Origin of the sequence: Roseburia sp. OM03-7AC, assembly GCF_003462625.1 — a bacterium.
Taxonomy (GTDB): domain Bacteria; phylum Bacillota; class Clostridia; order Lachnospirales; family Lachnospiraceae; genus Roseburia_C; species Roseburia_C amylophila.
Map to the genome: position 1 here is coordinate 115,599 of NZ_QTZJ01000004.1, position 46,694 is coordinate 162,292.

The following is a 46,694-nucleotide window of genomic DNA, read 5'->3' on the forward strand; positions in this document are numbered from 1 at the left end:
CTGTGCGATGGCATCCCCAAAATATCAAATTCATCGGTGGAACATTTCGTATCCTGCTGGAATTTCTTATCTGTCTGACACCTGGAGGACAAGGTGTAATTCTTTGCGAAGAAGGGGTGGAACACCTGATTTTTCTTCCATTGTGCTCTGCGTTTGTAATTTTTTCAACATCTCTTATAGGAAGTCGTTCCTTTAAGAAAAAGAACCTAAAGTAAGGAGGTAGAAAGATGTTCCCTTGGATTTTGTGTTGTATTTTGCTAATTGTTGTATTTTTTCTAATCACAAAGATTATTTTTATAGAAAAAAGTATTGATGAAATTCATACAGAATTCCAGGAACGTCTTTCCTCCGACACAAACACTCTGATTGATATTTCTTCCAGCGACCCTCATCTGAGAAAACTGGCTTCGGAGATTAATATCCAGCTTCGATTGCTCCGCAAGGAACGCCATCGTTACCAACAGGGCGATCTGGAACTGAAAGAAGCTATCACCAATATTTCCCATGACCTGAGAACTCCGCTTACGGCGATAAACGGTTATCTTGACCTATTGGAACGAGAGGAAAAAAGCGAAACGGTACACTGCTATCTTTCTCAAATCCAAAACAGAACAGATGTTTTAAAAAATCTAACCGAAGAACTCTTCAGATATAGTGTGGTTACTTCTTTTCAGGAACTGAAACCAGAACGTATGGATGTTGTCCGGGCATTGGAGGAAAGTCTGCTGTCTTTCTATGCGGTCATGCAGGAAAAAGGCATCCAACCGGAAATCGAATTGCCGGAGGAACCGGTTTTCCGTGAACTGGATGCAGGTGCGGTCAACCGTATCTTTTCCAACATTATCAGCAATGCGCTGAAATACTCTGACGGCGATCTGTCCGTAGTCATGGATAAGAACGGCTGTGTTACATTCAGCAACACGGCGCACAATCTGAATTATGTGACGGTCGGCAGATTGTTTGACCGTTTCTATACAGTAGAAGCCAGTCGCAATTCAACCGGTTTGGGATTGTCCATCGCCAAGCTGCTGATTGAGCGTATGGGCGGAAGTATTGGAGCAATCTACAACAATGACAAACTGCAAATCAAGATAATCTTTGCAAAATGAAATAAAAAAGAGTTTATATGAACGGAGGTGTTTTGATTATGAAGAAATACTTGAAGGAGATACTAATACTCTTAATTCAATTATTTATGTTTTATGTATTTCCATTATTTGCAGGACCAACAGACGTTATGGGAATGATAGTTTTGCTTATTTTAGCAACATTATTGCTTTCAATTCTAATTGGCAGCATTTCAAATCTGAAAGTAAAGTACTTGTATCCAATAATCATAGCAATTACATTTGTGCCATCTGTGTTTATATACTATAACGAGACAGCATTGATACATTCGCTTTGGTATTTGGCAGTATCATCCTTTGGTTTGATAATCGGCATGGTCATTCATAAATTGATTCTTAAAAAGTAGAAAGAGCAAAACTTTCAAAGGCTACCCAGTCAAAAAGATTGGATAGCCTTTATTTATGTTTTCTAAAATTAAAGTTGAATATCTGCCTTAGCCAATAACTATGGGCTTAGAGGTTTAGTGAGCCAGGCAAATCGCTCCAATCGCCGTATCCACAGATTTATACTCTGTAACAGTTTTTCAAATAGGTTTTGGAATCTCCGTTCAATATCAAATCAGCATATCCAATCGGGTCATTGTAAATCAGATAATCCAGTTCCGACCTCTGATACATATTGTCGGCAACCTCGTTCTCAACCGCAATCGTATCAATCGCAATCATACTACCATCAAAGAATTTCAGTTCCACACAAGCGGTATCCATGTTAAACTTACAAGAAATCAATCTATCCATAAGAAACCTCCATTTTACGGGATGTTATATCATCCCAAAATATTTGAATGCTTCTCGGATTGCTTTCTCTTTTTCCGGTGGACACAGAGGCTGTCTGGAATCTTCGGACTTCGGCAGATTGTAGTTCTTACCAACCTCAATCCCACATTTCCGCTTAATCTGTGAGATATACAGGTTTGATACCTTTAATCCGCTATGTTCCAGTACATAGTCCTTGATCTGCGTGTAGGTTGCCCCATCTTGAAATTCGGACATATCCATATCTTCTAAAGAGAACTCAACCCGAATCTTTTTCGAGTCGACCTCACCCTTGGAAAGCAAAACAACCGTCTCAATATTTCCGGACCATGGGAACATGTCCACGCAGCACATCCTCTCCACCTGATATCCTCTGGCGGTTAAAACCTCTAAGTCTCTTGCAAGACTGGTTGGCTTACAGGAAATATAAATCATACGGTCTACGCCATAGTGGATAATCTTCTCCAATGCCTTTGGATGGATGCCATCGCGCGGAGGATCCAATACGATAAAATCCGGTTTTTCGGTAATATCGTCCAATACTTTTAAGACATCGCCGGCTAAAAATTCGCAGTTTTCAAGACCATTTAATGCCGCATTTTCCTTTGCGGCTTCCACTGCCTCTTCTACTATTTCCACACCCACTACCCTTTTTGCGGCTGGTGCCAGCATCTGTGCAATGGTTCCGGTTCCGCTGTATAAATCGAATACCACCTTGTCTGCCTTCTCGGTCAGCGTATCACCGATATAGTCCCTTGCAGTCTGGTAAAGCACCTCTGCTCCAAGAGAGTTGGTCTGGAAGAAAGAAAATGGTGTGATTCTAAAACGAAGTCCTAAGAGTTCTTCGTAGAAATAATCTTTTCCATATAAAATCTCTGTTCCTTCATCCTTTACTACATCTGCTACACTGTCATTTTTCGTATGAAGAATTCCTGCAATGCTGCCGTCTAAATCAAGTTTACATAACGCGTCTTTCATTCCGGTCAGCAAATCTTTTTCTGAAGATACTGCTTCTGTCAGGCCATCCAGAATATGCTCTGCGCCTGCCGTTACAAGGTCAATCAGGATCTCTTTGGTCTTTACCGCTTTACGCACCAGTAAATGACGCAGATATCCGGTATGCCGCATCCTATGATAATAGGAAATCTTTTTTTCTGCAAAATACTGCTGCACACAGCTTAATATCTTCCGATAATCTTCATCTACAATTTTACAGTCCGTTACCGAAACAATATCATAAAAGCTGCCACGCTTATGCATGCCAAGAGCAAGGGGACCATCCTTATATTCATCCCCAAAAGTAAATTCCATCTTATTACGGAATCCGAATTCATTCGGACTTGCTTTTACGCCCTCAAAGCTGTAGGTTTCCGGGTCTACTACCGCATCCATCAGTTTCTTCACCTGCTGTCCTTTTAATACAAGCTGATCTTCATAGGATAAATTCTGATAAGTACAGCCTCCACAGATTCCAAAATGCGGGCATGGTGCTTCCGGCAGCTCATTTGGTGCTTTCTTCAAAACTTCCAGTAAGCGGCCTTCGCCTTTTCCCTTTCTTACCTTATTTACAGAAAAGGAAATCTCCTGTCCCGGTAATACGTTTTTTACGATTACCTGCTTTCCTTCTTCTACTTTTACAACTCCCTTATTCGGGAAATCCACATATGCAACAGTTCCCTGTAATACCTGACCTTTTTTCATACTTACCTCACACAAACAATTCTTTTCCAAAAACACATGTCATCCGCAGCGTTTCCGGCACACTCAGTAAAAGGGCTGCATGATATCACACAGCCCTTTACATCTTCACCTGTTAAATTATGCAAATGATAATGATTATTTCTCTTCCTCGTCATCCTCGTCAAAGAAATCATCTTCAAAATCATCATCGAAATCGTCTTCAAAATCCTCCAGATAATCTGGTGCAAAGAAACGATATAATCCATAAGCAGCTGCAGCAACTACTACAACAATACCAATGATTGCAAAAATTAAACCAGCTTTTGATTTTTTCTTCTCTTCCATTATTTCCTCTTTCTCCTTTTTATGCAATAATTCTGTTACTTTGTTCACATTTGCGGTTAATAAATTCTTTAATTCTTCCATTTTTTCCATTTCTGACCACTCCTTTTTATGCCAACAACAGTTTTTCATTTTCCTGCCACCTAGAACTCTTTTTATTAATTCATTATAGCATATGTTTCCCCAATCTACTAGAAAAAATTACAAATTCATAAAATTTTTATAACTTTTTCAATTTGGCAAAGGATGCAAACATCTTCTTCACACCTACACTGGAAAAATCAACGGTAACCTCATAATCCCTGCCGCCGTCAATAATCTGCTTTACGACTCCGGTGCCGAATTTCAGATGGGAAACGGTATCACCCACAGCATAATCCAACGGCTTTTTCATTGCGGAATTGCCAAAGTTTCTTGCCTCCGGTACGCCAGTTCTGCGCAGTGCCATCGGCTTTGCCGAAAATGCATTTTTCGCCATCATACTTGGTTTCGGAATATCCGGCATTTTTTCCTTCTGGATGGTTCCCGCTAAAAGTTCCCGCGGAATCTCTTTTACGAAACGGGACACCTTATTATACTGTGTTTCTCCTCGTATCATACGCATTCTTGCGCAGGATATGGACAACCGCTCCTTGGCTCTTGTGATTCCCACATAGGCAAGACGACGTTCTTCTTCGATTTCCGCTGTTGGATTTTCCGCACAGATTGCACCGAATCCCGGAAACAGTCCGTCTTCCATTCCTGCCAGATAAACCTGTGGGAATTCAAGACCTTTTGCACTATGTAACGTCATCAGCACAACATAGTCCTGTGTCTCATCCACACTGTCAATATCTGCAACCAGTGCTACTTCCTCTAAGAATCCGCTTAAGGTCGGCTCTTCTTCGCTTTCCTCATAAGTAACCGCTTTGGAAATCAACTCATCGATATTTTCCATTCGCTGCTGTGCTTCCTCTGTATTTTCTGCTTCCAGCTCACGGACATAACCGGTTTCTTCAATGATTTCCTGCAAAAGCTCTGATACACTGATATACGGCAACTTGCTCCGCATACTCTGAATCAGCATTACAAACGGTCTGATTTTTGCAGATGCCCGTCCGATTGTGCCAATCTCTTCTGCCATTTTTAAGGCATTATAAAAGGTAAGACCGTTTTCATCGGCATAATCCTGCACCCTGCTTAATGTCGTTGCTCCAATTCCACGTTTTGGCACATTGATAATACGGCGTACCGCCAGATCATCCATGGCATTGTCAATGGTCTTAAGATAAGCCAGTAAATCCTTGATTTCTCTTCTGGAATAGAAGTTTACTCCTCCCACAATCTTATATGGTATGCTGGCTGTGATAAAACGTTCCTCGAAAAGTCGGGACTGGGCGTTGGTACGGTATAATACGGCACAGTCTCCGTAATGATACATGCCTTCCCGCACTTTGCTCCGGATATCTTTTGCTACATAGTCTGCTTCATCAAATCCGGTTTCAAACTGATGAAATGCAATTTTTTCGCCTTCCTCATTCTCCGTCCAGAGACGTTTTGCCTTTCGTCCCACATTATTTGCAATGACCCCATTGGCTGCATTTAAAATATTCTGGGTGGAACGGTAATTCTGCTCCAGCTTGATGGTGACTGCATTTGGAAATTCTTTTTCAAAATTCAATATATTATAAATGTTTGCTCCACGGAATTTGTAAATGGACTGGTCATCATCACCTACCACGCAGAGATTCTTATATTTGCCTGCCAGCAGTTTAATCAGCTGGAACTGTGCCGTATTGGTATCCTGATACTCGTCCACCATAATATAACGGAACCGCTCCTGATAATAATCCAGCACTTCAATATCTGACTGGAAGAGCTCTACCGTCTTCACAATTAAATCGTCAAAATCCAGCGCATTATTTTTCCGCAATACCTGCTGATATTCCCGGTAAACGGCCGCTTCCTTCATTTTCCGGAAATCTCCCTGTGCCCGGAGGGCATATGCTTCCGGGCTGATCAGCTCGTCCTTTGCAGAAGAAATCGCTGCAAGAAAACTTTTTTCCTTATACATCTTCGTATCGATTTCCAGACGCTTGCAAATATCCTTCATAATGGTCTTCTGGTCTTCTGTGTCATATATGGTAAAGTTGGTTCCAAATCCGATATGGTCAATAAAACGGCGCAAAATCCTCACACAGGTAGAATGAAAGGTAGATACCCAGATATTTTCCGAGCCATAACCCACCATGTCATCAATACGCTCCCGCATTTCGCCTGCTGCCTTATTGGTAAATGTAATCGCAAGAATATGATAGGGATTGACTCCCAGCTCCTCAATCAGATATACCGCCCGGTGGGTCAGTACACGGGTCTTTCCGCTGCCTGCGCCCGCCAGCAGCAACACAGGTCCTTCTGTTGTAAATACACCTTTTTTCTGTTCTTCATTTAATGAATCGTATATACTCATAATGCTCCTTTATTCTCCTCAATACCACTTCGCTCAGTATACCATACTTCCTTAGGGGATGGGAACATATTTTCTGTATTTCTTTTTAGATTTCTTTTTGTACTGTCCGTTGAACGCATTCATGGGTTCTTTCCCCATATGTTCATTCTATTGTAGTTGCATCACGCAATGTCATTTACACATCACAGCGTCATTGTATATGCTTTCTGTCATTTTTCTTCTTGTTATCTAGTTTTCAATACTATATAATAGGTATGAGGTGAATTCAAATGACAATTGATGCTAAAGATTTATTAAACAGTATTTTATCCAGTCTGTCGCGGATTGACTATATCCGTCCGGAAAGTATTCCAAATATTGACCTTTACATGGATCAGATTACAACCTTCATGGATACCCAGCTTGCAGCTTCCAAGCGTCATCCCGATGACAAGATTCTGACCAAAACCATGATTAACAACTATGCAAAAAACAATCTGCTTCCACCGCCGGTCAAGAAGAAATACAGCAAAGAACATATTCTGATGCTGATTTTCATTTATTATTTCAAAAACATATTAAGTATCAATGATATCGAAAGTATCTTAAATCCTCTGGCAAAACGTTTCTTCAATGCAGAAGGAGAATTCAATCTGACAACTGTCTATGAAGAGGTGTTCAGTCTGGAACGGGATGAAGTAAAAAATCTGATGAAAGATATTACCAAGAAATTTAACACCAGTTCTACCACCTTTGCAGATGCGCCGGAAGAAGACCAGGATTTTCTTCATACCTTTTCTTTTATCTGCATGTTAAGCTTTGATGTATTTGTAAAGCGTATGTTGATTGAAAAGCTGATTGACGAGACAAAAGAAATGGAAAAAGAAGCCGAAGATGAGCAGCGTGCTGCAGAAAAGAAAGCTTCCGAAGAGAAAAAAGCTTCTGAGAAAAAGACTTCCGGAAAAAAGTCGAACGAATAAAAAGCCATATGCCAGGAAAAAAGCACCGGTTCGAACCGGTGCTTTTCTTTAGCATTTGCGTAATTTTGTACAAAATTTAAATATCGTTTTAATTTTATTTCTACTCTTCGCTTTTCTTTTCCGTTTTTTTCTCTTCTTCCAAAGGTTTCACATTCGTTCTTGCAAATACCATATCATATCCATCACATCCATAATTCAGGGAACGATTCACACGACTGATGGTTGCCGTTGATGCGCCAGTTTTCTCTGCAATATCAAGATAAGTTCTCTGCTCACGCAACATCTTTGCCACTTCATATCTCTGTGAGAATGCCAGTAATTCATTTACCGTACAGACATCTTCAAAGAATTTATAACATTCCTCTTTATTTTCAAGGCTTAAGATTGCATCAAACAAATGATCCACTGCTTCCGTTCTTACATTCTTACTCATTCTGCCTCTCCTTTTCGTATTATACTTTTTTCAATACAAAAATGTTAGCATATTAAAGTGTGAAAGTAAACCGTTTTTCGAAAAATTTTCTTTTCAATTTTTTTCTTTTTCTGAACCTCAAAATTTCTGTTTCTGGAAATTTTTAATCCAGAAGATTCTGCATACTCTTTAAGGTAATTACCAATGTAGATGTATTATGAAGTAATGCAGATACGGTTGGCTGCAGGACTCCTGCCACGCCAAGCACAATCAGTCCTGTATTGAATCCAACAATTGTCCGGTAATTCTTATGAATCCGCTTCATCAATGCATTACTCAGCACCTTTAAGGTTACTATCTCATAAAGATTATCTGCACCGATAGTTACATCTGCAATTTCTCTTGCAATCTCTGCTCCATCACTGATGGCTATTCCAATATCTGCCGCAGATAATGCCGGTGAATCGTTGATACCATCTCCAATCATAATGACCTTGTGTCCTTCTGCTTTGGCTTTCTCTACAAAACTTGCCTTATCTTCCGGAAGTACCTCGGAGTAATACTCGTCTACGCCCACTCTTGCTGCAATGGCGGATGCTGTACGTTCACTATCCCCTGTCATCATAACAACTTTCTTAATTCCGGCTGTCTTTAAGGAATTTACAACGGCTGCTGCTTCATCACGAAGCGGATCTTCAATGCAGATAACGGCTGCAAGGCGGTTCTCAATTGCCATATAAAGGTGTGAATATTCTGATGGAAGGCTGTTAAACTGTTCTTCATAGCCTTCCGGAACCACACATTTTTCATCTTCAAATACAAAGTGATAGCTTCCGATTACCACACTCTTTCCTTCTATGGTGGAAGAAATTCCGTGGGCTACAATATATTCCACCTTAGAATGTAGTTCTTCATGCACAAGATTCTTTTCCTGGGCTGCATCTACGACTGCCTTTGCCATGGAATGAGGGAAATGTTCCTCTAAGCAGGCAGCAATACGTAAAAGCTCTTCCGTGGGCTTATCCGTAAAAGAAACCACATCTACTACGGTAGGCTGTGCTTTGGTCAGAGTACCTGTTTTGTCAAAGACGATGGTATCTGCTTCTGCCATTGCCTCTAAGAATTTGCCACCTTTTACGGTAATATTGTGCACACTTGCTTCACGGATTGCAGACAATACAGATACCGGCATTGCAAGTTTTAATGCACAGGAAAAGTCCACCATAAGAACTGCTAATGCTTTTGTGGCATTTCTGGTAAAGAGCCAGGTAATGCCTGTTCCTAGTAATGTATATGGAACCAGACGGTCTGCCAGATGCTCGGCTTTACTTTCCAGGGAAGATTTTAACTTCTCTGACTCTTCAATCATCGTGACAATTTTTTCAAATTTGCTGGAGCCATTTACTTCTTTGACACGAATGGTCAGTTCTCCTTCTTCCAATACGGTTCCGGCATAGACATAACCTTCTACACTCTTATGCACCGGAAGGGATTCGCCGGTTAAGGATGCCTGATTTACCATCGCATCCCCTTCCGTTACCACGCCATCAAACGGAATGACATTTCCCATATGAATACAGACTTCATCGCCTTCTTTAATCTCAGATGCCGATACCAGTATTTCCTGTCCATCCTGACACAGCCATACTTTACTGACATTTAAGGACATACTTCTTGCCAGATCATCGACGGATTTCTTGTGTGTCCACTCCTCTAAGATTTCTCCAATGCCCAGTAAGAACATAATGGAACCTGCTGTATTGATGTCATTGCGAAGCAGGGATACTCCAATAGCTGTTCCATCCAGCACCGGAACCTCTATCCTGCCCTTCGCCAATGTAGAAATGCCCGCCCATAAATATTTTACAGAACGGAGCATGGTAATTCCTGCACGGATTGGATATGGCAGGAACATCTTACTACCCATACGGAGTACCACTTTATTTACCAGCTTGTCCCAGTAAGTCCGGTTCAGCTCCCTGCCGGAATTCTGTAAAAAAGTCTCTGGCACATCCACTTTCTGATAAGAGAAATGACGCAGTGTCTCTATCATCTCCTCACGATTTCCCACATAACAGACTACTGCATCCTGTAAACGTTCATTTACTTTCACTGAAGTGACACATTTGCAGTTACTCAGGTAATATTCCATCATATCTGCCTGGCGGAAACTCATCCCGCCCTGAATGATATGAATACGAAGTCTTCCTTTTATCTCATGTTTTATAACAAATCTCATATTACATACTTCCTTAGATAAAGAATCACCTACAGCATATTCTGCAGGTGATTCTCATAGTTTACGTGAACAGCGAGCAAAATCGCATGCCCAATGTTTATTCTGCTACAGTTTCTTCTGTTGCATCTTCTACAGATTCATCTGTATATTCTGCTGCTTTAGCAGCTCTGTCTTCATTAATCTGCTGTGCCTCTGCATAAATATCCTCTGCATTCTCCTGGATATTAGAAGCAGTCTTCATGACACATTCCTTTGCACGTAATGCTGCTGCTGTACAGTTTGTGTAGACTTTCTTTGCATCCTTGCTACCTAATATTTTAATTCCGGCTGTTCCAAACAATACACCGGCAGCAAAGATTCCGGTCTTCTTCCAGTTAAATTTTTTCACAAAATCAAACATATGTATTCCTCCTATTTCTGTTTGTTTTTTAGCTTACCGCCATTAAAACCCATTGTCCATACTCTTTTTCGTTATTGAGAATTCTTATCAACAACAGAATCTTATCTTGAAATTTTGATTACGGAAATAATTTCTTCCCAGTGGTCTAAGACATACTGTCCAATAATCGGATCATACATCTTGCCAAGATTATTTTTGATTTCCTGATAACAGTAGTCAAAATCATGTGCTTTGCGATAACTCCGGTTTGAAGTCATGGCATCAATGGAATCGCAGATTGCAATGATTCTTGCCCCCACCGGAATTTCTTCTCCTTTGAGTCCAAGCGGATAGCCCTCTCCATCGAATCGTTCATGATGACAGAGCACGATATATTTCAGTTCTTTTAAATGTCTTGATTTACTCAAAATCTCAGCTCCAATAGAGGGATGTTTCTTCATTGCCTCCCATTCCTCATCATCAAGCTTTCCTTCTTTATTTAAAACAGCATCCGGAACACCAATTTTTCCAATATCATGGAGATGTGCCGCAATATGGATTTGCTGTATATTCTCCGTTTTTAAGCCAATTAACTGGCATACTTTCATAGCCATATCACTGACACGCTGGGAATGCCCCGCCGTATAAGGGTCCTTTGCATCCAGTGCACAGGTAATGCATTCTATAATTTCATGATAATCTATCTCGCCGCAATATTCACAAGTTTTCAAATAATCCCTTCACTTTCTATCCTTCAATGACAAATTTTGCAAATGATAATTCTGCTCCTTTGCCGATTCTGCTGCAGATATTTACCACTCTGGTCATAACACCTGCAAACTGGTTATCTTTGGTTACAATTTTAAGAAGCTGTGTCTCTGCCTCATATTCTGCTTCCTCTACATCTTCTAATTCTAATGTTTCACGAAGAATTTCTTTTACCTGATCCTCTGTTACTTTTTTAGACATCCGATAATATCTTCCCATAATGTGCTTCCTTTCTTAGTTGTTACTACTTTATGTTAGTTCTTTCTAATCCAGTTGTATTATAACACCTGCTATTGAAAATAGAACCTTTCGTATTGATATTTTTTCTCATTATTTCTTAATTTGATTTACCCCTGTATCCACGTTATAATAGTCCTATTACATAAATCTGATTTATCAGCAGAATACTAATACAAAAGAAAGATAAAAGGAGGCTATTTTATGTGCACCGCAGCTACTTATCAAACAAAGAACTTCTACATGGGCAGAACCCTTGATTATGAATTTTCTTATGGTGATGAAGTCACCATCACCCCTCGCAACTATCCTTTTCATTTCCGTCATGCCGGGACTTTAAGCTCCCACTATGCCATGATTGGCATGGCTCATGTAGCACCAGACAATGGTGTTGACTATCCTCTTTATTATGATGCCTGCAATGAAAAAGGTGTCTGCATGGCAGGGCTTAACTTTGTGGGAAATGCCGCTTATGCTGATATTATTGATACAAAAGAAAATGTTGCACAATTTGAATTTATTCCATGGATTCTAAGCCAGTGTGCTTCTGTTTCAGAAGCCAAAGAAAAATTAGTACAGATGAATCTCGTTGGAACTGTTTTTGCCAGCCATTTTCCGGCAGCACAGCTTCACTGGATGATTGCCGACAAAAGTGAAAACATCGTTGTGGAATCCATGGCAGACGGGCTTCATATCTATGACAATCCTGCCGGTGTGCTGACCAACAATCCACCTTTTCCAATGCAGATGTTTGCTTTAAATAATTATGCGGCTCTCTCATCCAGGCAGCCGGAAAATCATTTTTCCGACAAGCTCAACTTACAGGCTTACAGCCGCGGTATGGGGGCTTTGGGTCTGCCGGGCGATTTATCTTCCCAATCCCGTTTTATCCGGGTTGCTTTCACCAGACTACATTCCATTTCCGGCAGTTCAGAAATCGAAAGTGTCAGCCAGTTCTTTCATATCTTAGGTTCCGTCGACCAGCAGCGGGGCTGCTGTGAAGTTGCTGATAACAAATATGAAATTACAATCTATACTTCCTGCTGCAATGCGGATAAGGGAATTTATTACTATACGACCTATGATAATCATTCAATTAACGGAATCGATATGCATCATGAGAACCTGGACAGTGCAGAGTTGATCCGGTTTGCGGTTCTTGATGCAGGTGAGATTCACTGGCAGAATTAGGGGATTGCGATGTGGGAGATAAATTTATTAAAAAATTTTGCAGCAGTCGAAGCGCATTGATTTTCATATGATGAAACGTCACCGTTCTAAGAGGTCTGTTTTTCTTTTTACGATAAAAACCGTCTTTTCTATGTTTGACAAAATATTGGTACTGATCGTCGAAGTGCAGATGCCTGATAAGGGCTGTTAGGGGCACTTGGAATTTCGTCTGGCAACAGGCAACGCTGGTACAAGGATGTACCAGCGAGGCACAATTGAACATGGATGTGAATTTGTGCCGGTTGCCAGATGAAATGAAAAGTATATCGAAATTCCCAGTGCCCCTTGCAGACATTAGGTGGCATCTGTCCTCGACGGACAGTACCAATATTCTGTCAAAGCAACCGAAAAGACAGTTTATCATCAAGAAAAACAGACCCCTAAGAACGGTTGACATTTCACATAAAAGAAAATCAGATGTACTTTGACTGCTGCAAAATTCTTTGATTCTAAATGTTATCTCCCACATCTCAATCCCTTAATGGATGACATATAAAAGGAGCAGACCCGCATCAAAAGTCTGCTCCCTTTACGTCCAAAGTATTTTGTGTGTATTGTAATGTTCCTTACAAGAGTTAGTTTATGCTAACTCTTGTTTTCTGTCAATACCGCTGTTGATATTCTTTTCTCACATGTGATAACTCCTTATAGATGTTCCGGTGATTTAAAATAATTCAAAAAACTCTTCGCCAGTTCCACATTGGTATTGACCACCAGTTCTTCCGGAAAATCTACCATCTGAATAACTTCCAATGGATATTGATGATTCCCAACTGCAGTATCCACATGTGCATCGGAATCCATGATAACCGGAACTTTATATTCCTTGCAAAGTTCTAACATTTTGCAGCTGTTTTCCTTCGTATTCTGCCGAAAGCCACCCGGTGTCAGGGAGCCATTGTTGACCTCTAACAATACATGATGTTCCTTTGCACCTTCCACCAATGCACGATAATCCACCGGATAATAAGAATCATCCGGATGTCCGATAATGTTTATATAGGGATTTTTCATCACATTCAGATAAGTTTTCGTATTTTCTTCTATGGTTCCCGGATGAAAACACGGACCATGCATACTTGCAACGCACAAATCCATCTGCTTTAAGGTACGCTCCGGCAGATCCACATGCCCTTCCATATCCATGATATTAAGTTCTGCGCCAAACAGCGTATACATTTCTCCATGCTTTCTTTCCAGCACGCGAAGATTATTAAAATATAACTCGCTGCAGGTTCCCGGCATTTTCGGAGCATGCTCTGTAATACCAAAGAGACGGATTCCTTTCTGCTCTGCCGCCTTTATCATTGCTTCAATAGTACTGTAAGCATGTCCGCTTGCAATTGTATGAGTATGAAGGTCTACGTAGTCGTTCATGTTCTGTTCTCCTTTTATATCTCTTGTCATAATACTGTTTTCTAAATTTCAGACAATCCTATCCTATTCATCATAGCACATTTTCATCTGTCTTTCATACTATAATACAAATGTCTTTTAAGGATGCTCTATGAAACGATTTTATAAAAAAGGTATTTCTCTTTTCTTAATTCTTCTTATGTCCTTCCCGCTTTGTGCCTGCAAATCAGATGATTCTAAAGCATTAACAACCGTAAAATTAAATGAAGTGGCACATTCCATCTTTTACGCACCGATGTATGTGGCCATCGAAAAAGGCTACTTTGAAGATGAGGGAATCGAGCTCTCATTGACCACCGGCTTTGGAGCGGATAAAACCATGGCTGCCGTTGTTTCCGGGGATGCAGATGTAGGATTCATGGGAACGGAGGCAAGCATTTATGCCTACACGGAAGGCGCAAAAGACCATGTCATTAATTTTGCACAGCTTACCCAGCGTGCCGGTAACTTTGTGGTTGCAAGGGAAAACACCGATTCCTTTTCCTATGAAGATATGATTGGAAAAGATGTGCTGGGCGGAAGAGCCGGTGGCACACCGGAAATGGTATATGAATATGTACTCCGGGAAAATGGGGTTTCTCCTTCCGAAGTCAAAATCGACCAGAGTATTGACTTTGGTTCTACCGCAGCGGCTTTTTCCGGCGGGCAGGGGGATTATACCATTGAATTTGAACCATCCGCTACTGCTTTGGAGCAGTCCGGTGACGGCTATGTGGTAGCGTCCATTGGCGTGGATTCCGGCTATCTTCCATATACTGCTTTTTGTGCCAAAGAAAGCTATCTTAAAGAAAATGCCGACCTTATCCAGCATTTCACCAATGCTTTACAGAAAGGCATGGATTATGTAGCAGGTCACAGTCCGGAAGAAATCGCAACTGTCATTGCACCACAGTTTAGTGAAACAGATCTTAAAACCCTTACACTTATTGTAAGCCGCTACTACGACCAGGAAACCTGGAACACAGATTTAATACTCCGGGAAGAAGGCTATGACTTAATGCTTACTATTTTAGAAGAGTCCGGTGTTCTCTCCGGTGCCGCTCCTTATGAAGATCTTGTAAATACAGATTTTGCAGAAAAAGCATCCACACCGTAGTTTAAAATATCAGAAATTAAATCATTATTTAAAAAGCACAGAATATATAGTAAATAACATTACTATACATGCTGTGCTTTTATCACTTAGATATCCTTTTTACATTCCACCCTGTTAGCGAATCATAGAAAATGCACCAACACTGATTAACATCATAATTACACCAGCCAGCAATACGCCAAGCATCACTGCAATAACAGATGATTTAAAATCCATATCTAAGATGCTGGCTGCCAGAGTTCCTGTCCAGGCTCCGGTTCCCGGCACCGGGATTCCAACAAAGAGCAGTAATGCCAGGAATAATCCTCTTCCAGCCTTTGCCTGCAGCTTCTTACCACCCTTTTCACCTTTTTCCAGACACCAGCTGAAAAATTTTCCAATAACAGGCTTATCTGCACCCCAAATCAGTACTTTTCTTGCAAAGAAATAAATAAATGGTACCGGCAGCATATTTCCAATGATAGAAATAATATAAGATGGTATCAATGGAAGTCCAAACCCCTGCGAAAACGGAATTGCTCCTCTCAGTTCAACCAATGGTACCATAGAAACCAAAAATACGATCAGATAATGTAATAACATAATACTCCTTTCCTAATGAATTATGACTGTTTATAGTTTTTCAAAAACGTAATCAGCGTATCCATTTCTTCATCTGTACCAATGGTAATACGCAGGTAATTTGCAATCCGCTCCGGTTTAGAGAAATGACGGACATAAATGTCTTCCTTCTTCAAATCTTCAAACAGCTTCTCCATGGAAATCGTATCGTGGGTTACAAAGAGGAAGTTACTCTTTGAATCATCCATCCGGTATCCCAGTGCCCGAAGTTCTTCCTTGGTACGCTCTCTCGTTGCAATAATCTTCTGTGTTGTCTCTTTAAAATAAGCTTCATCCAAAATAGCAGCCGTTCCCATTTCAATCGTAAGGGAATTTAAGGTGTAAGAATTAAATGAATATTTAACATCATTCAAATATTTGATTAATTCAGGCTGTGCCATCGCATATCCAATCCGCATGCCTGCCATGGAACGGGATTTACTAAAGGTCTGGACTACCAGCACATTGTCATATTTATCAATAAGCGGCAATGCTGATGTTCCACCAAAATCAATATATGCTTCATCCACAATAACAATGACATCCGGATTCTGTGCAATGATGCGTTCCACATCTTCTAACGGAAGCAGTTTTCCTGTCGGTGCGTTTGGATTTGGAAATACAATTCCTCCGTTTTCCCCAGCATAATCCTCCAGGCGAATCGTAAAATTCCTATCCAGTGGAATCTGTTTATATGGAATACGGAATTCCTCTGCCCAGACATCATAGAAAGAATAAGTAATATCCGGAAACAGAATCGGACGACTGGAATTAAAAAATGTCATAAAGCACATGGCAAGTACATCATCTGAGCCAACGCCCACAAATACCTGATTGGAATTTAAACCATATCGTTCTGCAATGGCGTCCGTCAGTTTCTCAATCTTTGGATCCGGATAAAGACGCAGCCGGTCGGTATCAAAAGAGGTTAAAACATCCTTTACTCCCGGTGCCGGTGGATACGGGTTCTCATTGGTATTCAGTTTTATCATTTTCTCTTTCTTCGGCTGTTCTCCCGGAACATACGGGATAACTTTGCGTATATTATTTTCCCATGCTTTCATGTCTTACTCCTTCTATCTGCTGCTTGATTTTATCATTCTTTCGTTTTCCGATTTTTTATTCTGCTGCCTTCAGTCCATACTCTGCTGCCAGCTTTGCAAATGCCTGCATGGAATTTACTACTGTCTCATAAGAAGTGCAGTATGCAAGACGTACATAACCGCCATAGCCGAAGGCACTTCCTTTTACCAGAATCAAATGGTATTTCTTCGCAGCTTCTACAAATTCTTCTTCCTTTGCAACCGGAGATTTCAGCCACAGATAAAATGCTCCCTGTGGTTTGATGCAGGTGAATCCAAGCTTCGTCAGTCCTTCATATAAAGCAATACGGTTGCGGTCATAAAATTCAAGATTAGTCTTTTCCTTTAAGCACTCTGCCACTGCTTTCTGAATGAGGGATGGTGCATTTACAAAGCCAAGAGTACGGTTTGATACGGTAATTCCCTCGATTAATTCTGCGGAATCTGCCGCTTCATCCGGCACTACCACATAACCGATCCGCTCGCCCGGAAGTGATAAAGATTTACTGAAGGAATATCCTACCAGCGTATCTTTATAATATTTCGTCAGGAAATTCTCCTGTACGCCGTCGTAAACCAGTTCACGGTATGGTTCATCGGAAATAAGATAAATGTCGGTTCCAAATTTCTCTTCCTTCGCAGTTAAAATTCTAGCAATCTCTTTTAAGGTTGCATCTGAATATACCACTCCGGTCGGGTTGTTCGGATTGTTGATGATAACCGCTCTTGTATCTTTTGTAATTTTTCGTTCAAAGTCTGCTAAATCCGGCATAAAATCTGCTTCATCTGGCATGACTTCCACAATCTTTGCATCGAAGTTTGCGGCATAGCTTTTATATTCACCAAAATACGGAGCAAATACCATAACTTCATTGCCCGGATCTAAAATCGTCTTAAAAATAATATTCAGACCGCCTGCTGCACCAACTGTCATAATCAGGTTCTTCCCATGGAAATTGGTTCCGAAGCGTTCATTTAAGTTCTCTGCAATTGCCTCTCTTACTTCCTCATAGCCTGCATTTGCCATATATCCATGCACCACAAGTGGGTCTTCTTTATCCAAAATATCATAAATTGCTGTCTTAATTTTTTCCGGTGCCGGTGTAGCTGGATTGCCAAGGCTGAAATCATACACATTTTCTGCCCCATATCTGGCAGCCATTTCTTTTCCTTCCATAAACATGGCACGAATTGCAGAGCTTCCTGCCATTGCCTGTTTTATCTTTTTTGACAACATATCTTATGCCTTCTTTCTCTTTCTATTCTGTTACAGTATAGCTGAGACTATCCGTAAAATCAATCTGTTTTCTTGTTTCCGATGGGAATCTGCGTGATAATAATTGCCACAAACATCAATACGCAGCCTAAAATTTCTTTTGGGGATAATACCTGTCCCAAGATCACCCAGCCAGCCAGTGCGGAAATCACGGATTCCAGGCTCATAATAAGGGATGCGATAACCGGGTTGATGCCTTTCTGTCCTACAATCTGCAAGGTGTAGCCAACGCCGCAGGAAAGAAGTCCCGCATACAACAAAGGCAGCCATGCCGCCTGAATATTGGAAATATCCGGTGTCTCTGTAAACAGCATTCCTACTGCTGAAAGTACTCCGCATACAAAAAACTGTATGCAGGACATTTTTACGCCGCCTACCTTCGGTGAAAAATAATCAACCACCAGTATATGAAAGGAAAATGCCAGTGCACATAAAAGAAGCATGATGTCTGCCCTCTCAATGGTAAAACTGCCGTCCTTCATACAAAGCAGATACATTCCCACAACTGCCAGCGCTACACAAAACCACAGCTTGATTCCCGGACGCTTTCCAATAAAGATGCCGATAACCGGAATCATCACAATATACAACGCCGTAAAAAAGCCAGATTTACCAACGCTTGCTTCCATAATGCCAAACTGCTGCAGATTGGATGCAATGCAAAGAATTACACCACAGGCAATTCCGCCTATCCACAAAGTCTTTTTATCCTCTTTTTCCTGATTTTCTGCTCCTATCTCTTTCTTTTTCTTTAAAACCAGAATAACCGGGATTAGCACCAGTCCCCCCAGAACGCATCGGATTGCGTTAAAGGTAAAGGGACCAATATATTCCATGCCCACGCTCTGGGCTACAAAAGCAACGCCCCAGATGGTTGCGGTCAACAATAATATCAAAGAACTCTTTATCTGCTGTTTCATAAAATCTCCATTCTGTCCTTATTCTTTTGCATAATTTATCATATCGCTCTTATATTAATGCATTCCTTTCCTTCTTGCAAGAGTCATAACATACAACAAAGAGCATCAAAGGCGGTGCTTTTCATCCTTCCAATTGGATAACACCTTGTGCCAATGATGCTCTTTTCTTATGTCAACCAGAATCCCACTCCCGGATAAACATCTTTTTCTATTTATTTACCGTGTCAATAAAGCGTAAAAATGCTTCTCTTCCTTCTTCGGTGCATTTGTATACACCGGCATCCAGAAGAACTTCACGGAATACCAGTCCGATTTCCTTTCGGATAATCCCGTCGATATTTTCTTCCGTAATGCTCTCATATTTCGGCAAAAATTCCTCTACCCAGTCTGCATGCTTACTTAAAACTTCATTGCTCCGTAAATCAGCCCTGGAAAGAATTGCCGTCTTAAGCTGTGCCATCTCGTCCTTCAGACGTGCCGGCAGCACTGCCAGACCCATTACCTCGATTAAGCCGATATTTTCCTTCTTAATATGATGAAGCTTCGCATGCGGATGATATACGCCCAGCGGATGCTCCTTTGTTGTAATATTATTACGAAGCACTAAATCCAGTTCGTAATTATTGCCTCGTTTTCTTGCAATTGGTGTAATGGTATTATGTGGCTCCCCGTCTGTTTCTGCAAAAATAAATGCTGCCTCATCCGTATAGCCACGCCAGGTCAGAAGTATTTTATCTGCCAGCTCAATCAGCCGTTCTGTATCCGGTGCGGACAGACGGATAACTGACATCGGCCATTTTACAATTCCGGCTTTCACATCTTCAAAGCCCGCAAAGGTAATCTCTTTTTCCAGCGGTGCCTTTGCCATGGCAAATTCATAATGTCCACCCTGAAAATGATCATGACTTAAAATCGAGCCTCCTACAATCGGCAGGTCTGCATTGGAACCGACGAAATAATGTGGAAACTGTTTTACAAAATCCAGCAGTTTTCCAAAGGTTGCCTTCTCGATTTTCATCGGTGTATGCTTTCCATTAAACACGATGCAGTGCTCATTATAGTACACATAAGGAGAATACTGTAAGAACCAGTCACTATGATTGATGGTTACCGGAATAATACGGTGATTCTGTCTTGCCGGATGGTTGACTCTTCCTGCATAACCTTCATTTTCCTTACACAAAAGGCATTTCGGATAGCCGCTCTGTTTTGCCAGCTTTGCAGCTGCAATGGCTTTCGGGTCCTTTTCCGGCTTGGATAAGTTAATTGTAATATCCAGTTCACCAAACTCCGTCTCTGCGGTCCATTTCATATCCCGCATGATACGATATCTGCGGATATAATTGCTGTCCTGGCTAAGGGTATAATAATAATCTGTTGCCGCTTTTGCATCTTTCTCATAAAGATCCTGAAATTTATGAATTACTTCACCTGGTCTCGGCATCAGCATTCCCATGATTTTCGTATCAAATAAATCTCGGTATACTACGCTGTTTTCCTTTAAAATGCCTTTTTCATAAGCATAATCCAGCAGACGGTTTAATAATTCTTCCAGACTCTCTTCTGCTTCTTCTCTGCTCATCGGAGTCCGTGACTGATAAGCTGCCACAGCGTCCTCATCTAATTCTTCTAATTCAAACAATTCCAGTAGGCGGTTGATGGTAAATCTTTCATCTTCCTTCGGAACCAGTCCGGTTACCATGCCATATTCTGTTAATTTTAAGATATCTTCACAAATCATGACTTTCCTCCTGTTTCTTATGCCAGTCTGGATGGACCATCTCCAATTTCTACCACATAGAAATCTGCGCTGTATCCAATTTTCTTTTCATAGGCACTGCCTACTGCTTCAATAAAATGTTCTACTGCTTCATCCTTTACAATACTGACGGTGCATCCGCCAAAGCCTGCACCTGTCATACGGGATCCAATGACTCCATCCACCTTCCAGGCTTCTTCCACTAAGGTATCCAGTTCAATTCCGGTTACTTCATAATCATCCCTTAAGGATACATGGGATGCATTCATCAGCTTTCCAAAGGTTTCCACATCATTTTCTTTCAAAGCTTCCACTGCTTTTAGGGTTCTCTGGTTCTCATATACCGCATGTTTTGCCCGACGCATGCGGACCTCACTTCCGATGGCTCCCTTATATTCTTCAAACTGTTCCTCGGACAATTCACCAAGACTTTTGATGTCCACCACCTTCTGTAATTCTGCCAGTGCTTCCTCACACTCTGCACGACGTTCATTATATTTCGAATCACCCAGACCACGCTTCTTATTGCTGCAGGAAATTACAATTTTAGCATCTTTTAAACGAACCGGCGCATATTCATATTTTAAAGTAGCCGTGTCTAAGAAAATTGCATGCTCTGCTTTTCCCATGGCAATGGCAAACTGATCCATGATGCCACAGTTCACTCCATTGAATTTATTCTCTGAAAACTGTCCGATTAAAGCCAGATCCTGATTCGTTACACCAAATCCGAATAAGTCCTTTAAGATATATCCGGTCAGTACCTCAACAGATGCAGAAGAAGAAAGTCCGGAACCATTCGGGATATTTCCAAATAATAACAAATCCAGTCCGGTATCTACCTGCATGCCCTTTTCTCCAAACGCCCAGATAACACCCTTCGGATAATTCGTCCAGTCTGCTTCTTTCTCCGGTTTCAAGCCTTCAATGGAAGATTCCAGCACACCAAGCTGTTCAAAATTCATGGAATAAAATCTCAGTTTCTTATCGGCACGTTTTCTTGCCACGCCATAAGTTCCAATGGTCAGTGCACATGGAAATACATGACCTCCGTTGTAATCCGTATGCTCTCCAATCAGATTCACACGTCCCGGTGCAAAATACACACGGATGTCTCCTTCATCCCCAAATAATTCCTTAAACCTTGTCAAAACCTGCTCCTTCATCAATACATTCTCCTTTCGATTTATTTTCATCCGTTCCTGTTATCCGGCACATTTTCACAGGATATTATTCATCTGTCTTTGTGCTCGTCAGCAACATAATTTATATTTTTTACTTCTTGATAAGATTATACTATATGCCCTGTTTCTTTGCAATATTGCCGTTCTAGTCTGCAACATCTCAATTGCTATTTGGCAACATTTTTCCATATGCAAGATAAGGATTTATAAATAACTGTGAAAATATAAAATCTTATATAAAAACACCAGTCTCTGTCTGAATGAATAAGATACGAGGGAGGGCTGTAAGGGACATTGGAAATTCGATAAAAGCGTATCTGCTTCCGGCAACCGGCGCAAATTCACATCCATGTTCATCTGCGCCTCGCCGGTACATCCCTGTACCGGCGTTGCCTGTTTCCGAACGAATTTCATAAGTCCCTAACAGCCTCCCTCATGTATCTGTAATCATCCAGGCAGAGGCTGGTGTTATTTCTATTACATTTCTATTTTCAATTTTATTTCCGATGTCATTAGAATTGTCTGAACCGAGGGTAGTGTTCTCTTTCCCTGCTTTTATTTTACAATGCTGCTTCAGCGGCTGCCAGCTTGTCCAGTGCACTCTGTGGTACCTTCGCTTTTGCGCCCTCGCTTAAGGCATTATAGGCATTTCTTGCATTGGCTACTGCTGCTGCATCTGTGGCAGTTATCGTATCTGGCAATGCCATGATTGTATTCGTTACGTTCTGTGCATCGATACTTTCCTGATTCTGCAATTCCTGCAGGGCCTGTTCATACTGCAACTGTGACAGAGCTGACTCGGCTGCTGTCAGCACATTCAGATTCTTTACATATGCTTTGGCGCTGTCAGATAAAGCATCATACTGGGAACGGACAGATGCAATGGTTCCTGCGGAGTCCAGGGTTACTGTTCCAATGGAGGTGATTGCCTCATCTACTGCAGATGCTGCATCCATATCCTTGCCCTTCTGGCTCTCGGTTCCCGGCAGTTCATAAACAAGCACCGGATAACCAGCTTCTATATTTTCATAAATTGTTTTTGCTGCACTGTATGGAAGATTGATACATCCATGTGAACCGCTTCTTTTATAAATTGTTCCACCAAAAGTACTTCTCCAGCTGGCATCATGCATTCCAACACCACCGTTAAACGGCATCCAGAAAGATACCGGAGACTCATAATCTTCGCCGCGAAGCACCGCATCCTTTGCCTTATAAGTAACACCAAAAGAGCCGGACGGCGTTCCATGATTCTTTGCAAGGTTACCGGAGACAAAATCAGATTCTACCACCAGCGATCCGTTCTTATAGAAAAACAAATGCTGTGCGGTCAGATTGATTTCCACATATGTATTACCATAGTCATTCTCACCATGGCTGTTAGCCGTCTGGGAATAAACCGGCTCTCTTGTTACATCCTTACCGGCTTTCAAATCCTCCAGTATCATTTCCTTTTCAGCTGCATTATCTACCCACCATCCGTAATTTCCACCATAAATTGTCACTGTCTGTCCATAAGAGGTATCCAGTGTCCGGTTTCCATAGGCGGTATTATAATTTTTTGCCATAGCTTTTACATAAGCGCTCAATGCCTCATCATCTACAGACACATTGAAATCATCATCCACAGAAAGCCAGGTACTGATGGTTTCTCCATCCAAAACCACATCATCCTTGCCTTCTGCCTGATAGGTAATCTTCATCTGGGTATATTTATTCAAAGTATCCAATGCATCCTGAAATACATCATCCTCTTCTTTTACCTTAGGGTCTTCATAACAGCCTTCCCCGGAAAGGTCAAATTCCGGCTGCATTTTATCCAAGGCTTCTTTGATTTTCTCCGTAAATGCTTCTTTATCGATTTTTGTTCCATATACCTCCGGCTGCACTTCATAGCCATCCTTTGTATAATCCTTAATCTTTGCATTTTCGGAATCCGTCCATTTGCCTTCATCCATACAGGACAAATTATCCAGAACATCCTTCAATTTTTCTTCATCAAAAGTTATCATGGTTTCCACTTCGTATTTCCGTGGAGAAATAAGATAGTACGGCCATGCAAATCCATTCTGCTTCTTTAAAAGCTCTTTTACCTGCTTATCAAATACCGGCTCCATGTCAATGTCTGTTCCATTGATGCTCTCTGTCTTATCCTCACGCTCCACCAGCTTCATCTCATACCTGGATGCCTGCTTCGTAATCTTCTTTTCCACACCACTGGTTGAGGAAGCGGATACCCCCACATTATTTATCGTGGTACGAAATGCAAAATGGCTCTGAAAAAACAGTGCCAGCACCAGATAAATCACAACTAATATTCCTACAGGAATTCCGATTACACAAAGAAGTTTTTTTCTGCTCATTTTTTCCTTCGCAGTTTCCTGCTGTTTCTCTTCATTCTTCTTCATATCCCTTAACCTTTCTATTTTGCTAGTTTCCATTATAGTTGACCGTTTTTCTTTGTCAATGAAATCCCGCATTTGTAATATTTATTTAAAAAATGAAATACATTTTCTTGTATTCTTGCACAATGAAAATGTTCCTTTTCCATTAAAATCTTAAGAATTCCATAAAAATTATTAAATTCAATTTTATAGCATTGTTTTTTAAAAAATGCTGTGCTAGAATTCCAAAATAGAAGTAGTATTCTTACATTAAAGAAGGGAAATCCGATATTGAAAAAAGGTAACTTTAAGCAAAATCTCAAAGCATTTTTTCAAAAATATAAGCACGCATGGGTTCTGCTGTATGTATTCATATATTTTCCATGGTTTGCCTATCTGGAAAAACATGTGACTTCAAATTTCAACGTAATACATACTGCACTGGATGATAAAATCCCATTTATAGAATTTTTCATCGTACCATATATGTTATGGTTTGGATATGTTGCATATGCGGTTCTTTACTTTTTCTTCAAAAATAAAGAAGATTATTACCGGCTCTGTACATTCCTGTTTGTGGGAATGACTGTATTTCTGGTAGTATCCAGCCTCTATCCAAACGGACATTATCTCCGCCCGCATTCCTTTGAGCATGACAATGTCTTCACCCATATGGTAGCCTGGCTTTATGCAACCGATACACCGACAAACCTGTTTCCAAGTATTCATGTTTATAATTCGCTCGGTGTTCACATTGCAATCTGTAACAGTAAAGAATTTAAGAATCGTCCGAAGTTAAAGCTGGCTTCTTTCATTCTTATGGCCAGCATTATTCTTGCAACCATGTTCTTAAAACAGCATTCTGTATTTGATGTGGTTACTGCATTTGTAATGGCTGCTGTCATGTACTCTTTCGTCTACGGCAGGAACTTTGCTTTCGGCCGCAGCAAGGCAAAAGAATCTTTAGAAAAACAGCTTAAACACATATAGTTTTTATAAAAGAACTGCTGCTCCATTTTGAGCAGCAGTTTTTTTATTTCAAATGTTCGATTTCATCCATCCAGATACGCACTGATGCATCACTTGGCATTCTTAAATCACCTCTTGGTGATACTGCTACCGTACCGACCTTTGGTCCATCCGGCAGACAGGAACGTTTAAACTGCTGTGAGAAGAAACGGCGGTAGAAGGTCTTTAACCATTTCAAAATCACTGCATTGTCGTACTGCCCCGCAAATGCCACCTGTGCCAGGCGATATATTTTTGCCGGAGCAAAGCCAAATCGCATCACATAATATAAATAGAAATCATGCAGTTCATACGGTCCTACAATATCCTCTGTCTTCTGGGCGATTTTTCCATTTTCCGGCGGAAGCAGTTCCGGGCTGACCGGTGTATCTAAGACATCATAAAGTACAGTTGAAAGTTCCTTATTTCCACAGGTGTCTGCATAGTAGTGTACCAGATGGCGCACCAGCGTCTTCGGTACGGATGCATTCACTCCATACATGGACATATGGTCACCGTTATAGGTAGCCCAGCCCAATGCCAGCTCTGACATATCTCCGGTTCCGATTACCATACCATTATTCTTATTGGCAATGTCCATCAGAATCTGGGTACGTTCCCTTGCCTGTCCATTTTCATAAGTGACATCATGTACGCTTTCATCCTGACCAATATCCCGGAAATGAATGCGTACTGCTTCTTTGATATCTACTTCTATCAGCTTTGCGCCAAGACAGCGAATGAGACTTAATGCATTCTCATAGGTACGGTCTGTGGTTCCAAAGCCCGGCATGGTAACTGCATATATCTGCTCTCTCGGAAGCTTCAGCCGGTCAAATGCCTGCACCGTAACCAGAAGTGCCAGTGTGGAATCTAATCCTCCGGAAATGCCTACCACTGTGCATTTACATCCGGTATGCTCTAACCGTTTCTTAAGTCCCATGGACTGAATAGCTAAAATCTCTTCACAACGTTTATCACGCTTGTCCTTATTGCCCGGAACGAATGGCGCCGGATCCACGAAACGGCTCAGCGTTGTATCTGATTTATCAATAAAGAAAGAAAATCTAAGATAATCCTTGCCTCTGCTGCCTGCTGCAAAAGTGCTCATTCTCCGTCTTTCGGATACCAGACGTTCCATATCAATTTCAGAATATACCGTCTCATTGGTAAAACGTTCGGATTCTGCTAAAACCGCTCCGTTTTCTGCAATGATATTATGCCCGGAATATACTACATCCTGTGTGGATTCTCCATCTCCGGCACTGACATAGACATAGCCACAGAGCAGGCGGGCAGACTGTCCTGCAACCAGCTCTCTCCGGTAAATATCCTTTCCGGTTGTCTCATCACTGGCAGAAAGATTTACGATTAAAGTTGCTCCTGCCAGAGCATGGGAAATACTCGGCGGGTTTGGTGTCCAGACATCCTCGCAGATTTCCACACCGATTACCAGCTCCGGCAATACATCATCACACTGGAACAAAATGTGGCTTCCCATCGGTACATGATAAGCCGGTGCAATATCTACACCCTCTGCTTCTTCTTTTCCCGGAGTAAAATATCTTGCTTCATAGAATTCATTGTAATTTGGAATATGGGTCTTTGGCACGATGCCGATAATCTCGCCTTTGTTTAAAGCTGCTGCCACATTATAAAGCTTGCCTTCATGCATCAGGGGCAGACCAACAAATACAACGGCATCCAAAGCACCGAGTTCCTTTGCCAGCCATACCAGCCGCTCCCTTGCGCTTCTTAATAAAGTCTCCTGTAAAAATAAATCGCCACAGGTATATCCGGTAATGCAAAGCTCCGGGCACACAATGACTTTGGCTCCGTTTGCTGCTGCTTCCATTACTGCCGCTTTTATTCGAATGGTATTTTCTACCGGATCTGCGACTACTACTTTTGGTGTTACTGCTGCTACTTTGATAAATCCATCTCTCATTTTCTTATCTCCCTTAAATCATCCGGACTGAATACATAATTCTCATTACAGAAATGACATTTTACTTCAATCGGTTCTTCATCCTTGATTAAATCATCCAAATCTTTCTTGCTTAAGCTTGCCAGTGCTTTTGCCACACGCTCTTTGGAACAGTCACAATGGAAGGTAACCGGCATCGTATCATTGATTTCAAGCTTCATCTCTCCTAAGATTTCCTCTAAAATCATTTCCGGTGTCATGCCCTTTTCCAACATTTCTGTTACGGATGCTATCTGTGCGATTTTCTGCTCTAAAGTATCAATGACTGCATCCTCTGTAAACGGCATCAGCTGAATGATAAACCCGCCTGCCTGACGCACTGTATTGTCCTTATTCATGAGAACTCCTAAACCCACGGAAGATGGTACCTGCTCGGATACTGCAAAATAATAGGTTAAATCCTCTGCGATTTCACCGGTCTGAAGCTCGGTCTGTCCTACATACGGATCCTTTAATCCCATGTCCTTTATAACACTTAAAACACCATTTCCAATGGCTCCGCCTACATTTAATTTACCGGCTGCATTGGGTGGCAATATCACATCTGCCACGCCGGGATAGCCTTTTACACCCCCGTTAGCATTGGCAGTTACCGTAAGGCCATGCATCGGACCATTGCCCTGAATCTGCAGGGTCAGAAGGTCTTTTTCTCCCTTCATCATGCTGCCCATCATTGCTGCTGCGCTCATGGCACGTCCTAATGCTGCTGTTACAATCGGGCTGCTGTTATGACGGACTCTTGCTTCCTCCGTCATCTCTTTTGATGTAATCGCAAATGCACGAATCTGTCCATCTGCAGCTGTTGCTCTCACCATATAATCTGACATTTCTTCTTCCTCTTTCTTCTTATTTTCCCTGTTCTCTTGCGATGATATAAATCCGTTCACTGCAGGCTGTCGGTTCTTTTCCCGTCTCTACATCAAAGACACCTTCCCATTTCATACCGGCTTCTTCGATTAATTTTCGTACGGTTTCTATCTCATACGCCCGCTGAAAATGTGTTTCTTCATATCTCCGGAACAAATCATCCTCTTCTTTGATAAAAAGTGTTAAATCATACTGATTGACCTGTTCCTCCGGGTCATAATAATTTTCCCAGATAAAGCTGCTGTCCTCTCTGGTCTCGCAGAAGCTGTTGTCTCCTAAGAGTTCCTCATATTTATATCTGGTATTCATATCGAAAATAAAGATTCCGCCCGGGTCGAGATAATTATTGACCAGGGAAAATACCTGTCTCAAATCCTCTTCTGACATGATATAATTCATGGAATCGCAGACACTTACTACTGCCCGGATGGTTCCATACAATTCAAACTCCCTCATATCCTGAAGAAGATACAGTATCTCTGTATTTTCCATGGTATATTCTCTGGCTACCGAGAGCATTTCCTCGGAATTGTCCACCCCAATCATATCATAACCTTCTGCCGCTAAAAGTCTCGTCATCCTTCCGGTTCCACAGCCAAGTTCCAAAAGCAGGCCATCGTTTATTCCCTCTGCTTTTAATATGTCCACCAGATATTTTTTCCATGCTTCGTAAGGGACATTGTCCATAAATGTATCATAAACTGTTGCAAATTCTGTATATGCTTCCACACAACCACTCTTTCTGTCCTATTCTTCTGTAATACTAACAATTTTCCCTGATAAAAGCAAGTAGTCGCGCCCTAAGGCTTGATTATTTTTCCCTAAAACTTTATACTTAAAATCATAACACTACTGGGAGGAATTATGACAAACCAATTAGACCACTATATATCCAACCACATCAAAAGTCTTTACCGGCATAAGCTTTTTTCGCCGATTCTATATATGATACTGTTGATTGTTCTTTGGATTATCTTTCCCATCGGCACCATCTTAAGTCCGAAGGTTATCAACGAAAAAACTTCTCTTGATAAATTATATAAAGAGAATGACCGGTATGTCAGTATTACGCTGACGGATTTAAAATTTACCGGATACACACAGGAAGTCTTAGGGCAGACCCATGGATATTACTACTATACGATTCAGGATGGGTGCTGTAATATCGTACTGCTCTCTCCGAAGACCAGCGAAGAGGGACTTCCGAATATTAACAAAGTAACCGTTCATGCCAAAATCCAGACCGCAACCAAATCCTACCATACCCTGCTTTCTAAAATTGCTGCAGATTTGAACTGGACAGACAGCGGTATTTACGGAGAAAGCTCCTCCTATTATATCAGTGAACCCGGTTTCCGTTACGGCTTCAGTATCTTTCTGATTCTGCTTTTTGCATGCAGTGGACTTTATGCCATTTTCAGTATCATATGTTATTTTGTATACATTCATTTTCCATGGCTGTCACCGCCCTGTCAGCAGCTTGCCCGGTTCGGTTCTCCGAAGACTCTTCTTATGCAGGCAGAAGAAGAACTGGCGACACTGCCACAGCTGGCTACGGAAGATATGTTTATTACCGAGCATTTCTTTATTGAAATCTCTACGGATGGAATTGCCTTTGTTCCGATTCAGGAAATCATCTGGCTTTATAAACATTCCACCCTGCACAAGTTCTTCTGGTACCATTTCAGTATCTCCTATACGCTGTGTATCTCTGCGAAAAAGCACTTATACATCCAGTGTCCGAAGAACTTAAAATCCGATATCGACGGTATCATCGACTACTTAGCAGAAGCAAATCATGATATTCTTGTAGGCTTCAACGAAAAGAACCGCCTGAAGGTACAGGAAATTCAGGGAACACCATTGCAGTTTGAGAAGTTTATTGCACTGTTGAAAAAAAGATTATAAAAAATATGGGAATTCCGCATTACGGACTTCCCATATTCCCGGTATTTAACATTACCGGCAGGATGTGCTGATTGATTCAATGGCTACTGCCCCGCCACGCACTACTTCGATGGTCCTGAAGCGGCGTTTTAAAAGAGATATCAGTTCATTGTTGCGGCGTTCTGTCAGCTTGCACTCTAACAATACGCTGTCTTCCCCAATATCTGCCACATCTACTTTAAAGGTTGTTGCAATCTGAAATACCTCCGCTTTATCTTCCACGCTGCAATGTAGCACTTTTGCAAAAAGAATCTCTTTCATATGGATTGGTACATTGGTTAAATCAATTACCTTAATGACCTCTACCATACTGTTTAACTGCTTCTTAATCTGTTCAAATGTAATATCATCACTGGTTACACAGATTGTCATACGGGACATACTCTCATCTTCCGTGGTTCCTACGGTAAGACTCTGGAGGTTATAGGATTTGCCGGAAAAAAGTCCGGAAACCTTCGCCAGTACACCAACCTGGTTTTCTACATATAATGCAATCCATCTGTTTTTCATACCAACGTTCCTCCTATTTCAAAATCATCTGGCTCATTGCAGTTCCACTCTTAACCATCGGAAGTACAATGTCCTCTGTTGCAATCATAAATTCTATTACGGTAGAAGTCTTTTTATTCTTCTTTGCCTCTTCGAAGGCTGCATTCATTTCTTCGGTATTCATTACACGAATACCCTTTGCACCATAGCTTTCTGCCCATTTCACAAAATCCGGTTCATATACCGGGCAGTCTTTTCCCGGTCCCTTACAGTTGCTCGGACATTCCTTATGCTGACGCAGGCAGGTTGCAGAATAACGTTTTCCGTAGAAAAGCTGCTGCTGCTGGCGAACCATGCCAAGATAAAAATTATTTAAAATGCAGACAATTACCGGTGCATCCTGGCATACTGCAGTTGCCATTTCCTGCATATTCATCTGGAATCCACCATCTCCGGTGATACAGATAACCTCTTTTTCCGGACAGCCGATTTTTGCTCCGACTGCTGCCGGGAATCCAAAGCCCATTGTTCCAAGGCCCCCTGATGTAATAAAGGTTCCGCCACGTTCCATCTCAAGATACTGGGTTGCCCACATCTGATGCTGCCCAACATCTGTTGCAATAATGGCTCCTTTGAAATGCTCATTGATTCCTTCCATAATCATCTGTGGGGAAAGTCCCTTATCTCTTCGCATTTCCAGAGGATTTTCTTTGTTCCATTCCTCAATGCGGGCTATCCAGGCTGTTGTTTTCTTCGGTTCTGCCCACTCTGATAATTTTTCCAGTGCGGTTCTTGCATCTGCTACTACCGGTACATCCACCACAACGTTTCTGGAAATGGATGCTGTATCCACATCCACATGAACAATTTTTGCCTTTGGTGCAAACTCATTCAAATCGCCGGTAATGCGGTCATTGAATCTTGTTCCGATGGAGAATAATACATCACACTCAGAAACTGCCATATTGGCTGCATATCTTCCATGCATACCGCAGTTTCCCATATAATAAGGATTGGATGTGCCAATGGCTCCTTTTCCCATAATGGTGGTAACAACCGGCACCTGCATTTTAGTAACAAATTCATCAAAAATATCATTGGCACGGGCAATGTTGATTCCGCCTCCGGCAAGAATCAATGGTTTCTTGGCACTCTTTAAAAGCTTATATGCCTTTTTCAACTGTCCGATATGTACGCCTTCATTTGGCTTGTAACCACGAATCTGCACACTCTTTGGATAATCGGATGGTCCACTCTCTAACTGGATATCCTTTGGAATATCCACAAGAACCGGTCCCGGTTTTCCGGTGGTTGCAATGTGAAATGCCATGCGGATTATTTTTCCCAAATCTTTTCTGTCCCGAACGGTTACGCCGTATTTTGTTATGGAACGGGTCATTCCTACAATATCAACCTCCTGAAAGGCATCATTTCCAATCAACGGAAGTGGCACCTGACCGGTAATGCAGACAAGCGGAATACTGTCAAAATGCGCATCTGCGAGTCCTGTAATAATATTGGTGGCACCCGGTCCGCTGGTTACCAGGCATACGCCTGGCTTTCCGGTAGCTCTCGCATATCCTTCTGCCTCATGAATCAGTCCCTGCTCATGTCTGGGAAGCACCAGGTGAATATCATCCTGTTTATATAATTCATCAAAAAGGTCGGTGACCATTCCGCCCGGATAGCCAAATATGGTATCCACGTCTTCTTCCATCATCGCCTTTACAAATAATTTTCTTCCTGTAATATCCATCTAACGTCCTCCTCTATATCAATCCCATGGTCTTAAGGATAAAAATCCAGCCAGTTAAGGTAAATGCTCCCAAAAGCGTTGTTGTCACAATAATACTTGCTGTCAGCACGCCATCATTTTTCATGTTCTTTGCCATAATATAGCAGCTTGGTGTAGTTGGTGATGCAAGCATAATCAGAATTGCAATCATTTTTTCTCCGGTAAATCCCAAGGCTGCTGCCACCGGAAGTAATAAAAGCGGCTGTATCACAAGCTTGATTGCAGATGCTGCAAGGGTCGGTCTGATTTTTGCCAGGGCTTTTCTTCCCTCAAAGCCTGCACCCAGTGCAATCAACGCCAGTGGTGTTGCCATCTTTGCCACATTCTCAATGGTCTTATCTACCATGGCAGGAAAATCAAGGGACAATAATGCTGCCACCATACCAAAGGCAATTCCAAGGATAATCGGATTCTTTAATATGTTAAGAAATGCTTTCTTGATTCTGCCACCATGTGCTGCCTCTTCTCCCGCTCCTTCTTCATTGGCTTCAAAGGTCAGTACAATAACAGAAAAGATATTATAAAGCGGCACTGCCCCGATAATCATCAATGGTCCCATGGCAGAACTGCCATAAATATTTTCAATAAAGGCAAGTCCCATGACTGCGGCACTGCTCCGGAAGGAGCTTTGCACAAATGCACCACGGATGGATTTATCCTTTACAAAAAGCTTTGTGGCTCCCCAGATTACCCAGAAACAGGCGGTACTTGCCAGTGCACAGAAAAGCACATATTTCAAATCAAAGATTTCCCGGATATTTACCGTAGAAATATCCCGAAATAACATAAATGGCAAGGTCACCTTAAAATTAAACTTATTCGCCACCGTCACAAAATTATCATTGAGCATACCAATCTGCTTTAAGATATAACCGATTACCATCACAAGAAAGATTGGCATGGTGGTATTTAAACTGAAAATAAGATTATTCATTTCTTACACGTTTCTTTCTGCTTATCTTATTCTTTCATATTTTAAGAAGTAATACTCCAGATCAAAATAGGTCTGTTCATCACTGTCTTCTGTAATCTGCCATTCTTCCTTTTCATCCAGATTCGGGAAATAGGCATCTGCATCATATGCATAGTCAATCTTCGTAATATGCGCTACATCGCACTCATCCAAAAGCTGACGGTAAATGCTTTCACCGCCAATAACATAGACATCCTCACTGTTATACTGCTCTAACTCTTTATGCAGTTCGTCTAAATCATGCACTACAATGGCATCCTTCACTTTATAATTCTTATCACTGGTCAGTACAATATTGACACGGTTCTTAAGAGGCTGTCCATTTGGAAAGCTTTCCAAGGTCTTACGTCCCATGACTACCACTTTCCCGGTTGTGGTCTGACGGAAAAATTTCATATCATCCGGAATGCTTACCAGTAATTTATTCTTATAGCCAATTGCCCAATTAGCATCTACTGCTGCGATTAAATTCATCTCTTTCACCTGCTCCTTTTATATTGCGATTGGAATATCCTGAATCTGTGGTCCTGTCACATAATTATCAAGACGTACATCATTTCTGGTAAATTCATAAAAATCCTTTACATCCGGATTCAGCCAGAATGTCGGTGCGTCATACGTCGGTCTTTGAATCAGTTCCTTTATAATAGGAATATGCCGGTCATAAATATGTGCATCTGCAATCACATGCACTAACTCTCCCACACGCATATCGCACACCTGTGCCAGCATATGCATCAGTACTGCATACTGGCAGACATTCCAGTTATTGGCAGCTAAGATATCCTGGGAACGCTGATTTAAAATTGCATTCAAAGTCAGCTTATCGTCCCCCTTCTTCTGAGTTACATTAAAGGTCATGCTGTATGCGCATGGATAAAGATGCATCTCACTTAAATCCTGATGTACATATATGTTGGTCATGATTCTTCTGCTGAAAGGATTGTTCTTAAGGTCATAAATCACACGGTCTACCTGATCAAACATTCCTTCCTTATATTTATGCTTTACTCCCATCTGGTAGCCATATGCTTTTCCAATGGAGCCTGTCTCATCTGCCCATTCATCCCAGACATGGCTGTGTAAGTCATTGACATTATTGGACTTCAACTGCCAGATCCATAACATCTCATCGGTACAGCTCTTGATTGCTGTCTTTCGTAATGTAATTGCCGGAAATTCTTTGGATAAATCATACCTGTTTACCACACCAAATTTCTTAATTGTATAAGCACTGGTTCCATCCTCCCAATGTGGGCGGACCTTTTCTCCTTCTGTACTTACCCCGTTGTCCAATATATCCTGACACATATCGATAAAAATTTTATCTGCCAGACTCATGCTGCGGCACCTCCTGCGCTAGTTTTTTCACTGTTTAGAGTATATTCTAAATTAATATTGTATCGGATAATCCCACCAAGCGCAAGAGTAGAAAATTTAACATTACAAATTTATGATTGCAGCTTGTGCATTTTCTTTTTCTCCTGCAAGTTGTCTTATCAATTTTTATTATTTTATATATTATGTAATCTTAAAATCTTTCTTTTAAGATTTATGTTAATTTGTTTTCTGATTTTATTATTTTTTAGAAGAAGGGAATATGCCGGACTGGGGGATGGGCGGAAGAATTGGTCTATCCCAATATGAACCGGTCTGTTCTAATATGAATTGAATTATCGTAGTATGATTGGTTTTTATTTTATCAAAATTTATTATGTCTTGTTTTAATTTCAAGAATTCTTCATTGATTCTCGTCTCTTTATTGCATTGCATTTTTAAGTATAGAAAAAGTACCCGTAAATTTTTCTGTTTTTTACGGATACTTTTCTTATCTTTCTATTTTGTCGATTCGTTAAATCATTTTTTAACTTTATGCTTCATCTATGGCTTTTCCAATGTCATGGCGCATATACTTGTTTTCGAAGTCTACCCACTCCGTTGCCTTATAAGCATTGGCTCTTGCTTCTTTTAAGGTAGCTCCCTTGGCTGTGATGCCAAGTACACGGCCTCCGTTAGTTACAATTTTTCCTTCCTCATTTAACTTGGTTCCGGCATGGAAACAGTAGTAACCTTCTTTGCCATCAAAGTTCTCAAGGCCTTTGATTTCAAATCCTTTTTCATATGCCACCGGATATCCGTCAGATGCAAGAACAACGCATACGGCTGCATTATCTTCAAACTGTAAATCAATGGTATCTAATTTACCGTCTACGCAGGCTTCCATTACATCAATGATGTCATTTTTCATTCTCGGAAGAACTACCTGAGCCTCCGGGTCACCAAAACGGGCATTGTACTCTAATACCTTTGGTCCATCCTCTGTCAGCATCAGACCGAAGAAAATAACACCTACAAATGGTCTTCCTTCTGCTGCCATGGCATCTACGGTTGCCTGATAGATATATTTCTTACAGAAATCATCTACTTCTTTGGTATAGAAAGGACTTGGAGAGAAGTTACCCATTCCACCGGTATTTAAGCCCTGGTCTCCATCTTTGGCACGTTTGTGGTCCTGTGCGGAAGACATAATCTTAATGGTCTTGCCATCTACGAAAGAAAGCACGGATACTTCACGGCCTGTCATGAACTCTTCTATTACCATATGGTTGCCGGCAGAACCAAATTTCTTATCTTCCATGATTTCTTTTACTCCGGCTTTCGCTTCCTCTAAGGTGTTACAAATCAGAACACCTTTACCAAGTGCCAGTCCGTCTGCCTTTAATACGATTGGCATTTTTGCAGTTTCCAGATACTCCAATGCCTTTTTCGGGTCATCAAAGGTCTCATATCCTGCGGTCGGAATGTTATATTTCTTCATCAAATCTTTGGAAAATGCTTTGGATCCCTCTAAGATTGCAGCATTCTTTCTCGGTCCGAATACTTTTAATCCTTCTGCTTCAAATACATCTACAATTCCACCGACCAATGGATCATCCATTCCTACAATGGTAAAATCAATCTCTTTTTCCTTTGCAAAAGCTACCAGCTTGTCAAATTCCATGGCTCCAATGTTCACACATTCTGCCAGCTGTCCGATTCCGGCATTGCCCGGTGCACAGTAAATCTTATCTACACGGCTGCTCTTTGCTACGCTTGTCACAATTGCATGCTCTCTTCCGCCGCTTCCAACTACTAATACGTTCATGTTAATCCTCCTGTTTTCTGCAAAAAACAGCTAGTGTACCAACTTATGACACACTATCTGGTTTTCTATTTATGCGGGTAATTCTACTTCGTCTCTGGCAGAATTCTCACCCTGCCATCTTCTACCTTTACTCTTCCATTGGCAATCAGATCAATTGCCTGTGGCATAATTTTCCACTCTGCCTGTTCCATCACACGACGCTGCAGAATCTCCGGCGTATCATCCTCTTCAACTGCAACTGCTTTCTGTAAAATGATTGGGCCGGTATCTGTTCCCTCATCCACAAAATGCACCGTAGCTCCTGTTACCTTCACTCCACGGGAAAGTGCTCCTTCGTGGACTTTTAATCCATAGAAGCCTGTTCCACAGAAAGATGGAATCAGGGATGGATGAATATTGATTATCCGGTTGCGGTACTGTGCAATCATTTCCGGTGGAATTACCACCAAAAATCCTGCCAGCACCACCAAATCTACTTTATATTCATTCAATTTTTCTAAGAAATCAGCATTGAATGCCGCCCGGTTCTCATAAGATTTCGGAGAAATGCAAAGTGCCTTGATATTATGTTTTTTTGCACGCTCTAAGGCATAGGCATTCGGATTATTACTGATTACCACTTCTATCTTTGCATTGGTAATGGTTCCATTATCCATGGCATCGATAATTGCCTGAAGATTGGTTCCACCACCGGATACTAATACTGCAACTTTTAGCATAATGTAACACCCTTTTCTCCGTTTTCAATCTTACCAACAACATATGGCTTGTCTCCGGCAGATTTGATTGCTTCCATGGTTTTATCTACATCTTCCGGTGCAACTGCGAGTACCATACCAAGTCCCATGTTGTAGGTATTGTACATCATTTTTTCTTCTACATTTCCCTCTTTTGCCATCAGGGTAAAGATTGGCGGAATCGGATAGCTGTTCTTTTCAATCACTGCATGTTTTCCTTCCGGAAGCATACGTGGAACATTTTCATAGAAACCACCGCCTGTGATATGGCTGCAGGCTTTTACACGGATGCCGGCATCTTTGATGGCACGCAGTGCTTTTACATAAATTCTGGTTGGTGCAAGTAATGCTTCTCCCAAAGTAGTTCCCAGTTCTTCATGGTATGTATCAAGGGTTTCTTTATCCATAGTAAAGATTTTACGAACCAGTGAAAATCCATTGGAATGTACTCCGGTTGATGCCATACCAATCAGAACATCACCGTCTGCCAGGGTCTCGCCGGTAATCATATCTTTCTTATCACATACACCTACTGCAAATCCAGCCAGGTCATATTCATCCTCTGCCATCAGACCCGGATGCTCTGCAGTCTCTCCACCAATTAATGCTGCATCAGACTGAAGACAGCCTTCTGCTACACCTTTTACGATGGCTGCAATTTTCTCCGGATAATTCTTACCACATGCAATATAATCCAAGAAGAATAATGGTTCTCCACCTGCACAGGCAATATCATTTACACACATTGCTACTGCATCAATACCGATGGTATCATGCTTGTCCATAATCATGGCGAGCTTTACTTTCGTGCCACAGCCATCTGTTCCGGATAACAGTACCGGTTCTTCCATTTCTTTAATCTTCTCTAATGAAAATGCTCCGGAAAATCCGCCCAGCCCTCCAAGAACCTCTGGACGCATGGTCTTCTTTACATGCTCCTTCATCAGTTCTACGGACTTATATCCTGCCTCAATATCCACGCCTGCGTTCTTGTAATCCATTGTTCTTCCTCCTGAAATTATTCTTTATCTTGCTCTTTATTTTTTCAGTGCAAGTATGGAAATGCTTCGCATTTCCATACTACGGGCTTTCGCCCTATCAGACCTTTTAATCAGCCCGTTTGGACTGCCAGCAGCCCAACGGACTGCTTATAAGGTCTGGCACTGCTCAATGCTACTTACATTATAACGTCATTTGCTTATAAAGACCAATTATATATAGTAATACCACTAATTAGTTTTTCTAATTAATGGTATCTGGTTGCTTATTTCTACTTATAATTTACTTTTATTTCAATCGGGTTGTCCCATCTAATATGGCATGGGTCAAAGTATCTCCCTGATAGGATAATTTCAGTGAAAAGAAGCTCTCCCTCTCTTCTAACAGCCGGAAAAATATCTTATCACCTTCCCAGATAGGCAAATTATATACTTCTTCCTTTGGCACCCATTCCAGTGTTCCTTCGTTGCACTCGGTCATCGTACCGTAGAATTCATCTGCCGTATATAGAAACATATACTCCGTCGGCCACGCATCGGAATCAAAAGTGACCACGCCCCGCAGCCGATAAGAATCCAAGGTAAGCCCGGTTTCTTCTTTCACTTCCCGAAGCAGGCATTCTTCCGGAGATTCTCCGGCTTCAAAATGACCGCCAACACCAACCCATTTATCTTTATTTACATCATGGCTTTTCTTCACCCGGTGCATCATCAGGTAGCAATTTTCCTTTTCTATATAGCAAAGCGTTGTATTTTCCGAACGTCTTTCTTCCATTTTTCTTTCTCTCTTCCGCTTTCTTTTTTACTTTCTTCCATGACTCTATGGTTCTATGCCGCTATCCGAAGCTTCCGGAAGCATACTTTGAAATAAATAATCTCGGCAATTGCTGTAATCGACCAGGAAAATGCATACAAAAGATATAAGGATGCAATGGTTCCAAAATATGCAAAAATTGTATATACCCAGATTACACGGAATACGCAGGAGCCCATGATAACAATAATGGTCGGCACAATGCTCTTTCCAATTCCGCGGGATGCCGCAATAGTGCAGTCCATAAATGCGGAAAGTGCATAGGAAAATCCCATAATCTTAATCCGCTCCATTCCGGCTTCAATTACCTCCGGTTTGCTGGCAAAAAGAGACAGGAACTGTCTTCCGAAAACCACCAGCAGCCCACCAAAAATTACGCCTGCCAGAAACGAATACAATAAACTGATGCGGTAACTTTTTATCATGCGTTCCCTGTTTCCTGCCCCCATATTCTGTCCCATGAAACTGGCGCATGCCGTATAAAATGCTGTCATAATATTAAAAATCAGCGTATCTGCATTGATTGCCGCTGAATTGCCGGACACCATAACCGCATCAAAGGAGTTGACTCCGGTCTGCACAAAAAGATTTGCAATTGCAAAGATTGCATTCTGCATTCCGCCCGGAACGCCAAGCATCAGCACACTTTTCGCCGCTTCCTTATGAAAACGCAGTCTGGAAAAGTAAAGCCTGCAGCTATCCTTTCTCCGGCACAGATGAGAAACCACCAAAATAGCTGACACATACTGAGCAATAACGCTGGCAATTGCCACTCCGCCTGCTGCCATATTACACTGGATAACAAAGAAAAGATTTAATAACACATTTAACACACCGGCAATACTCAGATAAATAAGTGGAAGCTTCGTCTCGCCGGATGCACTTAAAACACCATTTCCAAAATTGTAAATTGCAAGTGCCGGAAGCCCCAGTGCATAAATCCGAAAATATAGTACTGCGCCATCCATAAACTCTGATTTTGTATGTAAAATGTTTAAAAATGGCTCCGCAAATATATTACATATCAGGCACAGTATAAGTCCTGCCACCAGACAAATCAATGCCGCCGTGTGCACGGTTTCTTCCGTTCCCTTCGCATCGCCTACGCCCAGTTTATGCGCTACCCTTACATTAACACCGCCACCCATTCCAATCAGGAAGCCGGTAAATAAGGACACCAACAGCGTGGTCGAGCCAACCGACCCAAGGGGGATATATCCTGCATATTTTCCTACAATTGCTACGTCACTTAAATTAAATAATACTTCTAATATCTGAGAACACATCAACGGTATGCTAAAGAGGAAGATGTTCTTCCATAAAGAGCCGGATGTCATCCCGATACTTTTTCTTCTGCTTTCTGCTTTACTGCTCATAATTTTATTTCACTTTGGTTGGTTTGCTGTTCCTTTCCTGCCATATATCTTCTTTGATAATAATCCATTGTACGATAATCTATTACATCACGCAATCCTCTTACTTTTCCATAGTTAAAGAAGGATAGGCATCAAGCATAGACTGTCTTGCTTCTTTTAAAAATTGTACTACTCGTTCCATGATGTAATCCATTCTTTAATATCTTTTATAATCTACGTCACGTCATAGGAAGCCTTGTCGTTAGCAGAAAGACAGAATTGTTACTGAGCTTACATACGCATACATAACATCGCCTTTCGTGTTATGGGCTAACAGGTATCCTTAACCACTTATTTTATAGCAAATTCTTCAACGAATATATAGCAGTTAATGTGAACAGAACGAAAATTTTTTGATATTCTCGCCTAAAGTTACACAGAAACGCTCATCCACTGTTAGTCGCAAAAGTATATTTTCAACAAATCTGTTGTTGCTTTGTCATTTATGACAGCCCGTCCTATTGTTATGCCATTGCTGATGATAATATATTCTCCGTTTTCATATCTGGCATTTACCAAATCATCTTCCCTTTTTAAGTCTATACATATACTTGATATAATTCCACAAATCTCCTCTTGTGAGCTTCCGCTTTTTATCTCATAAGCATAATCCGCATCTCCTATCTCATTCAGATCAGTTACCAAACAATACTCCGCTCCATTCATCAGCATTTCTTCATTCAAAGTGGGTAATTGAGCCGTCTTATACTCATTAAATAAAAAGATAACTACAAGCGCAATGAATGCCGGAAAAAAGATACCGCCAAACCGCTGTGCATAATTTTGTTCTTCCCACCGCTTGCCATGACCACCAAACAGCGGTATTTTCATCTGCACCAAACCTGCTCCTATACTTACAAGCAAAAAATAAAATATAACTTTTATCAAAGACTCATCCCCCTTTTAATCATTAATAAAAATATCGTTCTTAAAACGACGCCTACTAACCATATAAAACGAAACACCTTGTTATATCTTGAACTATTAGAACACGGAACAAGCCAATGTTCCTGTGGAAACCCCAAAAGGTCTTCTTTTAATTCCTGCTTCAATTCCATGACTATACTCCACATTAATCCAAGCAGCACAATGCACACCGTTCCATAATATGTAATTGGTGCATTTGTAACCACAGCAAAGAAATAATGTGCCATCTTAAGAAGGAAGATACACCACACAATACAGCATACCGAAGCCAAATATTTTTAAGGGTATAGGCGTTACATCAAGTTCTTAGTATATGAAATTTGCAGATTATTCTTGGATTTGACTCAAATCAAATGCACCGTTCTCAATCAACTGCAAAATTGTGTCTACCAAGTTGTTCTTTACAGTTTCACTTTCATTTTCAGTGCCAGAATACTCTACATAAATAGTGTTCTCTCCCATATCAAAGGTTGCATAATATATTACGGTTTTGATACCTTGACTATTTGACTTTGTTACGAAATATCCTGCATTGATATCAACGCCGTCTACACTTGAAGTGATTGTATTTCCATCAATGATAGTATCTAATAGATTTACACCCTGTTTAGAAACTACCATTCTTGTATCACCAATTTTTCCCTCAAAACCCAGAATATTATGATTGTCAGCATCAAAGTAAGCATCTGCGGTAACAGGCAAGTCTGCAAAAAGCATTTCAATTTCAGCATCGCTCAAAGGTCTTGTTGTTACATTTAAGTCAATTGAAGATTGTGATAAGTCATTTTTAACAAAAGTAATTGTTTCTCCACTATCCAGCGTGGCAATATCGTTTTTTGTACCAAACAGTTTGCTTTGAAAAACTCCCACTCCAATCACAGCAACGAGTACGAAGCAAGCAGCAACAGACACCCATTTTTGCCGATTAGTTATTTTACTTGTTTTTTTCATAGGTTCAGCTTCTTTAATATACTGATTATCGACATTTCCCAATGCCCTTAAAAGTTTCTTTTCTTTCATACAGAGATACCTTCTTTCTCTAACAATTTTTTGAGTTCGTTCCTTGAACGAAATAATGACATCTTGATTTTGCTCTCGCTCATACCATATTCCGTTGCAATTTCTTTAATGGGCGATAAATACCAATATCTTCTCATAAAGATTTTTCGCTGTTCTAATGACAGGGAAGAAAGAAAGCGGTTGAGAATATCCGTTAGAGCAATTTCTTCAACAATGTTTTCTGTACTATCCAACGATGGTATGCACTCTTGTATTTCATCAAAAATCAATGGCATTTGCCCGCCATTACGTTTCTTTGCATTGAGCAGTTCGTACCTGTCCAAAGATAAGTTGCGAGTAATCTTCCCTAAAAAAGTTTTTAGAACAGATGGACGGTTAGGCGGTATGCTGTTCCAAGCTCTTAAATAAGTATCATTTACACATTCCTCGCTGTCTTCGTCATTGTGAAGAATATTAAAGGCTATGTATCTGCAATACTTTCCGTATTTTTTTGAAGTTTCGGATATAGCAGCTTCGGAGCGCTCCCAATATAAATCTAATATCTGTTTATCATCCATAGGCTTCTCCTCCTTTGTATTAAGGCCTTTCACCCTAATAGACGGGGAAAATGTGTCAAGAGTCACTTAAATTCAAAAAATATTTATTCAAAGATTAGCTTTTGATATTAATTCTTCAAGTATCATTTTATTTCATTATCTCATCAGTCTTCACCACATAAGCATAGGCCTCTGGATTTGCCTTTTTCAAGTAACGAAGAGTCAATAACTTTTCATGCACTAATTTATGATTGGCATATTCCCGGAAGTCCCTCACCTTTTCAAACTCTGTATCTGTCAACAAACACATTACCATGTACATAACCATGGTTGCTCTCCCTGCTGCAATTTCCGGACTATAGTTTTCTGCATAAATATGTCCACGTAAGTCACGTATACCTTTAACATATATCGGATACTCCTCTGCTCCGACCTTGCCTCGTGACGCAATACATAAAGCTGACTCAAAGCTATCCCATAAGCAGTCCGTTGGTGTTGCATTTATTCCACGGTATGCAATCTCCGCCAACGCAATCGGTTCATATGTACGCTTTACAACATCGCATTCTTTAAAAACCTCTATTAAAGAACACACGTCATAAAGCTGCTTCATTACTTCCATATCCTTACCTTTATTAAGTTCGACACCTGTCGTATGAGGAGCAAATGCAGTCAGTTTATCTGCAAGAATACAATCTGCACTCGGAATTTTAACTGTTAGATACTCTTCTTCCGTCAGTAGTAAATCATTTCTTATTTCCTTTGTCTCAACTTCTGCATAATGATTATTTTCAAATAGCACATCCAATAATATATAAAATTGTTTATTGTTAATTGGTGAATCATAAGTAAATTTAAAATGCCGCTTTTCTATATTGTTTTTTCCGACTCTCTTCTGTTCTTCCACCATCTGAAATGGAAATATAGCAGATGCTTTTTCTAAGTAATCATCCAAATCAGTCCCTGGTTCCACAATAATATCAATATCTGTAGATAATCGACGTGGCTTATCCATTAGCATCATAAGGCAGGTACCACCTTTAAAAATAAATGGCATCCTCACCCTTGCCAAAGCTTCAAGAAGTCCAAAAGCATATACAGTACGTTCTAAAAGCACCGGATCTCTCTTGCTGTCCTTTTGTAGACTGCGAATATATTCCTCACTAAAATTTTCTTTCAAAAGCATTTGCACCTATTCCTTTGTTTTTAATATAATATCCGTTTTATCATGTAGCAGTTTCTTTATTTTCTTTGCGCTCTTTCTTCGATTTGCATATCGAAACAAACAATTTTCATCAATATAGTATCTTGCAAAAGCATCCATATATACACCCGGATATTCTGACTCACTTATAGATGCCAGAAGTAACGGTTCTGACATAATGTCTACTAATAGCTTCTCCAATCTTGTATGCCACGATTTTTCCTGTCCTTTTGGTGCTTCTGTTATAAGCTTTACAATTACAATCATGTTATCCGACCAATACTGATGGTAGATATCTGCCGTTGGATTGATAAGCACTTTTCCAGGATATTTCTCCTTTAATGTATCAAAAACAAATTCCATAATATCTGATTCTACTGATAGGAATATAACATTATGAGCCACTAAATGATTTACGAAATCATTCATTTGAACAAATTCAAATATTGTAAAATTCAAATATGGATATTGTTCCTCTAGTTGCAATGCCACTTCTTCCGCCAATTCCGAATAGTCATGACGGTACACCTGCCGCTTATCATTCGGCAAACAATAATGATTACGTCCCACCCTTACTATCTCACCATCATTGACCATATCTTCAACCTTTTTGTAGAACGAAGCTTCACTTAATTGATATCCTCCCTGACGAAAAGAGACGAATAATTCATTGCGCGTAAATTCCGTCACATTATGAACACCCCTGAAATAAATTTCTTCAGTCATCGTGATATCACCTCCAATTATTTTTCCGGCACTTCACCCAGCCAAGTGCCGGAAATATATGAATAGCGTAATATCTCTTTTCATATTTGTCAATATTTTTTCGGCACTATTATTATTTTAGTGCCATTAATATATTTTGCTTTTCTCAAAAAAATATACCTGGAATTTTTTTACTTTTTCAAGCAAAACGACAAAAAGAGCAATCCACCATAAGATGAATCGCCCTCCATTCAGAAAATATGCCCAGTACCTTTTCTCTTTATCTGTCATAAGCACTTACCTTGCCTTTCCGGTTTTAGGTACGCTTGGAACGATAACATCATCAGACTTTCTGCTATCTACAGACAGCTTCATGAAAACGGAAGCATCAAAAAAGGGGATGTATCTGAATCCACGGTTAACAGATATATTAATCTCCTGGCTCTTAAGCTCAAAACAACCAGCAATCAGGATATGCGCCGCTATGAAAGACCTCACATAAATGAAGTATGGTGTGGTGATTCAAGTATTGGTTCTTAACTGAAAACTCCTGATGGTAAAATAAAGTTCTTCCATAGTGGTCTCCTTTCCGTAAAACTTTGTCAGCATTACCAATCTTCTCCATACTCATCCATTGCATCATCTACACCATCTGCATAATCGCTGTCCCTGTCATATCTGTCATAGTCATAATCGTCATCCATATAGATATCATCATAGCCATCATCATAAGAGTCATATGTACTCTTCTTTGTCGTAGTACTTTTCTTTGTACCACTGCTATATGATGACTTGTTTGTAGAATTTGATTTATTATTGTAACTGCTACTTGAACCAGAGTTACTTGTACTGCTCTTAGAAGTACTGCCAGACGATTTATTGCTATATGATGAACTGCTATGGGATGTACTGCTTCCCGTATATGGTTTATGCAAATAACAATAGCTGCTTCCACTTGCCTGCTTATTATCACATCCTGCCTTAATGCACTTAGGCTCACTTGCTTCACCTATGGAACCTATTACAAACAGAACGCCTATTATTACAAGGAATATTGCCAGTCCCTGTCCAAATGAATTCTTTCTCATACAAATCTGCCTCCCTTGCAAAAAACTCAGTCAAAATCATAATCATCCGGGTCTAACCCTGCTTCTTCCAATGCCTCTGCCCTGTCATCAGGATCCATAAGTTCTAATTCATCAACATCAAGTCCTGCTGCCATTGCATCAATCTCAAAATCATCCTTTGCGTCATCCTCGAAGTCTCCGGCATCTCCAAATAATGCTTCATGTTCTTCCCTGCTAGTGCAAAGCATTTCTCCTGCAAACATCATTTCTGAGCTATCTATTTCTCCATCGCCATTTAAATCCATCCAATTTCTCATTGCCATACCTCCTGTAATCAAGGTTATTTGTTTCTTTCTGATTATATAGTACTACTTATGTTGTCCTATAATCATCCCTTGTATATCGAATCTTTGTTCTTTTGTTACTGTTCAGACCCCAGCCAGAAGTCCTATCACGTAACCACATTTCATTTATAAAAACACTTAAAAATCCTTGAAAAATGGCGGTTTTCTGCCATTTTTTCTTGCATTTCATAGTGTTATGTGTTATAACAAACTCATAACCACTAAGGAGGTGTTTTTTATAGCTATCATAAAACAATTCGATAAAAGATCTGGTATTACCTATGTTTATGACTCTAAATCTTACTACGACAAAGGAAAAAAATGTTCCAGAGCCAAACGTACTCTCATCGGCAAACTTGATTCCAATACTGGTGAGATTATACCTACTGATGGCAGAAATAAGGGTGCAAAGTCTAAACCC

At 40.7% G+C, this 46,694-nt stretch carries 46 protein-coding genes and 1 pseudogene (1 of these 47 only partly in view); 9 read left to right on the forward strand and 38 right to left on the reverse strand.

The features are described from left to right. The 3 genes in view from DXB39_RS10105 to DXB39_RS10115 are tightly spaced (at most 38 nt apart) and all read left to right on the forward strand, a layout consistent with a single transcriptional unit that may run on beyond the window. Nucleotides 1-215, forward strand: the 3' end of a protein-coding gene (locus tag DXB39_RS10105; RefSeq protein ID WP_158557451.1) for an ABC transporter permease subunit. It extends 622 nt beyond the left edge of the window; only the last 215 of its 837 coding nucleotides appear in the window; its start codon lies beyond the left edge, outside the window; its stop codon occupies nucleotides 213-215. A 12-nt stretch (nucleotides 216-227) separates the two neighbouring features. Then, complete coding sequence (locus DXB39_RS10110; RefSeq protein ID WP_055303615.1) at nucleotides 228-1,109, forward strand: sensor histidine kinase; 882 nt, start codon at nucleotides 228-230, stop codon at nucleotides 1,107-1,109. 38 nt (nucleotides 1,110-1,147) lie between these two features. Continuing rightward, a complete protein-coding gene (locus DXB39_RS10115; protein ID WP_055303614.1) occupies nucleotides 1,148-1,474 on the forward strand; it encodes a hypothetical protein in 327 nt (108 codons plus the stop codon). Between the two features lie 157 nt (nucleotides 1,475-1,631). On the opposite strand, the gene DXB39_RS10120 is transcribed toward DXB39_RS10115, so the two are convergent. The 4 genes from DXB39_RS10120 to pcrA form a co-directional block, all read right to left on the reverse strand. Continuing rightward, nucleotides 1,632-1,865, reverse strand: a complete 234-nt coding sequence (locus DXB39_RS10120; protein WP_055303613.1) for a DUF6061 family protein — start codon at nucleotides 1,863-1,865, stop codon at nucleotides 1,632-1,634. 24 nt (nucleotides 1,866-1,889) lie between these two features. Next, complete coding sequence (rlmD, locus tag DXB39_RS10125; protein ID WP_117841781.1) at nucleotides 1,890-3,584, reverse strand: 23S rRNA (uracil(1939)-C(5))-methyltransferase RlmD; 1,695 nt, start codon at nucleotides 3,582-3,584, stop codon at nucleotides 1,890-1,892. A gap of 135 nt (nucleotides 3,585-3,719) precedes the next feature. Beyond that, on the reverse strand, nucleotides 3,720-3,998 hold the full coding sequence (locus DXB39_RS10130; RefSeq protein WP_022242638.1) for a hypothetical protein: 279 nt from the start codon (nucleotides 3,996-3,998) through the stop codon (nucleotides 3,720-3,722). Between the two features lie 127 nt (nucleotides 3,999-4,125). Then, nucleotides 4,126-6,354, reverse strand: coding sequence for a DNA helicase PcrA (pcrA, locus tag DXB39_RS10135; protein WP_117841780.1), 2,229 nt, complete (start codon nucleotides 6,352-6,354; stop codon nucleotides 4,126-4,128). Nucleotides 6,355-6,623: 269 nt separating this feature from the next. Between pcrA and DXB39_RS10140 the strand changes: the two genes are divergently transcribed. Beyond that, nucleotides 6,624-7,313 (forward strand): DUF1836 domain-containing protein, encoded by a 690-nt coding sequence (locus DXB39_RS10140; RefSeq protein WP_117841779.1) that lies wholly within the window; start codon nucleotides 6,624-6,626, stop codon nucleotides 7,311-7,313. A 100-nt stretch (nucleotides 7,314-7,413) separates the two neighbouring features. On the opposite strand, the gene DXB39_RS10145 is transcribed toward DXB39_RS10140, so the two are convergent. From DXB39_RS10145 to DXB39_RS10165, 5 genes are all read right to left on the reverse strand, one after another. Then, nucleotides 7,414-7,746 carry a YerC/YecD family TrpR-related protein gene (locus tag DXB39_RS10145; protein WP_117841778.1) on the reverse strand — a complete coding sequence of 111 codons (333 nt, stop codon included), beginning with the start codon at nucleotides 7,744-7,746 and terminating at the stop codon, nucleotides 7,414-7,416. Between the two features lie 142 nt (nucleotides 7,747-7,888). Further along, nucleotides 7,889-9,964, reverse strand: coding sequence for a heavy metal translocating P-type ATPase (locus DXB39_RS10150; RefSeq protein WP_117841777.1), 2,076 nt, complete (start codon nucleotides 9,962-9,964; stop codon nucleotides 7,889-7,891). Between the two features lie 97 nt (nucleotides 9,965-10,061). Then, nucleotides 10,062-10,364, reverse strand: coding sequence for a DUF6110 family protein (locus tag DXB39_RS10155; protein ID WP_022243411.1), 303 nt, complete (start codon nucleotides 10,362-10,364; stop codon nucleotides 10,062-10,064). A gap of 101 nt (nucleotides 10,365-10,465) precedes the next feature. Further along, entirely contained in the window at nucleotides 10,466-11,074 is a 609-nt protein-coding gene (locus DXB39_RS10160) for an HD-GYP domain-containing protein (RefSeq protein WP_117841776.1), read from the reverse strand. A gap of 16 nt (nucleotides 11,075-11,090) precedes the next feature. After that, nucleotides 11,091-11,330, reverse strand: a complete 240-nt coding sequence (locus DXB39_RS10165) for a hypothetical protein (protein ID WP_117699171.1) — start codon at nucleotides 11,328-11,330, stop codon at nucleotides 11,091-11,093. A gap of 222 nt (nucleotides 11,331-11,552) precedes the next feature. Between DXB39_RS10165 and bsh the strand changes: the two genes are divergently transcribed. After that, complete coding sequence (gene bsh, locus DXB39_RS10170) at nucleotides 11,553-12,539, forward strand: choloylglycine hydrolase (RefSeq protein ID WP_117841775.1); 987 nt, start codon at nucleotides 11,553-11,555, stop codon at nucleotides 12,537-12,539. 684 nt (nucleotides 12,540-13,223) lie between these two features. Here the strand turns inward: bsh and DXB39_RS10175 are convergent. Next, complete coding sequence (locus DXB39_RS10175) at nucleotides 13,224-13,955, reverse strand: phosphatase (RefSeq protein ID WP_117841774.1); 732 nt, start codon at nucleotides 13,953-13,955, stop codon at nucleotides 13,224-13,226. Between the two features lie 130 nt (nucleotides 13,956-14,085). On the opposite strand from DXB39_RS10175, the gene DXB39_RS10180 reads away from it, so the two are divergent. Next, complete coding sequence (locus DXB39_RS10180; protein ID WP_117841773.1) at nucleotides 14,086-15,090, forward strand: ABC transporter substrate-binding protein; 1,005 nt, start codon at nucleotides 14,086-14,088, stop codon at nucleotides 15,088-15,090. Between the two features lie 114 nt (nucleotides 15,091-15,204). Here DXB39_RS10180 and DXB39_RS10185 read toward each other — a convergent pair whose 3' ends face one another. The 7 genes from DXB39_RS10185 to DXB39_RS10220 form a co-directional block, all read right to left on the reverse strand. After that, complete coding sequence (locus DXB39_RS10185; RefSeq protein WP_117699128.1) at nucleotides 15,205-15,672, reverse strand: COG2426 family protein; 468 nt, start codon at nucleotides 15,670-15,672, stop codon at nucleotides 15,205-15,207. 20 nt (nucleotides 15,673-15,692) lie between these two features. Then, a complete protein-coding gene (gene hisC, locus DXB39_RS10190; protein ID WP_117841772.1) occupies nucleotides 15,693-16,754 on the reverse strand; it encodes a histidinol-phosphate transaminase in 1,062 nt (353 codons plus the stop codon). A 55-nt stretch (nucleotides 16,755-16,809) separates the two neighbouring features. Then, nucleotides 16,810-18,009 carry a pyridoxal phosphate-dependent aminotransferase gene (locus DXB39_RS10195; RefSeq protein WP_117841771.1) on the reverse strand — a complete coding sequence of 400 codons (1,200 nt, stop codon included), beginning with the start codon at nucleotides 18,007-18,009 and terminating at the stop codon, nucleotides 16,810-16,812. A 59-nt stretch (nucleotides 18,010-18,068) separates the two neighbouring features. Next, the gene (locus DXB39_RS10200) at nucleotides 18,069-18,968 is read right to left on the reverse strand and encodes a DMT family transporter (RefSeq protein ID WP_117841770.1); all 900 of its coding nucleotides are present in this window, start codon (nucleotides 18,966-18,968) and stop codon (nucleotides 18,069-18,071) included. Between the two features lie 208 nt (nucleotides 18,969-19,176). Beyond that, nucleotides 19,177-20,709, reverse strand: coding sequence for a UDP-glucose--hexose-1-phosphate uridylyltransferase (galT, locus tag DXB39_RS10205; protein WP_117841769.1), 1,533 nt, complete (start codon nucleotides 20,707-20,709; stop codon nucleotides 19,177-19,179). A 17-nt stretch (nucleotides 20,710-20,726) separates the two neighbouring features. Then, a complete protein-coding gene (locus tag DXB39_RS10210) occupies nucleotides 20,727-21,893 on the reverse strand; it encodes a galactokinase (protein ID WP_199534364.1) in 1,167 nt (388 codons plus the stop codon). A gap of 578 nt (nucleotides 21,894-22,471) precedes the next feature. Further along, on the reverse strand, nucleotides 22,472-24,319 hold the full coding sequence (locus DXB39_RS10220; protein WP_243006021.1) for a peptidoglycan binding domain-containing protein: 1,848 nt from the start codon (nucleotides 24,317-24,319) through the stop codon (nucleotides 22,472-22,474). A gap of 267 nt (nucleotides 24,320-24,586) precedes the next feature. On the opposite strand from DXB39_RS10220, the gene DXB39_RS10225 reads away from it, so the two are divergent. Then, nucleotides 24,587-25,285, forward strand: a complete 699-nt coding sequence (locus DXB39_RS10225) for a phosphatase PAP2 family protein (RefSeq protein WP_117841767.1) — start codon at nucleotides 24,587-24,589, stop codon at nucleotides 25,283-25,285. Between the two features lie 43 nt (nucleotides 25,286-25,328). On the opposite strand, the gene DXB39_RS10230 is transcribed toward DXB39_RS10225, so the two are convergent. From DXB39_RS10230 to DXB39_RS10240, 3 genes are read right to left on the reverse strand one after another with little or no spacing between them, the layout of a single operon-like run. Continuing rightward, a complete protein-coding gene (locus tag DXB39_RS10230; protein ID WP_117841766.1) occupies nucleotides 25,329-27,251 on the reverse strand; it encodes an NAD(+) synthase in 1,923 nt (640 codons plus the stop codon). After that, the gene (gene hslO / locus DXB39_RS10235) at nucleotides 27,248-28,117 is read right to left on the reverse strand and encodes an Hsp33 family molecular chaperone HslO (RefSeq protein ID WP_117841765.1); all 870 of its coding nucleotides are present in this window, start codon (nucleotides 28,115-28,117) and stop codon (nucleotides 27,248-27,250) included. The genes DXB39_RS10230 and hslO overlap by 4 nt, the downstream gene beginning before the upstream one ends. 19 nt (nucleotides 28,118-28,136) lie before the next feature. Next, nucleotides 28,137-28,886, reverse strand: coding sequence for a class I SAM-dependent DNA methyltransferase (locus tag DXB39_RS10240; RefSeq protein ID WP_117698017.1), 750 nt, complete (start codon nucleotides 28,884-28,886; stop codon nucleotides 28,137-28,139). Nucleotides 28,887-29,021: 135 nt separating this feature from the next. Here DXB39_RS10240 and DXB39_RS10245 point away from each other — a divergent pair, with 135 nt between their 5' ends. Next, nucleotides 29,022-30,065 (forward strand): DUF6709 family protein, encoded by a 1,044-nt coding sequence (locus tag DXB39_RS10245; protein WP_022243394.1) that lies wholly within the window; start codon nucleotides 29,022-29,024, stop codon nucleotides 30,063-30,065. Nucleotides 30,066-30,116: 51 nt separating this feature from the next. Here the strand turns inward: DXB39_RS10245 and ilvN are convergent, their stop codons facing one another. The 15 genes from ilvN to DXB39_RS10325 all read right to left on the reverse strand — a co-directional run bounded on the left by ilvN (nucleotide 30,117) and on the right by DXB39_RS10325 (nucleotide 44,883). Next, nucleotides 30,117-30,614 (reverse strand): acetolactate synthase small subunit, encoded by a 498-nt coding sequence (ilvN, locus tag DXB39_RS10250; protein ID WP_117841764.1) that lies wholly within the window; start codon nucleotides 30,612-30,614, stop codon nucleotides 30,117-30,119. Between the two features lie 13 nt (nucleotides 30,615-30,627). Further along, nucleotides 30,628-32,349, reverse strand: coding sequence for a biosynthetic-type acetolactate synthase large subunit (gene ilvB, locus DXB39_RS10255; RefSeq protein WP_117841763.1), 1,722 nt, complete (start codon nucleotides 32,347-32,349; stop codon nucleotides 30,628-30,630). A gap of 13 nt (nucleotides 32,350-32,362) precedes the next feature. Continuing rightward, on the reverse strand, nucleotides 32,363-33,322 hold the full coding sequence (locus tag DXB39_RS10260; protein WP_117841762.1) for an AEC family transporter: 960 nt from the start codon (nucleotides 33,320-33,322) through the stop codon (nucleotides 32,363-32,365). A gap of 21 nt (nucleotides 33,323-33,343) precedes the next feature. Then, a complete protein-coding gene (locus DXB39_RS10265; RefSeq protein ID WP_117841761.1) occupies nucleotides 33,344-33,835 on the reverse strand; it encodes a dihydrofolate reductase in 492 nt (163 codons plus the stop codon). An 18-nt stretch (nucleotides 33,836-33,853) separates the two neighbouring features. Further along, on the reverse strand, nucleotides 33,854-34,702 hold the full coding sequence (gene thyA / locus DXB39_RS10270; protein WP_117698015.1) for a thymidylate synthase: 849 nt from the start codon (nucleotides 34,700-34,702) through the stop codon (nucleotides 33,854-33,856). Nucleotides 34,703-35,231: 529 nt separating this feature from the next. Further along, nucleotides 35,232-36,506, reverse strand: a complete 1,275-nt coding sequence (gene purD / locus DXB39_RS10275; RefSeq protein ID WP_117841760.1) for a phosphoribosylamine--glycine ligase — start codon at nucleotides 36,504-36,506, stop codon at nucleotides 35,232-35,234. Nucleotides 36,507-36,589: 83 nt separating this feature from the next. Further along, nucleotides 36,590-37,225, reverse strand: a complete 636-nt coding sequence (gene purN, locus DXB39_RS10280) for a phosphoribosylglycinamide formyltransferase (protein WP_117841759.1) — start codon at nucleotides 37,223-37,225, stop codon at nucleotides 36,590-36,592. Beyond that, entirely contained in the window at nucleotides 37,219-38,244 is a 1,026-nt protein-coding gene (gene purM, locus DXB39_RS10285) for a phosphoribosylformylglycinamidine cyclo-ligase (RefSeq protein WP_022243386.1), read from the reverse strand. The genes purN and purM overlap by 7 nt, the downstream gene beginning before the upstream one ends. A 286-nt stretch (nucleotides 38,245-38,530) precedes the next feature. Beyond that, a complete protein-coding gene (locus DXB39_RS10290) occupies nucleotides 38,531-39,016 on the reverse strand; it encodes an NUDIX hydrolase (protein ID WP_117698013.1) in 486 nt (161 codons plus the stop codon). A 53-nt stretch (nucleotides 39,017-39,069) separates the two neighbouring features. Then, nucleotides 39,070-40,431, reverse strand: a complete 1,362-nt coding sequence (locus DXB39_RS10295; protein WP_117698012.1) for an MATE family efflux transporter — start codon at nucleotides 40,429-40,431, stop codon at nucleotides 39,070-39,072. A 435-nt stretch (nucleotides 40,432-40,866) separates the two neighbouring features. Beyond that, nucleotides 40,867-41,301, reverse strand: coding sequence for a hypothetical protein (locus DXB39_RS10300; protein ID WP_227710007.1), 435 nt, complete (start codon nucleotides 41,299-41,301; stop codon nucleotides 40,867-40,869). 423 nt (nucleotides 41,302-41,724) lie between these two features. Then, nucleotides 41,725-42,417 carry a hypothetical protein gene (locus tag DXB39_RS10310; RefSeq protein ID WP_117841758.1) on the reverse strand — a complete coding sequence of 231 codons (693 nt, stop codon included), beginning with the start codon at nucleotides 42,415-42,417 and terminating at the stop codon, nucleotides 41,725-41,727. Then, entirely contained in the window at nucleotides 42,414-42,974 is a 561-nt protein-coding gene (locus tag DXB39_RS10315) for an RNA polymerase sigma factor (RefSeq protein WP_022243687.1), read from the reverse strand. Before DXB39_RS10315 ends, DXB39_RS10310 begins: the two co-directional genes overlap by 4 nt. Nucleotides 42,975-43,101: 127 nt before the next feature. Then, nucleotides 43,102-44,139 (reverse strand): nucleotidyl transferase AbiEii/AbiGii toxin family protein, encoded by a 1,038-nt coding sequence (locus DXB39_RS10320; RefSeq protein ID WP_117698009.1) that lies wholly within the window; start codon nucleotides 44,137-44,139, stop codon nucleotides 43,102-43,104. 6 nt (nucleotides 44,140-44,145) lie between these two features. After that, the gene (locus DXB39_RS10325; RefSeq protein ID WP_117698008.1) at nucleotides 44,146-44,883 is read right to left on the reverse strand and encodes a DUF6577 family protein; all 738 of its coding nucleotides are present in this window, start codon (nucleotides 44,881-44,883) and stop codon (nucleotides 44,146-44,148) included. Nucleotides 44,884-45,213: 330 nt separating this feature from the next. Between DXB39_RS10325 and DXB39_RS15330 the strand changes: the two are divergent. Then, nucleotides 45,214-45,396 (forward strand): annotated as a pseudogene (locus DXB39_RS15330) (IS481 family transposase); the annotation flags it as partial. Nucleotides 45,397-45,470: 74 nt separating this feature from the next. On the opposite strand, the gene DXB39_RS10335 reads toward DXB39_RS15330, so the two are convergent. The 3 genes from DXB39_RS10335 to DXB39_RS14980 form a co-directional block, all read right to left on the reverse strand. Next, nucleotides 45,471-45,950, reverse strand: a complete 480-nt coding sequence (locus DXB39_RS10335) for a hypothetical protein (protein ID WP_199534303.1) — start codon at nucleotides 45,948-45,950, stop codon at nucleotides 45,471-45,473. A 26-nt stretch (nucleotides 45,951-45,976) separates the two neighbouring features. Beyond that, nucleotides 45,977-46,246 carry a hypothetical protein gene (locus tag DXB39_RS10340; RefSeq protein WP_117841757.1) on the reverse strand — a complete coding sequence of 90 codons (270 nt, stop codon included), beginning with the start codon at nucleotides 46,244-46,246 and terminating at the stop codon, nucleotides 45,977-45,979. A 55-nt stretch (nucleotides 46,247-46,301) separates the two neighbouring features. Next, nucleotides 46,302-46,694 (reverse strand): hypothetical protein (locus DXB39_RS14980; protein ID WP_207661239.1); only part of this gene is annotated, 393 nt, incomplete at its 5' end.

Coding starts and splice junctions, on each gene's coding strand:
- DXB39_RS10110 (WP_055303615.1), top strand. CDS start 228: ATGTTCCCTTGGATTTTGTGTTGTATTTTGCTAATTGTTGTATTTTTT.
- DXB39_RS10115 (WP_055303614.1), top strand. CDS start 1,148: ATGAAGAAATACTTGAAGGAGATACTAATACTCTTAATTCAATTATTT.
- DXB39_RS10120 (WP_055303613.1), bottom strand. CDS start 1,865: ATGGATAGATTGATTTCTTGTAAGTTTAACATGGATACCGCTTGTGTG.
- rlmD (WP_117841781.1), bottom strand. CDS start 3,584: ATGAAAAAAGGTCAGGTATTACAGGGAACTGTTGCATATGTGGATTTC.
- DXB39_RS10130 (WP_022242638.1), bottom strand. CDS start 3,998: ATGGAAAAAATGGAAGAATTAAAGAATTTATTAACCGCAAATGTGAAC.
- pcrA (WP_117841780.1), bottom strand. CDS start 6,354: ATGAGTATATACGATTCATTAAATGAAGAACAGAAAAAAGGTGTATTT.
- DXB39_RS10140 (WP_117841779.1), top strand. CDS start 6,624: ATGACAATTGATGCTAAAGATTTATTAAACAGTATTTTATCCAGTCTG.
- DXB39_RS10145 (WP_117841778.1), bottom strand. CDS start 7,746: ATGAGTAAGAATGTAAGAACGGAAGCAGTGGATCATTTGTTTGATGCA.
- DXB39_RS10150 (WP_117841777.1), bottom strand. CDS start 9,964: ATGAGATTTGTTATAAAACATGAGATAAAAGGAAGACTTCGTATTCAT.
- DXB39_RS10155 (WP_022243411.1), bottom strand. CDS start 10,364: ATGTTTGATTTTGTGAAAAAATTTAACTGGAAGAAGACCGGAATCTTT.
- DXB39_RS10165 (WP_117699171.1), bottom strand. CDS start 11,330: ATGGGAAGATATTATCGGATGTCTAAAAAAGTAACAGAGGATCAGGTA.
- bsh (WP_117841775.1), top strand. CDS start 11,553: ATGTGCACCGCAGCTACTTATCAAACAAAGAACTTCTACATGGGCAGA.
- DXB39_RS10175 (WP_117841774.1), bottom strand. CDS start 13,955: ATGAACGACTACGTAGACCTTCATACTCATACAATTGCAAGCGGACAT.
- DXB39_RS10180 (WP_117841773.1), top strand. CDS start 14,086: ATGAAACGATTTTATAAAAAAGGTATTTCTCTTTTCTTAATTCTTCTT.
- DXB39_RS10185 (WP_117699128.1), bottom strand. CDS start 15,672: ATGTTATTACATTATCTGATCGTATTTTTGGTTTCTATGGTACCATTG.
- hisC (WP_117841772.1), bottom strand. CDS start 16,754: ATGAAAGCATGGGAAAATAATATACGCAAAGTTATCCCGTATGTTCCG.
- DXB39_RS10195 (WP_117841771.1), bottom strand. CDS start 18,009: ATGTTGTCAAAAAAGATAAAACAGGCAATGGCAGGAAGCTCTGCAATT.
- DXB39_RS10200 (WP_117841770.1), bottom strand. CDS start 18,968: ATGAAACAGCAGATAAAGAGTTCTTTGATATTATTGTTGACCGCAACC.
- galT (WP_117841769.1), bottom strand. CDS start 20,709: ATGATTTGTGAAGATATCTTAAAATTAACAGAATATGGCATGGTAACC.
- DXB39_RS10210 (WP_199534364.1), bottom strand. CDS start 21,893: ATGAAGGAGCAGGTTTTGACAAGGTTTAAGGAATTATTTGGGGATGAA.
- DXB39_RS10220 (WP_243006021.1), bottom strand. CDS start 24,319: ATGAAGAAGAATGAAGAGAAACAGCAGGAAACTGCGAAGGAAAAAATG.
- DXB39_RS10230 (WP_117841766.1), bottom strand. CDS start 27,251: ATGAGAGATGGATTTATCAAAGTAGCAGCAGTAACACCAAAAGTAGTA.
- hslO (WP_117841765.1), bottom strand. CDS start 28,117: ATGTCAGATTATATGGTGAGAGCAACAGCTGCAGATGGACAGATTCGT.
- DXB39_RS10245 (WP_022243394.1), top strand. CDS start 29,022: ATGACAAACCAATTAGACCACTATATATCCAACCACATCAAAAGTCTT.
- ilvN (WP_117841764.1), bottom strand. CDS start 30,614: ATGAAAAACAGATGGATTGCATTATATGTAGAAAACCAGGTTGGTGTA.
- ilvB (WP_117841763.1), bottom strand. CDS start 32,349: ATGGATATTACAGGAAGAAAATTATTTGTAAAGGCGATGATGGAAGAA.
- DXB39_RS10260 (WP_117841762.1), bottom strand. CDS start 33,322: ATGAATAATCTTATTTTCAGTTTAAATACCACCATGCCAATCTTTCTT.
- DXB39_RS10265 (WP_117841761.1), bottom strand. CDS start 33,835: ATGAATTTAATCGCAGCAGTAGATGCTAATTGGGCAATTGGCTATAAG.
- thyA (WP_117698015.1), bottom strand. CDS start 34,702: ATGAGTCTGGCAGATAAAATTTTTATCGATATGTGTCAGGATATATTG.
- purD (WP_117841760.1), bottom strand. CDS start 36,506: ATGAACGTATTAGTAGTTGGAAGCGGCGGAAGAGAGCATGCAATTGTG.
- purN (WP_117841759.1), bottom strand. CDS start 37,225: ATGCTAAAAGTTGCAGTATTAGTATCCGGTGGTGGAACCAATCTTCAG.
- purM (WP_022243386.1), bottom strand. CDS start 38,244: ATGGATTACAAGAACGCAGGCGTGGATATTGAGGCAGGATATAAGTCC.
- DXB39_RS10290 (WP_117698013.1), bottom strand. CDS start 39,016: ATGGAAGAAAGACGTTCGGAAAATACAACGCTTTGCTATATAGAAAAG.
- DXB39_RS10295 (WP_117698012.1), bottom strand. CDS start 40,431: ATGAGCAGTAAAGCAGAAAGCAGAAGAAAAAGTATCGGGATGACATCC.
- DXB39_RS10300 (WP_227710007.1), bottom strand. CDS start 41,301: ATGAAAATACCGCTGTTTGGTGGTCATGGCAAGCGGTGGGAAGAACAA.
- DXB39_RS10310 (WP_117841758.1), bottom strand. CDS start 42,417: ATGAAAGAAAAGAAACTTTTAAGGGCATTGGGAAATGTCGATAATCAG.
- DXB39_RS10315 (WP_022243687.1), bottom strand. CDS start 42,974: ATGGATGATAAACAGATATTAGATTTATATTGGGAGCGCTCCGAAGCT.
- DXB39_RS10320 (WP_117698009.1), bottom strand. CDS start 44,139: ATGCTTTTGAAAGAAAATTTTAGTGAGGAATATATTCGCAGTCTACAA.
- DXB39_RS10325 (WP_117698008.1), bottom strand. CDS start 44,883: ATGACTGAAGAAATTTATTTCAGGGGTGTTCATAATGTGACGGAATTT.
- DXB39_RS10335 (WP_199534303.1), bottom strand. CDS start 45,950: ATGAGAAAGAATTCATTTGGACAGGGACTGGCAATATTCCTTGTAATA.
- DXB39_RS10340 (WP_117841757.1), bottom strand. CDS start 46,246: ATGAGAAATTGGATGGATTTAAATGGCGATGGAGAAATAGATAGCTCA.